The sequence below is a fragment of the Alkalimonas cellulosilytica genome, from assembly GCF_036325985.1.
Classification (GTDB): domain Bacteria; phylum Pseudomonadota; class Gammaproteobacteria; order Enterobacterales; family Alteromonadaceae; genus Alkalimonas; species Alkalimonas cellulosilytica.
On record NZ_JAUHLI010000017.1, the window covers coordinates 1 to 57,671 of the forward strand.

At 53.6% G+C, this 57,671-nt stretch carries 52 protein-coding genes and 1 pseudogene (1 of these 53 running past the window's edge); 28 read left to right on the forward strand and 25 right to left on the reverse strand.

Annotated features, from left to right (window positions below):
• The first annotated feature begins 144 nt into the window (after positions 1-144).
• Together QWY20_RS15250 and QWY20_RS15255 are read left to right on the forward strand one after the other, a co-directional pair.
• Entirely contained in the window at positions 145-687 is a 543-nt protein-coding gene (locus QWY20_RS15250; protein ID WP_330129862.1) for an AlwI family type II restriction endonuclease, read from the forward strand.
• A gap of 205 nt (positions 688-892) precedes the next feature.
• Positions 893-1,555: a hypothetical protein gene (locus tag QWY20_RS15255; protein ID WP_330129863.1), complete on the forward strand. Its 663-nt coding sequence runs from the start codon at positions 893-895 to the stop codon at positions 1,553-1,555.
• Between the two features lie 100 nt (positions 1,556-1,655).
• Here QWY20_RS15255 and QWY20_RS15260 read toward each other — a convergent pair whose 3' ends face one another.
• Positions 1,656-3,032, reverse strand: a complete 1,377-nt coding sequence (locus QWY20_RS15260) for a M24 family metallopeptidase (RefSeq protein WP_330129864.1) — start codon at positions 3,030-3,032, stop codon at positions 1,656-1,658.
• A gap of 293 nt (positions 3,033-3,325) precedes the next feature.
• Here QWY20_RS15260 and QWY20_RS15265 point away from each other — a divergent pair, with 293 nt between their 5' ends.
• Positions 3,326-5,587: a TonB-dependent receptor gene (locus tag QWY20_RS15265; RefSeq protein ID WP_330129865.1), complete on the forward strand. Its 2,262-nt coding sequence runs from the start codon at positions 3,326-3,328 to the stop codon at positions 5,585-5,587.
• Positions 5,588-5,641: 54 nt separating this feature from the next.
• Here the strand turns inward: QWY20_RS15265 and QWY20_RS15270 are convergent, their stop codons facing one another.
• Positions 5,642-6,502: a prohibitin family protein gene (locus QWY20_RS15270; RefSeq protein WP_330129866.1), complete on the reverse strand. Its 861-nt coding sequence runs from the start codon at positions 6,500-6,502 to the stop codon at positions 5,642-5,644.
• Between the two features lie 287 nt (positions 6,503-6,789).
• Complete coding sequence (locus tag QWY20_RS15275; RefSeq protein WP_330129867.1) at positions 6,790-7,227, reverse strand: OsmC family protein; 438 nt, start codon at positions 7,225-7,227, stop codon at positions 6,790-6,792.
• A gap of 234 nt (positions 7,228-7,461) precedes the next feature.
• Here QWY20_RS15275 and QWY20_RS15280 point away from each other — a divergent pair, with 234 nt between their 5' ends.
• The 8 genes from QWY20_RS15280 to QWY20_RS15315 all read left to right on the forward strand — a co-directional run bounded on the left by QWY20_RS15280 (position 7,462) and on the right by QWY20_RS15315 (position 16,322).
• The gene (locus QWY20_RS15280) at positions 7,462-7,878 is read left to right on the forward strand and encodes a hypothetical protein (RefSeq protein WP_330129868.1); all 417 of its coding nucleotides are present in this window, start codon (positions 7,462-7,464) and stop codon (positions 7,876-7,878) included.
• Between the two features lie 111 nt (positions 7,879-7,989).
• Entirely contained in the window at positions 7,990-8,544 is a 555-nt protein-coding gene (gloA, locus tag QWY20_RS15285) for a lactoylglutathione lyase (RefSeq protein ID WP_330129869.1), read from the forward strand.
• 55 nt (positions 8,545-8,599) lie between these two features.
• Positions 8,600-10,282, forward strand: a complete 1,683-nt coding sequence (locus QWY20_RS15290; RefSeq protein ID WP_330129870.1) for a methyltransferase domain-containing protein — start codon at positions 8,600-8,602, stop codon at positions 10,280-10,282.
• 99 nt (positions 10,283-10,381) lie between these two features.
• The gene (locus QWY20_RS15295) at positions 10,382-11,002 is read left to right on the forward strand and encodes a DUF642 domain-containing protein (RefSeq protein ID WP_330129871.1); all 621 of its coding nucleotides are present in this window, start codon (positions 10,382-10,384) and stop codon (positions 11,000-11,002) included.
• 252 nt (positions 11,003-11,254) lie between these two features.
• On the forward strand, positions 11,255-13,108 hold the full coding sequence (locus QWY20_RS15300; RefSeq protein WP_330129872.1) for a GGDEF domain-containing protein: 1,854 nt from the start codon (positions 11,255-11,257) through the stop codon (positions 13,106-13,108).
• A gap of 115 nt (positions 13,109-13,223) precedes the next feature.
• Positions 13,224-15,290, forward strand: a complete 2,067-nt coding sequence (locus QWY20_RS15305; RefSeq protein ID WP_330129873.1) for a S9 family peptidase — start codon at positions 13,224-13,226, stop codon at positions 15,288-15,290.
• 147 nt (positions 15,291-15,437) lie between these two features.
• Complete coding sequence (locus QWY20_RS15310; RefSeq protein ID WP_330129874.1) at positions 15,438-16,067, forward strand: hypothetical protein; 630 nt, start codon at positions 15,438-15,440, stop codon at positions 16,065-16,067.
• A gap of 12 nt (positions 16,068-16,079) precedes the next feature.
• Positions 16,080-16,322 (forward strand): hypothetical protein, encoded by a 243-nt coding sequence (locus QWY20_RS15315; RefSeq protein ID WP_330129875.1) that lies wholly within the window; start codon positions 16,080-16,082, stop codon positions 16,320-16,322.
• A gap of 71 nt (positions 16,323-16,393) precedes the next feature.
• On the opposite strand, the gene katG is transcribed toward QWY20_RS15315, so the two are convergent.
• Complete coding sequence (gene katG / locus QWY20_RS15320) at positions 16,394-18,580, reverse strand: catalase/peroxidase HPI (protein ID WP_330129876.1); 2,187 nt, start codon at positions 18,578-18,580, stop codon at positions 16,394-16,396.
• A gap of 338 nt (positions 18,581-18,918) precedes the next feature.
• Between katG and QWY20_RS15325 the strand changes: the two genes are divergently transcribed.
• Positions 18,919-19,848: a chemotaxis protein CheV gene (locus tag QWY20_RS15325; RefSeq protein ID WP_330129877.1), complete on the forward strand. Its 930-nt coding sequence runs from the start codon at positions 18,919-18,921 to the stop codon at positions 19,846-19,848.
• A 54-nt stretch (positions 19,849-19,902) separates the two neighbouring features.
• Here the strand turns inward: QWY20_RS15325 and QWY20_RS15330 are convergent, their stop codons facing one another.
• The 6 genes from QWY20_RS15330 to QWY20_RS15355 form a co-directional block, all read right to left on the reverse strand.
• Positions 19,903-21,156, reverse strand: a complete 1,254-nt coding sequence (locus QWY20_RS15330; protein ID WP_330129878.1) for an HD-GYP domain-containing protein — start codon at positions 21,154-21,156, stop codon at positions 19,903-19,905.
• 93 nt (positions 21,157-21,249) lie between these two features.
• Positions 21,250-22,464: an EAL and HDOD domain-containing protein gene (locus QWY20_RS15335; protein ID WP_330129879.1), complete on the reverse strand. Its 1,215-nt coding sequence runs from the start codon at positions 22,462-22,464 to the stop codon at positions 21,250-21,252.
• Between the two features lie 69 nt (positions 22,465-22,533).
• Positions 22,534-22,848 (reverse strand): oxidoreductase, encoded by a 315-nt coding sequence (locus tag QWY20_RS15340; RefSeq protein ID WP_330129880.1) that lies wholly within the window; start codon positions 22,846-22,848, stop codon positions 22,534-22,536.
• A 12-nt stretch (positions 22,849-22,860) separates the two neighbouring features.
• Positions 22,861-24,177: an NAD(P)/FAD-dependent oxidoreductase gene (locus QWY20_RS15345; protein WP_330129881.1), complete on the reverse strand. Its 1,317-nt coding sequence runs from the start codon at positions 24,175-24,177 to the stop codon at positions 22,861-22,863.
• Positions 24,174-24,512 carry a hypothetical protein gene (locus QWY20_RS15350; protein WP_330129882.1) on the reverse strand — a complete coding sequence of 113 codons (339 nt, stop codon included), beginning with the start codon at positions 24,510-24,512 and terminating at the stop codon, positions 24,174-24,176. The genes QWY20_RS15345 and QWY20_RS15350 overlap by 4 nt, the downstream gene beginning before the upstream one ends.
• Positions 24,509-24,700 carry a YgaP family membrane protein gene (locus tag QWY20_RS15355; protein WP_330129883.1) on the reverse strand — a complete coding sequence of 64 codons (192 nt, stop codon included), beginning with the start codon at positions 24,698-24,700 and terminating at the stop codon, positions 24,509-24,511. The genes QWY20_RS15350 and QWY20_RS15355 overlap by 4 nt, the downstream gene beginning before the upstream one ends.
• A gap of 231 nt (positions 24,701-24,931) precedes the next feature.
• Between QWY20_RS15355 and QWY20_RS15360 the strand changes: the two genes are divergently transcribed.
• From QWY20_RS15360 to QWY20_RS15405, 10 genes are all read left to right on the forward strand, one after another.
• Positions 24,932-26,329: a cytochrome ubiquinol oxidase subunit I gene (locus tag QWY20_RS15360; protein ID WP_330089277.1), complete on the forward strand. Its 1,398-nt coding sequence runs from the start codon at positions 24,932-24,934 to the stop codon at positions 26,327-26,329.
• Positions 26,329-27,330, forward strand: a complete 1,002-nt coding sequence (gene cydB, locus QWY20_RS15365; RefSeq protein WP_330129884.1) for a cytochrome d ubiquinol oxidase subunit II — start codon at positions 26,329-26,331, stop codon at positions 27,328-27,330. Before QWY20_RS15360 ends, cydB begins: the two co-directional genes overlap by 1 nt.
• A 10-nt stretch (positions 27,331-27,340) precedes the next feature.
• Positions 27,341-29,026, forward strand: a complete 1,686-nt coding sequence (gene cydD / locus QWY20_RS15370; protein ID WP_330129885.1) for a thiol reductant ABC exporter subunit CydD — start codon at positions 27,341-27,343, stop codon at positions 29,024-29,026.
• Entirely contained in the window at positions 29,023-30,714 is a 1,692-nt protein-coding gene (locus tag QWY20_RS15375; protein WP_330129886.1) for an amino acid ABC transporter ATP-binding/permease protein, read from the forward strand. The genes cydD and QWY20_RS15375 overlap by 4 nt, the downstream gene beginning before the upstream one ends.
• Complete coding sequence (locus QWY20_RS15380) at positions 30,711-31,322, forward strand: rhodanese-like domain-containing protein (protein WP_330129887.1); 612 nt, start codon at positions 30,711-30,713, stop codon at positions 31,320-31,322. The genes QWY20_RS15375 and QWY20_RS15380 overlap by 4 nt, the downstream gene beginning before the upstream one ends.
• Positions 31,323-31,434: 112 nt before the next feature.
• Positions 31,435-31,848 carry a hypothetical protein gene (locus tag QWY20_RS15385; protein WP_330129888.1) on the forward strand — a complete coding sequence of 138 codons (414 nt, stop codon included), beginning with the start codon at positions 31,435-31,437 and terminating at the stop codon, positions 31,846-31,848.
• A gap of 119 nt (positions 31,849-31,967) precedes the next feature.
• Complete coding sequence (locus QWY20_RS15390; protein ID WP_330129889.1) at positions 31,968-33,578, forward strand: methyl-accepting chemotaxis protein; 1,611 nt, start codon at positions 31,968-31,970, stop codon at positions 33,576-33,578.
• 231 nt (positions 33,579-33,809) lie between these two features.
• On the forward strand, positions 33,810-34,496 hold the full coding sequence (locus tag QWY20_RS15395; protein WP_330129890.1) for a PspA/IM30 family protein: 687 nt from the start codon (positions 33,810-33,812) through the stop codon (positions 34,494-34,496).
• The gene (locus tag QWY20_RS15400) at positions 34,489-34,806 is read left to right on the forward strand and encodes a hypothetical protein (RefSeq protein WP_330129891.1); all 318 of its coding nucleotides are present in this window, start codon (positions 34,489-34,491) and stop codon (positions 34,804-34,806) included. The genes QWY20_RS15395 and QWY20_RS15400 overlap by 8 nt, the downstream gene beginning before the upstream one ends.
• Positions 34,807-35,003: 197 nt before the next feature.
• Entirely contained in the window at positions 35,004-35,375 is a 372-nt protein-coding gene (locus QWY20_RS15405; protein ID WP_330129892.1) for a DUF6746 family protein, read from the forward strand.
• Positions 35,376-35,410: 35 nt separating this feature from the next.
• Here QWY20_RS15405 and QWY20_RS15410 read toward each other — a convergent pair whose 3' ends face one another.
• Positions 35,411-35,632, reverse strand: coding sequence for a YheU family protein (locus QWY20_RS15410; RefSeq protein ID WP_330129893.1), 222 nt, complete (start codon positions 35,630-35,632; stop codon positions 35,411-35,413).
• Complete coding sequence (locus QWY20_RS15415) at positions 35,629-36,612, reverse strand: hydrolase (RefSeq protein ID WP_330129894.1); 984 nt, start codon at positions 36,610-36,612, stop codon at positions 35,629-35,631. Before QWY20_RS15415 ends, QWY20_RS15410 begins: the two co-directional genes overlap by 4 nt.
• Positions 36,613-36,776: 164 nt before the next feature.
• Between QWY20_RS15415 and QWY20_RS15420 the strand changes: the two genes are divergently transcribed.
• Positions 36,777-37,349, forward strand: a complete 573-nt coding sequence (locus tag QWY20_RS15420; protein ID WP_330129895.1) for a porin family protein — start codon at positions 36,777-36,779, stop codon at positions 37,347-37,349.
• Positions 37,350-37,357: 8 nt separating this feature from the next.
• Here the strand turns inward: QWY20_RS15420 and QWY20_RS15425 are convergent, their stop codons facing one another.
• Positions 37,358-38,101, reverse strand: coding sequence for a substrate-binding periplasmic protein (locus QWY20_RS15425; protein ID WP_330129896.1), 744 nt, complete (start codon positions 38,099-38,101; stop codon positions 37,358-37,360).
• Between the two features lie 109 nt (positions 38,102-38,210).
• Here QWY20_RS15425 and QWY20_RS15430 point away from each other — a divergent pair, with 109 nt between their 5' ends.
• A complete protein-coding gene (locus QWY20_RS15430) occupies positions 38,211-38,753 on the forward strand; it encodes a DUF1569 domain-containing protein (protein WP_330129897.1) in 543 nt (180 codons plus the stop codon).
• 17 nt (positions 38,754-38,770) lie between these two features.
• Here QWY20_RS15430 and QWY20_RS15435 read toward each other — a convergent pair whose 3' ends face one another.
• The gene (locus QWY20_RS15435) at positions 38,771-39,217 is read right to left on the reverse strand and encodes a methyltransferase family protein (RefSeq protein ID WP_330129898.1); all 447 of its coding nucleotides are present in this window, start codon (positions 39,215-39,217) and stop codon (positions 38,771-38,773) included.
• Positions 39,218-39,425: 208 nt separating this feature from the next.
• On the opposite strand from QWY20_RS15435, the gene QWY20_RS15440 reads away from it, so the two are divergent.
• The 4 genes and pseudogenes from QWY20_RS15440 (at position 39,426) to QWY20_RS15455 (ending at position 42,438) form a co-directional block, all read left to right on the forward strand.
• A complete protein-coding gene (locus tag QWY20_RS15440) occupies positions 39,426-41,036 on the forward strand; it encodes a SulP family inorganic anion transporter (protein WP_330129899.1) in 1,611 nt (536 codons plus the stop codon).
• A pseudogene (locus tag QWY20_RS15445) lies at positions 41,036-41,488 on the forward strand (GNAT family N-acetyltransferase); the annotation flags it as partial. The gene QWY20_RS15440 and the pseudogene QWY20_RS15445, both read left to right, overlap by 1 nt.
• Positions 41,474-41,836, forward strand: coding sequence for a nuclear transport factor 2 family protein (locus tag QWY20_RS15450; RefSeq protein WP_330129932.1), 363 nt, complete (start codon positions 41,474-41,476; stop codon positions 41,834-41,836). The pseudogene QWY20_RS15445 and the gene QWY20_RS15450, both read left to right, overlap by 15 nt.
• Before the next feature lie 56 nt (positions 41,837-41,892).
• Positions 41,893-42,438, forward strand: a complete 546-nt coding sequence (locus QWY20_RS15455) for a histidine phosphatase family protein (RefSeq protein WP_330129900.1) — start codon at positions 41,893-41,895, stop codon at positions 42,436-42,438.
• A gap of 42 nt (positions 42,439-42,480) precedes the next feature.
• On the opposite strand, the gene QWY20_RS15460 is transcribed toward QWY20_RS15455, so the two are convergent.
• The 11 genes from QWY20_RS15460 to QWY20_RS15510 all read right to left on the reverse strand — a co-directional run.
• The gene (locus QWY20_RS15460) at positions 42,481-43,158 is read right to left on the reverse strand and encodes a hypothetical protein (protein WP_330129901.1); all 678 of its coding nucleotides are present in this window, start codon (positions 43,156-43,158) and stop codon (positions 42,481-42,483) included.
• A gap of 38 nt (positions 43,159-43,196) precedes the next feature.
• Complete coding sequence (locus QWY20_RS15465) at positions 43,197-44,438, reverse strand: hypothetical protein (RefSeq protein WP_330129902.1); 1,242 nt, start codon at positions 44,436-44,438, stop codon at positions 43,197-43,199.
• The gene (locus QWY20_RS15470) at positions 44,438-45,058 is read right to left on the reverse strand and encodes a condensin complex protein MksE (protein ID WP_330129903.1); all 621 of its coding nucleotides are present in this window, start codon (positions 45,056-45,058) and stop codon (positions 44,438-44,440) included. Before QWY20_RS15470 ends, QWY20_RS15465 begins: the two co-directional genes overlap by 1 nt.
• Positions 45,058-48,723, reverse strand: a complete 3,666-nt coding sequence (locus tag QWY20_RS15475; RefSeq protein WP_330129904.1) for an ATP-binding protein — start codon at positions 48,721-48,723, stop codon at positions 45,058-45,060. The genes QWY20_RS15470 and QWY20_RS15475 overlap by 1 nt, the downstream gene beginning before the upstream one ends.
• Before the next feature lie 102 nt (positions 48,724-48,825).
• Positions 48,826-49,458, reverse strand: coding sequence for a YigZ family protein (locus QWY20_RS15480; RefSeq protein WP_330129905.1), 633 nt, complete (start codon positions 49,456-49,458; stop codon positions 48,826-48,828).
• A gap of 68 nt (positions 49,459-49,526) precedes the next feature.
• Positions 49,527-50,591, reverse strand: coding sequence for a DUF3083 family protein (locus QWY20_RS15485; protein WP_330129906.1), 1,065 nt, complete (start codon positions 50,589-50,591; stop codon positions 49,527-49,529).
• Positions 50,592-50,692: 101 nt separating this feature from the next.
• Positions 50,693-52,969, reverse strand: coding sequence for a putative bifunctional diguanylate cyclase/phosphodiesterase (locus tag QWY20_RS15490; RefSeq protein ID WP_330129907.1), 2,277 nt, complete (start codon positions 52,967-52,969; stop codon positions 50,693-50,695).
• A gap of 96 nt (positions 52,970-53,065) precedes the next feature.
• Entirely contained in the window at positions 53,066-55,138 is a 2,073-nt protein-coding gene (locus tag QWY20_RS15495; RefSeq protein ID WP_330129908.1) for a S9 family peptidase, read from the reverse strand.
• Positions 55,139-55,159: 21 nt separating this feature from the next.
• Positions 55,160-56,047 carry a substrate-binding periplasmic protein gene (locus QWY20_RS15500; protein WP_330129909.1) on the reverse strand — a complete coding sequence of 296 codons (888 nt, stop codon included), beginning with the start codon at positions 56,045-56,047 and terminating at the stop codon, positions 55,160-55,162.
• 84 nt (positions 56,048-56,131) lie between these two features.
• Positions 56,132-57,292, reverse strand: coding sequence for a beta propeller repeat protein (locus QWY20_RS15505; RefSeq protein WP_330129910.1), 1,161 nt, complete (start codon positions 57,290-57,292; stop codon positions 56,132-56,134).
• A 68-nt stretch (positions 57,293-57,360) separates the two neighbouring features.
• Positions 57,361-57,671, reverse strand: the 3' portion of a protein-coding gene (locus QWY20_RS15510; RefSeq protein ID WP_330129911.1) for a c-type cytochrome. The gene runs 64 nt beyond the window's last position; the window shows 311 of its 375 coding nt (coding positions 65-375); its start codon lies off the right edge, out of view — the gene reads right to left on this strand; it ends in the stop codon at positions 57,361-57,363.

Genomic DNA, 57,671 nt, shown 5'->3' on the forward strand with positions numbered 1-57,671 from the left:
CTAAGCGATCAAGCTAAGTTACTTAGAGCCAACCTCGTCAGCAGCACCAAGGATGTTCAGGAGCAATATGACCTGATTACTACTCGAGGGTCTGATGTACTGGATAGGCCATTAATGTATGAATGGAATACATGACGTGCTCTGGTGCTAATAAATGATGCGATGGATATAGTTGGTAATTATATTGTCGACTTTGATGGTTATCCTGTATCGACAGCAGCAGGCAACAAGCCTGATATAGAGGCAGAATATAAGGACTTTCATTTAATAGTTGAAGTGACATTGAGCGCAGGGCAAAAGCAATACGAAATGGAAGGCGAGTCAATATCCAGACACTTAGGTATGAAGCAAAAAAGGCTGGTAGAAGAGGGTAACTTTAAGCCTGTTTTTGGCGTATTTGTTGCTGAGAAAATTAACGACAACGTCGTAAATTACCTTCTTACACAAGCGCGCTTTGCTAGTAAAGCCTACGGCGGTAAGGTGCGAATTGTGCCGCTGAAAAGATCTATGTTTGAAAAGTTAATGATTTCCAGTGTGACAAATACGCACTTTACAAGCCGTGTACTGTTTGATTTTTTTACTGCTGTTTTTTCAGATGAAATATTAAGAAACTTTGAATTTACCGATGAGGATTGGCTGGGACATATATCTGAGTGCCTGGATGAATTTGGTGCTGTTATCGCGTAGCATGCTGTTAAATTTACATTTCAGTATTTTTGAGTAACACTGAGTGTACACATTGTTCCATTGAGCACTTGGTATGCTGATCTGTAGAGACAAAATTTCGCTAAGCTCTGATGCCATTTTTGATTGTGGCACCTGCAGCCGATGCTTACCCCATTCGAAGTTTCATTATCCATTTAACCGTGATCTAGAGAACTCGCAGCATTTAGTGAATGAGCTAAAGCTAAAGATAGAACAACACTCAAATCTAACTTGTAAAGAACCAGAGCAGACAAAAAAACCCGATATAAGGGTTGTTGATGTGAGTTCAGGAGATTTGCTGATTTGTCGGGTTGAAGCTAAGTTTCTTCAGGGCAAGGCTTTCGTTAAGTCGTCTAAAATCGTACGTCTACGCCCGAAAGAAACGTTGGTGATCGATGAACCAAAGCTTTTACATTATTTTTCATGCAAAGACGCTGACCTGAAAAAATACCGAAGAAATGTGCCTTTGTTTGTTGTCTGGATGTTTAACCGGCCTTGCGATGACATCGGCGGCATCACGGTATTTCAAGAAATAGACAAATTAAGAAAAATACATGCTGAGCATCCCTATCGACGGCATGATCGAGGGACGGCAAGCAATGATTTTGTTGCAGGTGTCAAAAGAGGGATTACTGCCAAATACCACTTTTCTATCAAAGAGACGAGGCCAATCGAAGATCTTTTACCGGCAATCGCCCAAGCTGAACGCTCAGCCAAAACAGCAGCGCAAAGTCATGCCGTGACTGCGGAGCAAAGACACCATCCCCGCTGTGCTGATTGTTGTGAAACATTTACTCCCAAATTCCCCGGAGCAAAGCTTTGTCTGCAATGTTGGAGACAAAGACAGTAGATTGGTTACTTTTCTTGCACATCGGCTAAAAACGCCAGTTCTCCGTTTACGTGATTCAAAGGAAGCTGGCGAGCCGTTGCTCACCAGTGACCATGTACCATCACCGTACCAAATGCCACTCCGTCTGCCGCCCGGCCAGATAAATCACCCGCTGCCCATCAAAGTAAGCACTTTGCTCCAGCATAATCTGAATGGTTTGATTGCCCCATTCCGGCAAAGGCTGTTTGATATTGCCTTCAATCGCATAGGCCGTATTTGGATAGAGTGGCCAGTCACCATTCACTGCGGTAGGTCCCTGATTATCCCACATGCCAATGGTGGGCCCTGGCGCATGGCCAAAAAAGCCAATCGGGTGGGTGTAGGTGCTGCTGTTAAGTCCTGCAGCCTTGCTGGCTGTCTGGGTTGCCGCCAGGATTTCATTACCGCTACGACCGGTTTTAAATTCGGCGGTGAGGATATCCTGCCAGCGGTTGCCCTGGCGCAGTGCATCGCGCAGACCTTGCGGCGCCTCGGTTTCATCGAGCTTCAGCACATAGGCCATTTCCTGAGTATCGGTACACATTTTTAAGTAGCAAATGCCAACATCGGTATGTAGCACATCGCCCCGTTGAATCACCCCTTGGTTGATGCTGCAAAACGGTTGCTCATCGCTGCAGCTTTCCCCCTGACGCTGAAAAGTGACATACGGCATAAACCAAATGGGCAGGCCCAAATCCTCAAAGCGTTGCCGCAAGTACCAGGCGACATCGTCGGTGGTGGTCACGCCAGGGGTAATCACCCGTGAGCTAAAGCCCTCCGCAATAACGCCGCGCGCCAAGCCAACCGCATGCGCATACACACTAAGCTCGGCCTCGGTGCGGGTTTCCAGCCAGCGCAGCACCAGGTTCTCGGCCGGCTCCAGCCGTTGCTGATACTGTTCTGGCAGCACGGCCAGCAGTCGCTGATGCATGCCCTTGGTCAGGCCATCGGCTTCCGGCCAGTGTTTTGAGACATTGATGCCGATGCGTTTAGGATCTTTTGCCACAATAAGATCCGCCAGTGCCTGCCACTGCTCGTCCAAATCGCCGCCAGACCAGACCGACTCATAAGGCGCCCCAAACGGATAGGTATTCACCGATAGTTTCTCCACCTGACCATCTGCCAGCCGGTTAAAAATCAGCATGGTGGTCCGTCGTGCCGCAAAGGTAGGCTGGGGAACTAAGCTAAAAAACACCGGATCTTCCACGTATTCGCGGTTAATGACCAACCACATATCAAGCTCTGTCTCGGCCATCAGCGCAGGCAGCAGGCTGCTCAAGCGCTCGTTCACCATGGCATTTTCCGGTGCAATGCGATCGCGGTGAGCGAGCACACTGAATTGATCAGCCGATGCAATCACCCGCCCCTGTGCAGGCGTTTCGGTGACAGCCTGAGCAGATTGAACACAAAGGCCAAGCAGCAAGCTGGCAACCAGCATGGGTATTTTCGCTTTAAACATGAAGGGCATATCCTTGGTAGTGTTAGCACGATAACTTTTATTCTTAACACACTTTGGTGGCGGGGCAAACTGGCTTTGTGCCACTTGGGCGATAAGTTGTCTCAGCTGTCGGGGGCAAGCCTATTGCAGTTGAACCAAGGCCCTCAGCAGAGTTTGCGTACCATCCTGCTAGCACAAGAGTGCGACACTTTGTCGCATTACCTTTTGGCTTCAAAGTACCTACCATAGCCGCTATCTCTTGTTGCAGCGCAGCGAACCTGCTTTGCTGCCGCTATTTTTTCGGTGAGCCTACTATGTCGACTGTTATTTCCTCGCATCACTTTGCGCTGGCCCCGCTGACGGTGGCCATCTGCCTTGGTTGCCTTGCGGCCCATCCGGCTGCGGCTTCCGAGCAGGGCGTTGAACGAATTCGTATCGAAGGCCAGCAGCCGCTGCGCGGCACGCAGCAGCAACAACTGGATGAAGCCGCCATTCAAAAACAGCTTGCCGCGACCAGCGACACTGCCAGCTTACTGGCCATGCTGGCCGGGGTTAGTGTGCAGCAAGCGGGGGCGGTCTCCGGTTTGCCGGTGATCCGCGGCCTGGCTGATGACAGGCTCAGGGTAAAAGTGGATGGCATGGATCTGATTTCGGCTTGCCCGAATCACATGAACCCGCCGCTGTCCTACATGGCACCTACCGATGTGGGGCGCATCACCGTCTTTGCCGGCATCAGCCCGGTCAGTCTGGGCGGCGACAGCATTGGCGGCAGCATCATCAGTGAGTCCAAAGCCCCGGTATTTAGCTCTGAAGCCAGCTTTGCCGGGGAAATCGGATCTTTTTACCGCAGCAACAATCAGGCCCGTGGGGCCAACATTAAGCTGGATTACAGCAGCGCCGCGCTTTTTGCCAGTTATAGCGGCAACTGGAGTCGCGGCAAAAATAACCGTGCTGCAGCGGATTTTAAAACCCTCGAAGCCACCGGTCGGCCAAACCATAGCCTGCCGCTGGACGAAGTTGGCTCCAGCGCCTATGAAACGCAAAATCACAGTCTGCGGCTGGCGCTTACTACCCGGCAGGATGTCATCGATCTGCAACTGGGCTACCAGAACATGCCCAGCCAACTGTATCCCAACCAGCGGATGGATCTGCTGGATAACCAACAGCGGCGTATTAATCTGAGCTGGGATCGCAGCACGCCTTGGGGCCAGCTACACAGCCGTATCTATCATGAAAGTGTCGAGCACTTTATGGATTTCGGGCCAGACAAGCAGTTCTGGTACGGCAGCAATGCGATGGGCGGGCAGCCTTGCGACCCCATTCGTTTTCATGGTGATCCTAACGGGACCTGTGCCGCCGGCATGCCGATGCACTCTGATGCCGACACCTTGGGCTTTCGGCTCAGTGCCGAGTTGGAGCGCTCCGCGACCGATAGCATTCGCCTGGGAGTAGAGTACCAGCAGTTCCGACTGGACGACTACTGGACGGCCTCCGGTGGGGGTATGGGCCCGGGTACGTTCTTAAATATCAATGATGGCAAACGTGATCGCCGGGCCCTGTTTGCCGAGCATGAGCTGCAAGCCTCCGCTGCTTGGGTGCTGCTGTATGGTGTGCGGTTGGAGTCGGTATTGCGGGATGCCAGCCCGGTGCAAGGCTATTCCACGGCGATGAATGCGCCAGGCATGCAGCTGATGAATGCCGCGGCCTTTAATCAGGCCGAGCGCCGAATCACCGACAACAATCTGGATCTGACGGTGCTAAGCCGCTATGCGGTCAACCGGAACTGGCAACTGGAGCTGGGAGCCGCCCAAAAAGTGCGCAGCCCTAACTTGTATGAAACCTATCCCTGGTCGTTCTGGCCGATGGCCGCTTCGATGAACAATTTGGTGGGCGATGGCAATGGTTATGTGGGTAACCTGGCGCTCAAACCGGAGAAAGCCCAGACCGTCTCAGCCAGCCTGAGCTGGCTGAGCGACAATCAGCTGCATCAAGTCAGTCTGAATGCCTACCATACCCGGGTGAAAGATTTTATCGATGCGGCGGCTGCCAACGCCAACTGGCAAGCTGGCCAGTTCAATGTTCTGCAGTACCAAAACCAGGCAGCACGCCTGCAGGGGTTGGATTTCACCGCGGCCACTCAGTTGGCAGTCAATGCCAGTGGCCTGTGGCAACTGCATGGCAACATCAGCTATCTGGATGCCAAAAATACCGACACGCAAGATGGCCTTTACCAAACGCTGCCATGGCAAGCTCGCTTTAGTCTGCAGCAGCAACTGGCCGGCTGGGACAACAGCCTGGAGTGGCAGCTGGTCTCGGGCAAGCAGCGCTTATCCAGCATTCGCAATGAAGTGGATACCGCCGGTTATGGCCTGCTTAACCTTCGGCTTAGCCACAGCTGGCAGAGGTTGCGGCTGGATCTTGGGGTAGAAAACCTGCTGAACAAATTTTACACCTTACCGGCCGGTGGCAGCTATGTTGGTCAGGGCACTACCATGTCGCTGAACGGGGTCCCCTTTGGCATTGGCGTGCCTGGTATGGGGCGCTCTGTTTATGCTGGTATGCAGCTGAGTTTTTAGGATTCGCTCACAAGCGGCGGGCCCATATCGGGCACGCCGCCTGCGCTGCATCCATTACTTATTGGCTTCAATAAAAGGCACGGTCGCGTTTGGCAGCATGGTGGTAGGCAGTCTGCCATCCCAACGCTCTGCTTTTACCAGTTCCACCAACAGTGGGTTATTGGCAAGCGCCGCGGCCCGCTCGCGAATGGCTTCCGCCTCGGCGTTACCGCGTAGCCGGATGCTGTCGGCTTCGGCCTGGGCCTGAGCCCGCACCCGATCCGCTTCGGCTGCAGCCCGGGTTCGCACGATATCGGCTTCCACCCGCTCACGCTCCAGGTTTTGCCGCTCACGCTCAACGGCCACTTCTGCCAGCATGCGCTGTTCGACGCTTTCTTCATAGGCCGCACTGAAGGACACATCTTCCACCTGCACACCCAGAATAATCACAGGCCCGGTGACCGACCGTTGCACCGCTTGCGCCATTTCCAAATTCAACCGGCCACGCTCACGAATAGAGGTGGCGGCATTGAACTGTCCCAGTACGGTTTTGGCTTCTTCCAGCACAATCCGTGTCACCTGGCGGTCAATCAGCGCCTGGCGGGTACCAAAATTCCGGTACACTTCATCCACCCGGCTGCTGTCGATCTGGTAGCGTACCGACAGGTTCATTACCGCCGGTTGCTGGTCATTACTGTAGGCTTCCATATTGCGGTACAGCTCTACCTGCTCTTGCACTGAAATTTTACGCACGCTGTCGATCACCGGCAGTTTAAAATGCAAACCCGGCTCGGCCACGTGAATCAGGCTGCCGTAACGGATGACCACGCCACGCTCACCTTCATCCACCGTGTAGAAACTGCCGACTGCAAACAGCAGGATGAGAACACCCAATGCCGCCGCAGCAGCGGTAAAAATGTTTTTATTTTTTGCCATTATTGATCGTCCTTCTTCTTCTTTGACTTGCCGCTGATGATTTCATAGGCCTTAATCGAGCCCAGAATCACCAGAACTAACACAACAAAAAAGCCAATCAGTGATAATCCAAATCCCATAGCTCGCTCCTTCAAAAACAAGAACAGCTATGATAACGGGGTTTTCAGGCAAAATAACAGGTTTTAACGCATAAACTGCAACAGCTTGTTACAGCTTTTCGCTGTCACTTGTAACAAGGTAGACGGCTACACCAGCTGCAGCCGTGCAAAAAAGGAGAGGGGAAGGGGCTAAGGCGCCAGGCTATGCATCACTTCAGTACCATGCAGCAGGTTGTCGTGCAGCGGGCAGCGGGCGCAGACTTCATCCAGAAACTGCTGCTTTTCTGCATCCGTTAAATCGGCATCAATGCTGGCGCTAATACGGATTTGCGAAAAACCTACCCGGTCATCGCTCGGCTTGCCCATCAGGCCGGCCGGGTTGTAATCACCTTCCACCGTGATTTGCATGCTGCGCAGGGTAATTTTTTGCTGAAAAGCCGCAATGCGGCCAATGGTGCCAATGCAGCCACCGACCGCGAATAGCATCATTTGCAACGGCGTGGGCCCGGTGCCAGTGCCTTTGGCTGCAACCGGCTGGTCAATCATCACTTTGTGGCCATCAATGTCTGCGGCGATTGCAAAGCCATCGGCCATATTGGCCTGTACGGTTACGGTTTTATTGCTCATAAAGTTATCCTTAGCCTTGATTACAAAAGCCCTAGCATAACGGTTGCGGCGAAGGTGTATATGCGACAGATCAAATTCAGGCTCATTAAATTAATTTATTCTAATTTAAGTCGCGGATCAACGCTGCTGTAGCAAAACAGAGACAAGCTTTTGGCTAAAAGTTGTGTTCAGATCAAAGCAAGCCCGGTTCGTTTTGCTAATCTAATAGTCTGGGTTTCAAATAGGAAGAGTAGCATGCCTACCACCAAGTTTACCCTCTGGCGCGAGCAGCGCGTGCTATTGGCGCGTGTCAAAGGCAGTTGGAACCGTCTCACTGCCGAGGATTTCAGTACCCAGTTTAAAGCCGAGGCGGCTCCCTTGTGCAACCAGCCTTGGGCGCACATCGTCTACCTGGACGACTGGCAACTGGGTGTGCCGGAAATGGAGCCCGTGATTCAGGATCTGGTGGGCTGGTGCATCCAACACCAACTGCGTTACGTTGCACAGGTCTACTGCCCCAGCATGATCAAAAAATACCAGCTCGACAAAATGATTCGCGACAGCAGCCCCGGCTTTGAAAAGCGGGTTTACCCGTCCGAGCAAGAAGCCTTTGCCTGGTTGGTATCAGTGGGCTTTGGCACCGACTCTGCCAGCTTGCAGCAAGCCGGTTAGCGTGCAGCAAATCATCCAACCAAGATAGGAACAGCGCGGCGCACAAGGGGGACAAAATCTGCTAAGCTGGCAGCCTGATTGTTTATTCTTGCTACTTAGAAGGAGCCAGCTATGAGCCGCCACTTAGAAAGCGCCCCCGGCCTGTGCGAGCAGCGCGATCCGGCCACCAACGACTTTGTCTTTAACCAAACCATGCTGCGCATTAAAGATCCGGCCGTTAGCCTGGACTTCTACACCCGGGTGCTCGGCATGACATTGGTACGCAAGCTGGATTTCCCCGAAATGACCTTTTCGCTGTTCTTCCTGGCCGCACTGAGCGAGCAAGAAACACAGCAGTGGTCCAAAGATACCGACGAGCGCACCATCCAAACCTTCAGCCGCCCGGCCATGCTGGAGCTCACCTGGAACTGGGGCAGCGAAAACGACGACAACTGCCAGTACCACAACGGCAACGACGAACCCAAAGGCTTCGGCCACATCGGCTTCGCCGTGCCCGATCTAACCGCCGCCTGCCAGCGTTTTGAAGCGCTGGGCGTGTCTTTTGTGAAAAAACCAGCCGATGGCAAAATGAAAGACATCGCCTTTATCCGCGACCCGGATGGCTATTGGATTGAGATTTTTGAGCCTGCTCGGTTGCCTGAGGGGTTGGCTGAGTTTTTGGGGTGAGTTCTTTTGGGCATAGTATTTAGTTTTTTACCTCACATGGGTAAGCCGTGCTGTTATGAGTAAAAATGTTGATATCTATCACAGGCAGGCAAAGCTGTTTGCAGCTCAGTACGATGCGCTGAGTTTTGAGCAAGTACATGCGTGTTGGCAGTCGTTTTGGCCCAAAGAACAGCTGGTGCTGGATATTGGCGCTGGCAGTGGCCGAGACGCTCAATGGCTCTCTCGGCAGGGGTGTCAGGTGATAGCTGTCGAGCCAGCTAATGATTTGTTGCAGTTGGGCAAGCTAAAAACAGCTGAGCAAGTTAAGTGGCTGCAAGACAGCTTGCCTGAGCTTAAGGTGGTTTATCAGCTCAATCTCCAGTTCCAGACTATTTTACTCAGTGCTGTGTGGATGCATATTTTGCCGTCTGATCGTGAGCGAGCTTTTCGGAAAATTACTAATTTACTGGCACCTGGTGGCCGTTTTGTTTTAAGCCTGCGCTATGGCAGTTTCAGTGACAATCGGGTGGCTTACCCAGTGGGTATTGATGAAGTTTCTGACTTGGCGAAGAAGTTTGGTTTGGTTGTTCGTTATGTCAGTGCGCGCACAGCAGACAGTGGCGGGCGGAATGATGTTGAGTGGCAAACTTTAGTTCTTGAGTTGCCTGATGATGGCAGCGGTAGCCTAAGCAAGGTCCGGCATATTGTTGTGAATGACAACAAATCGTCTACTTACAAGTTGGCCTTGCTCCGCACTTTGGTGCGTATAGCTGATGCGCACCCTGGCGCCGTTGTTGATAAACAAGATGGAACTGTGGCTATCTCCCTTGGTTTGGTGGCGCTTTATTGGATCCGTTTATTTAAGCGTCTGGTTGACAACAATATCCAGCAAAACTCTGATCCTGCGAAAGGGTTAGGGTTTGTTAAAGCAAACGGCTGGGACTTACTAAGTCATCTGACGGCTGATGATTTCGCTATCGGTAACTTTTACACTGGCCAGGATGCTCTAGCTCTGCAGCAGTTAATGGTTGATACATTGGCTACTATCAAAGCCGGACCAGTGACTTATATCTGGCAAGGGCACAGAGATAACCGCTTGTTTGCCATCGAGCGCTCCAAGGTGAAGCGACAGAGCTCTGTATTGCTGGATAAAACCTTTCTTGATAGTTTTGGTCGCTTCATTTTAAAAGATGATATGTGGCATTGCTTTCGCCAGTACGGCTGTTGGATTGAGCCTTTATTGGTGCAGCAATGGATTGCTGAAATGCAAAAGTATGAGCGGAACCAACAACAGCAGATATCACTGGATACATACCATCATCAACTGCGTTGGTTAGAGCATCAACACGACACGGCTATGGTTCGAAAGAAGGTAGAACAGTTGCGCCAACAAGGCATAGATGTCTGTAGCGTTTGGAGTGGTGATCGGCTTTACAGTTATGACATTGATCATTGTGTTCCCTTCAGCTACTGGCCAAATAATGACCTGTGGAATTTACTTCCGGCCAGTACAAAAGAAAATAGGCAAAAACGTGATCGACTTCCGAGTCAGTTGAGGCTTAAATCCTCAAGCTGGTTTATTATCGAGTGGTGGCAACAAGCCTGGCAGAGCGAGACAGAACAGCGGCGTTTTTTTACAGAGGCGAGTTTGTCGCTGCCAAACCTCTCCGAGGAATGCCAAGATTTTGATGAAGTTTTTGATGCACTGCAGTACCAGGTGCTTGGTGTGAAACAGCGACTTCAGATGGGCGAATGGTAATAACCCCCTGATTAACAAAGCTGATTAATTTTTGTTCCGCTGGCATTTGTTAACTGGTACAATGAGCGTGTTTTTCAACCGCATATTTGAGGGATCAAAATGTCTTTAGCACTTGTTCGTACCGTAGTAGGTGCTGCTGTATTGGCAATGGCCAGTTTTAGCAGCCAGGCGTCGTTGATCGTAAACGGCGATTTTGAAGCCAACCCGATTAACCCCAACTCCTGGACCTGGATGCCATCCAGCCAAGTTCCAGGCTGGCAGGGCAGCAACATCGAAATCTGGAACTCGATGAATGGCGTGCAGGCGGTGACCGGCAACCACTTTATTGAGCTGAATGCGCATGGCAGCAATCAGGGCGCCTGGTCGATTTACCAGAGCTTTGAAACCCTGGTGGGTCAGAGCTATGAGCTGAGTTTTTATTACCGTGCCCGTAACGGTAGCAATGAACAGTTTGAAGTGACGGTGGCGAACTTGAGCCAAACGCTGAACGATCACACCAACCAAGGCTGGAGCTTCTTTAGCAGCAGCTTTATTGCCACCGATACCAGCACCACCTTGCGGTTCACTTCGCACAACACCGGCACCATCGGCAACTTTCTTGATGGTGTGAGTGTGGTGGCTCAACAGAGTACTGCTGCTGTTTCAGCCCCTGCAACCTGGGGGGTGCTGGCATTAGGTTTGTTGGCTTTAGGAGCAGTGCGGCGCACCGCTCAGCGTTAAACTCAATCAGCCAGTTGTACTTTCAAAAGCCACTTACTGTGGCTTTTGTTGTTCATGGTGTTCCAGCATGTGTCCGGCAGATGCAGTATAACCGGTTACTTTCAGGTGAATGACGTCTTTCTGCTCTTTTCAGCTTGCAATGCAGTCGCATAGCTGGCTAGATTATAGAAACGAACCTCATGGATAGGAGTTTGATTGATGCATTCGTAGGTGGCTGCTGCCATCGCCTGTTGGTTGAGAGAAGGATCTGCTATGTATCGTGTTTTTGTTGTTTTCTTTCTGACTGTGCTGTCCTGGCACAGCTTTGCTGAGCGTGTTCCCCGCATTGAGCAGCAACTGGATGCCGTGATTCAGTGGCCGCTGCGTTTTCCTGATACTGCGCAACTGGCTGTTTGGGAGCAGCAACTTCATGCCAAGTCGGAGTCCGATACCTGGTTCAGGGTGCAAGCCTTGTTGCTGTTGCAGCAGGCGTTGGTGCCACAACAAAAACAGGAAGGCTTTAGTGCCTTGCAGACACTGCTGCGCCAAGCAGAGGCCATGTCTACCGAAGCTCAGCTGGAAGTGCTGAATGCACTGCTGGAGCTGTATTTGCATCACCAGGAGTTTGACGCGGCAGTGGCGCTGCAGCCGCAAGTGCAGGCATTGCTGGAGCAGGATGTAGGCCCCAGGCTGCAATTTCAGCTGCGTCTGCAGTTGGGGCGGGCGCTAAAAGCGAGTGGCCAGCTGGAGCCTGCATTGCAACGCTTTTTGCAGGCACACAATGAAATTGTTTTGCTGGATCTGCAGGGGACTGATTACCGCCGTCAGTACTTGCAGTTGCAATTGGCCCGGATTCAGAGCCGGCTGCAGAATTACCAGTACGCCATTCAAATTGTATCGCAAGCACTGGACGCTGCACAGGCACAGGGGCTGGATGCGCTGCTGCCAGAATTGTACCTGGTACGGGGCGCCGCAGCACAGATGGCTTATGGCACTACAGATCAAGTGATGGCCGATTTTCGTGCCGCTACCACTGTGCGGGACCCGCAGGAACTTGGGCGGGTGCATATGTTGGGTTTTAACAACCTGGGGGCTGTGCATTTGCACCGCCGGGAGTTTGAGCCAGCGCTGACTTATTTGGAGCAGGGTATTGCCATTGCCGAACGGTTGGGCAATGACCGTGAAATCCATGTGATGCGTTTTAATATTGGTTACGTATTGGTACTGCAAGGCCAAACAGACCAGGGATTGCCCATGATGGAGCAGGCGTATGCCGCCTTTGCTGACAAGACCACGCCGGGGACGCAAGGTATTATGCTGGGTCACCTGGCAGATGCGTATCATGAAGCCGGACTTTTTTTACAGGAAAATCAAGTATTGCGACAGCAGCGGCAGATCCGTGATCAGGTGCTGGCGATAGAGCGTGACCGGGTGTTCAGTGAGCTGCAGGTACAGTTTGAAGCCCAGGAGCAGGGGTTGCGCATTCAGCTGCTGGAGCAGGCCAATGCGCTTCGGGATGAGCGCCTGACAAGGGCGCAGCGTGAACGTACTTTGTACATAGGCCTGGTGACCATCTTGTTATTGGGACTGACCGGTGCCTTACTGGCGATTCGGCAGGTACGACGCCTGAATGCTCAATTGGATGATTTGTCGAAACGGGATCCGCTGACACAACTGTTAAATCGCAGGGCTTTATCGGCCATGGGGCACGCCAAAGGCGATCTGCTGGTGTTGCTGGATGTGGATCACTTTAAGCAAATCAACGATCGATATGGGCATGAAAGGGGCGATGCTGTTTTGACCGAGTTGGCCGAGCGCCTGATAACGGCGGTGCGCAAAGACGACCAGGTTTTGCGCTGGGGAGGAGAGGAGTTTCTGCTGATTTTGCGTGGGGTGGGAGAGCATGCCGTTGAGGACAACCTGATCAAATTATGCAATGCCCTACGCTTTGAGCCTATCGCTGAGCTGGAAGTAACCGCCAGCGGTGGTGCGGTGTTGCTGCAGGAAGGACAAGCCATGCAGCAAGCACTGCAACAAGCCGATGCCTTGTTGTATCAGGCCAAGGCACAAGGCCGCAGCCAGATTCACTATCAAGCCAGTGATGGTCTGGTGTCGGTGCTGCGGTAGCGACGATATTGCGGGCGGTAAATGAACGCCTGTAGCCTGCCATTAACCGAGCCTTTTTCCGCTGTCGTTACGGCTGTGCTAAAGTAGCCGGCGGTATAACGACAGAGGATAACCCATGGTTCCTTTCTTCTCCGGCCGCCTGACGGCGGTTCTGACTTTATCGGCCAGCCTGCTGTGGGCTGGCCTGGCCCAGGCCGAGGCGCCAAGGCCACTTACTCCTGAAGACCTGTGGGCGGTACAGCGACCATCGGCCCCGGTGATGGCGCCGGATGGTAAAAGTGCGCTGTACGGTGTGAGCAGCTACAGCATGGAAACCGACCGCGGCACCACAGCCCTGCATTGGCTGAACCTGCAAACTGGCCAAAGCCAACAGCTGACCTTTCCGGCCACTGGCAGCGACAGCGGGGCGGTGTGGCGCCCTGATGGCAGCAAGATTGCCTTTGTGTCGCGCCGTCAGGCCGAGCGCAACCAGATTTTTGTGATGCGGATGGATGGTGGTGAGCCACGCCAGCTGACCGATTTGCCGGTAGCCGTCTCGGCCGTGCAGTGGATGCCGGATGGTCAGAGCCTGGTGTTTATGGCCCAGGTGCCGGCCGATTTTGACGGCGACTTTGCTGCATTGAAAGCGCAGCAAGCTGAAAAGGCCAAATCCAAAGTCTCGGCTTTTGTCACCGAAAACCGTTTGTACCGGCACTGGGATCGCTTCTTAGAGCAAGATGCGTATCCGCGGCTGTTCCGGGTGCAACTGGCGAGCGGCGAAGTGACTGAGCTGACGCCGGGTTGGCAGCGGTATTTCAATATTGGCGGCGGCATCAGCTACGACATCTCGCCCGATGGCCGGCAAATTGCGCTGACGGCCAATACCACAGAGCCCCCTTTTGATGACTTTAAAGCCGATGTGCTGTTGCTGCAAACCGATGGCAGTGGCAGCTACGTTAATCTGAGCGCGGACAATACCGGTCGCGACATCAATCCGGTGTTTAGCCCGGATGGTCGCTACCTGCTGTGGGGCCGTAGCTTGCGCAATGACTTTTACGCCGATCAGATCAATCTGCTGCAGTACGATTTACGCAACGGTCAGAGCCGCATTTTGACCCAGGATTTTGATCACACTCCGGTCAACTGGCAGTATTCGCGCAATGGCCGGCAGATCTTCTTCCAGGCCGATGACAGGGCCATGACCTCCCTGTTTGCCATGCCGGCACGGGGTGGTTCCATTCGTGAAGTGCTGCGAGGCGGTACCAATACTGGCCTGGCTGAAACCGCCGATGGCCGTTTGCTGTTTGTGCACCACGGCCTGACGCAGATGCCGGAGCTGTTCAGTGTGCGCGCTAATGGTCGCGACCGCCGTCAAATCACCCAATTGAATCAGGCGCTGCAAGACAGTATCGACTGGGGTAAGGTCGAGAATGTGACCTATGCTGGTGCCAATGATGCCCCGGTGCAGATGTTTGTGGTCTATCCGCCGAACTTTGATGCCAGCAAAAAGTGGCCGGTACTGAACCTGCTGCACGGTGGTCCGCATGGCTTCTTTGGCGATACCTTTCATTTTCGCTGGAATGCTCAGGTGTTTGCCGCTGCCGGTTACATCACCATTCTGCCCAACTTCCATGGCTCAACCAGCTTTGGCCAGGACTTTGCCATCTCCATTCATGGCGATCATCCCACCATGCCTTTTATCGACTCGGAGCGGGCCATCGACTTTATGCTGCAGCGCCCCTATGTCGATGAAAATCGGCTGGCAGCGGCCGGCGGCAGCTACGGTGGCTACCTGGTGAGCTGGATAGCCGGCCATACCGACCGTTATCAGGCACTGATTAACCATGCCGGGGTCTACAACCTGAAAGGCCAGTTTGCCTCCGATACCACAGCGCAGCGGGTGCATGCCTATGGTGGCGCCCCCTGGGATGGCATGGAGAACGTGCTGCGCTTTAGCCCCTCGATGCATGCGGCCAACTTTAAAACCCCAATGCTGATCATCCATGGTGAGCTGGATTACCGGGTGCCGGTGACCCAGGGTTTTGAAATCTATGGTGTCTACAAAGGCATGGGGCTGGATGCGCGGCTGGTGTACTTCCCGGATGAAAATCACTGGATCTTAAAGCCGAACAACTCGGTGTTCTGGTTCAATGAGTTTACCGGCTGGCTGGACCGCTACTTAGGCCCGGGCCCGAAAGAGTAAGCTTCGCGCAGTAAAAAGCATAAACAAAGCCCCGCCAGTCTCCCGGCGGGGCTTTGTTTGGAAGTATTCGTTGTCGCTGCTGACCTAGCCCGCCATGGATTCCAGCTATAGCAGTGGTTACACAACGCTTTGCAACCATGGTATTTAATGAAACGTAAATTTTGTTTTGGTTGTACGCTTCTCATTTGTTACAATGTGCGCAAATTACTGGTGGTATTTGTGAGGAAAAAAATGAATTCTGCGCACAGCTCGGCTGACAATAAATATCAGAGTTTTAGGGAGCATAGCTTGCATATTGCCGAGGCAACGCTGCCAGCTGGTTTAAAGGGCGTTGTTCAGCTGGATGTGATTAATGCTTTTGCATTGGCGCAAGCCCATCAGTGGGAAGAGAGCCCAAGACGTCATAGCGATGCCAGTTGGTCATGGCGGGAGGGTTTTAAGCAATATGCTTACCGTCACCCTAAGCGGTTTGAACTGGCTATCTGGTTTGCAAAGGCAAAGTTATGTGGCTTAAGTATCGGTAAGCCAACTTTTTCAGGTTCACGATTGCGGCTGGATATTATTGAGGGCGCTCCGGGACAGCATCCTTTGAAGGGGAAGGTCGTCGAACTCACTATCTCAGCGGCTGAGGCTTATGCTGATAGATTGGGTGCAGAGCAAATTCGCATTATGCGGCCAGTAAATGTTGATGTAATCCGCTATTATGAAAAGCATGGTTTTACTTATTTCAACGGCAAAGCCAGCAATGTGCCATCACACTTATGGCGGAATTTGTAGGAGTGCTAGTTCATGACAACTAAGAAACGACCTCCAGCTGATTCGCCTGAACTTGAGCAGTGGTTGCTTGAAAGGGCAAGAGAGCGAACAGAAAAGTTATTCAGTACAGAAATCCCTGAGGAGCTGGCCGATGTGGATAGTGGCCTGATGGCTGGGCCGCGCAGCTGGGATGAACTGATGCCTGAAAAGACCAATGCTGAAGATATAGCCATCGACAAAGCGCATCAGCGCAAGCATCTTAAATCGGTTAAGTGATGTTCTGAACTCCACTGTCCAGATTAGAAAGCCCCGCCAGTCACCTGGCGGGGCTTTTTGTTGGGGTACCGTTACTTCAGATCAAAGCGGTCGTTGTTCATCACCTTGACCCAGGCTTTCACAAAGTCCTGCACAAACTTGGCTTTGTTGTCGTCCTGAGCGTAGACCTCGGCGTAAGAACGCAGGATGGAGTTGGAACCAAACACCAGGTCGACCCGGGTCGCCGTCCACTTGGTGGCACCGGTTTTACGCTCGACGATGTTGTACTGGTTCTTGCCGGTTGGCTCCCATTTGTAGCTCATGTCGGTCAGATTGACGAAGAAGTCATTGCTCAGCACGCCGACTTTGTCGGTGAACACGCCATGCTTGCTGCCGCCATGATTGGTGCCCAGCACCCGCATACCACCCAGCAGCACCGTCATTTCCGGCGCAGTCAGGCCCATCAATTGAGCACGATCCAACATCATTTCTTCCGGCTTCACGCTGTAATCGGCTTTGAGCCAGTTGCGGAAGGCATCGTGCAAGGGCTCCAGCACATCGAACGACTCGGCATCGGTCATCTCCTGCGTGGCATCGCCACGGCCGGGTGCGAACGGTACTGTGATGTTGACACCTGCGTCTTTGGCCGCTTTTTCCACTGCCGCACTGCCACCCAGTACAATCAAGTCGGCCATGCTGACTTTCTTACTCAATGACGCCTGAATGGCTTGCAGTACCTTCAGCACTTTTTGCAGCCGCTCCGGCTCGTTGCCGGCCCAGTCTTTTTGCGGCGCTAGCCGGATGCGGGCACCATTGGCACCGCCTCGGTAGTCCGAACCCCGGAACGTCCGGGCGCTGTCCCAGGCGGTCGCGACCAGCTCGGATACCGATAAGCCACTGGCCAGCACTTTGGCTTTCAGCTCGCTGATTTCGGCTTCGGTCAGGGTGTAATCGGCTTTAGGTACCGGGTCCTGCCAAATCAAATCTTCTTTCGGGACATCCGGCCCTAAATAACGGCTTTTCGGTCCCAGATCGCGGTGGGTCAGTTTGAACCAGGCGCGGCGGAAGGTCTCGGCAAAGTACTCCGGATCTTGGTAGAAGCGCTCGGAGATTTTGCGGTAGTCCGGGTCCATCTTCATTGCCATATCGGCATCGGTCATGATGGGGTTGTGGCGCTTGGATGGATCTTCGGCATCCGGTACCTTGTGCTCTTCTTTAATGTTGACCGGCTCCCACTGCCAGGCACCGGCTGGGCTCTTTTTCAGCTCCCAGTCGTAGTTCAGCAGCAGCTCAAAATAGCCGTTGTCCCATTGTGTTGGGTTGCTGGTCCAGGCGCCTTCCAGGCCGCTGGTGACCGCATCGCGGCCAACTCCACGGGTTTTGTGGTTCATCCAGCCAAAGCCTTGCTCATGAAGTTCGGCGCCCTCAGGTGCCGGGCCTAAATTGGCGGCATCGCCATTGCCGTGAGCTTTACCGACGGTATGACCACCTGCGGTCAGCGCCACGGTTTCTTCATCGTTCATTGCCATGCGCTGGAAAGTCACCCGCACGTCGTGCGCGGTTTTCAAAGGATCGGGCTTGCCATCCACCCCTTCCGGGTTGACGTAAATCAGGCCCATCATCACAGCGGCCAGTGGGTTTTCCAGATCACGTTCACCCGAGTAACGGCTACCTTCGCTGCCGGATGGTGCCAGCCATTCTTTTTCCGAGCCCCAGTAGGTATCTTTTTCCGGGTGCCAAATGTCTTTGCGGCCACCGCCAAACCCAAAGGTTTTTAAACCCATCGACTCATAAGCCATGTTGCCGGCCAGAATCATCAGATCAGCCCAGGACAGCTTGTTGCCATACTTTCTTTTGATGGGCCACAGTAAGCGACGGGCTTTGTCCAGGTTGCCGTTATCCGGCCAGCTGTTTAACGGCGCAAAGCGCAGGTTGCCGGTGCCCGCACCACCCCGGCCATCGGCAATCCGGTAACTGCCGGCGCTGTGCCAAGCCATGCGGATAAACAAACCACCGTAGTGGCCCCAGTCGGCTGGCCACCAGTCCTGGCTGTCGGTCATCAGGGCTTTGAGGTCAGTTTTTACCGCTTCGAGATCGAGCGATTTGAAGGCTTCGGCGTAGTTAAAGTCGTTACCGAGAGGGTCGGTTTTGCTGTCGTGCTGGTGCAAAATATCGAGATTGAGGGCTTTGGGCCACCAGCTCATCACATTATCAGTGGCGGCCGTATTGGCGCCGTGCATCACCGGGCATTTACCGGTGTTTTGATTACTCTTGTCCATGCATCACTCCTTGTTCAGGTTGGTTTTACTGAGCGTACTGCAGGTACTCACGCTTAAGCTGTATCAACTATAGACAGCAAACTACTGTTCCGAAAGTAACTTTTCCTGAACGACTTAATCGATTTTATTGATTCAAAGTTTGATTTTTAGTCTGCTACCGCTATATGCTTGCTGAGCACACCAAATAAAGGTACCACTTCTGCCAACAGACCAAACCAAACCGGCAAAGGGCAGGTAAAAGCTACAGGAAAAGGCTACACTTAAGCATGATCTGAAACAGTGTTAGTTGCTGAAGTTCAGTTATACTCTAAATAACAGGCCCGTAAGATGGAGTTCTCATGAGTAAATTTATGGCATCGGTGGATCAGCGTACCAATTTGGTCGGGCAGAACCGGCTGGAGCTGCTGATTTTCCGGCTGAACGGTGAGCAGCCCTATGGCATCAATGTGTTTAAAGTTCGGGAAGTGCTGCAGTGTCCCCAACTCACCGAAATGCCGGGCGCTTCGCCACATGTGCGGGGTATCGCCCATTTGCGTGGAGAGGCGATCACGGTCATCGACTTAAGCCAGGCAACCGGCGGGCCGGCTATCCAGGATTTGAAAAAAGCCTTTATTTTGGTGACTGAATACAACAGAACCACTCAGGGCTTTCTGGTCGGTGGGGTGGATCGCATTGTCAATATCAACTGGGAGCAAATCAGCCCTCCGCCAAAAGGGGCTGGCCGAAATCATTACCTCACCGCTGTTACCAAGGTGGATGACCGCCTGGTGCAGGTGATTGATGTGGAAAAAGTCTTTGCTGAAATTTCACCGCCGGATGAAGAAGTCAGCGAAAGTTTGAAAAAAGAAGCGGCTCAGATGAATCTGGCCGATTTAGTCGTGCTGGTGGCCGATGACTCGGCGGTCGCCCGTGGCCAGGTGAAGCGCGCACTTACCTCCATTGGTGTGAATATTGAGCTGGTGAATGATGGCAAGCAGGCACTGCAGTGGCTGGAGAAAAAAGCCAAAGAGCTGGGAGGGGATATCTCGAAAAAAGTGCCGCTGCTGATTTCTGATATCGAAATGCCGGAAATGGATGGCTATACCCTGACGGCTCAGGTGAAAGCCAACCCGGATCTTCGCAATATGCATGTGGTGCTGCACTCGTCGCTGAGCGGGGTCTTTAACGAGGCCATGGTCAAGAAAGTCGGCGCCGACCAGTTTATTGCCAAATTCCACCCGGATGAGCTGGCTGCAGCCGTGGAACACTGGATGAAGGCGGATAGCTGACTTGCGGCGTGGAAGTTTGCTGGTGACGATGAAGTAGGGCGCAGACGATGCGCCCTAATTTTTTCCCTGAACATGATAACTGATTTGGGCGCAAGGATTGAGGTATTCCAACACCTGACTGGGAAGTTGTTGCGGTTTTAAAACTCTGCTGATGGCTATATCGCCATCAGCCAGCGATAGGATGGGAGCTTCCAGTCTTGGAATATCGGCCTCGTACACCATGATATCAGGTTGTAATAAGGCATCGCTGTTCACGGTGATGACCATGCCGATCCGTTCATCGCTCAGCATCACCAGGGTGCCAGGCGGGTAGACTCCCATTTGCTTGATCAAAAGCTTTAACTCGGCTTCCGGCAATTGTGCCCGCATTTTTTTGTACATGTAAGCCAAAGCCGTATGTGGTGAGCGGGTAGCCAAGCCGGGGCCCGGGTGACACAGATTATCAAAAGTGTTTACTACCATCACAATCCGGGCCAGCGGGTCAATGGCATCGCCTTTTAGGCCTTTGGGGAAACCACTGCCATCCATGTACTCATGGTGCTGAAACAGCACTGGTATGGCTTCGGGTGGAAAATCTTCCAGCTTTTCTGCCAGCTCGGCACCATATTGGGTATGCAGGTTTAGCAGATTCTGCTCAGGCTTGGTGAGTGGCTCTTTTTTGCGCATGATCTGGCTTGGTAAGCGCAGCTTGCCGATATCGTGAAACAAGGCTGCAAAACCTACCAAGCGAACCTGAGATTCGCTCAGTCCAAGGTTCTTAGCCAGCACCATGGAGATGGTGGAGACATTGAGCGCATGGTAGTAGAGATTCTCCTGATCTTTTTGCGCTGTGGCGATCATATGCATTGATAAGGCATCGGGCTTGACGATGTCTTCGGCCATTCTGGCAGCAAGCTCGGTTGCCTCTTCGATGGCGGTGACCGGCTGACTACTGAGTTTTTTCATCAAAGCATGCAGTTGATTAAACGACTGGGAGAACGCCTTTTCAGTTTTCTGAATGCTTCGCCTGCGAGCTTTGGATGCTTCAATTCGAGCTGACTTTTGCTGCTGCAATTGCGCTCTGTACTCAGCGGCTTCATCAATTTGTCGCAGTATCTCGTCATTCGTCGGCGAGCTGCTTGGAGCAGCAGCCAGGCTTTGCTCCGGATAATAGTAAACAAAGTCCAGCTTGAGTGATTGAATAATGCGGATTTGATGTACATTTTCAATGGTCAGCTTGCTGGACATAAAGGGGTGTCTCATCCAGTTCAGTGGCAACTTAATGGCGTAACCGATACGCAGTTTACTCGGGGCTATTTTTTCTGGCACCTTACTATCCTGTCTGATATGAATGACCTAAGGCTGCTTTTTCGCAACATGGGAAAGTGTAACTGGTTTTTGTACTACAGGCATTGAGGTTGATCATGCGTTTGGTTGCAAAATGCCTTGAGCCCAGCGCACAGCATCGAAATAGAGTTGTGCTAAATCTGCCGCCGGGCTCAGCTGATTTGCCAGCCGTTCTGCCTGGGGCCATTCGGCAATTTCATAATTTTCAATCAGGCTAAGAAACTGGCCAAGTGATCCTGAACGGCCAGTCAGAGCCTGACGGATGGCTTCGGGTAAGGGTAATTGCTTGAGCACTTGAACCATGGGAACTTCGACCAACTCATCTACTTTGGAGAATAATCCGGTCAAAAAAGCAGACGGTGGGTCGGCAGGGTAGTTGCAGAGCTTAGCCAGATGATCACAAAAGCGAGCCCGAACCAGCGACTGAATGATGCGGGCATCGTCCTCGCCGTTTGCCAGATTGGCCAAGGCTAACAGGGCGATGAACTTTTTTAACTCCGCTTCGCCCATATACACCATGGCCAGTTTCAGGGACTCAATCGGCTGTTCTTTCGCATAGGCCGAGTTGTTGATAAAACGCAGCAGTCGGTACGACAGTGCTACATCCCGCTCGACAATCTGGCTTAGCCGAGCGAAATCCAACTGCTCGGCACAAGCTTCGCCAATCAGCTCCAGCAGGTTGAGCTTATTGCTGCTCAACTGACGATGCTTCATCATTTCCGGACGAGCAAATAAATAGCCTTGAAACAAGGTAAATCCCATCAGCTTCAGCTTTTCAAACTGCTCGGCAGTCTCCACTCTTTCTGCTAGTAAGGTGACCGGATGATGCTTGATACGCTGAATGAACTTACTGATTTGCACCAGATTAAATTGCTGCACATCCACCTTAAGGTAGCGGGTGTAGGGCAAAAAAACATCCCATTTGGCATCAAAATCGTGGTCATCCAACGCCAGTGCATAACCCATTTCATGAAGGGCTTTGCAGGCTTGCAGCAACTCCATGCTGATAGGTACCGACTCCAGTACTTCAATGACAGTGGTTTTGGGGTCGATGGATGTTGGAAAGTGGTGGATCAGGGTTTCGGCCGAAAAATTAATAAAAGCCAGTTTGCCCGCGGCAATATGTTCAACGCCTACCAATAAGTGATGCTCGGTGAGTAGTCGTGAAGTGGCTTCATCACCATCAATGTTGGGGAAGCTGTTTTGTTCGCCATCGCGAAACAAAAGTTCGTAGCCATACAGTGCTTTGGTATTATCGTAAATGGGTTGGCGGGCAATATAAGCGTACAAAGGCAGACTCCAATAACTGCTAAAGCTCACTTTAGAGTGTAGCCTGACATTCCTTAAGCACAAGCTAAATCAGAATGCCCTACGCAGCCAGTTTTTTAGTAATAACCAGCTGTAGAAGGCAGTAGCTATGCCAATGCCAGCCAGCACCAGGCGATCGGGCCAGGTGACTACATAAGTCAGTTGTGAGTGGGTCAGGGTTGGAGCCAATAGCATAGCAACAACACCGATAGCGATGGCCACCGGCCAGAGCAGGGCATGTGGCTTTCCTTGCCGGTGGCGTCCGAGCCACAGGCTGGCGGCCAGGCCCAGGATTAGCAGTGCCATCAGCCAAAGCCAGGGCTTGGCGGCGTACCACAGAATCATCAGAATACCATCCAGGCTCATGCAGTTTACTCCTCAGACTTTGCCATGCAGCATGGCATTGTAAGCCGGTTGCAACATTTGTTCTTTCATCATCCACACCAGCCAGGACTCTTCGGTGGGACTGATAAAACCAAAGGATGGCATCAGTTTTCCTTCGTAGCCAAATTCCGACAAGATAGCGCGGCCAATGCTGGTGATCAGTGGGCAGGAGGTATAACCATTGTAACGGGCGGTTAGTGGCTGGCCACTCAAAAAAGCCAGGATGTTGCGCTCGGCCACCGGTGCCTGCATTTTGACACTGGCGGCAGTTTTGCCAAAAGGCGTGCCAATCACATCGCCGACCCCAAAGACATTTGGGTAGCGACGATGTTGCAGACTGTATTGATCCACTTCCAGCCAGTTGCCGGCAAAAGGTCCATCGTGCCAGACCAGATCGGAAGCTTTTATCACATCCGATGCACTCATCGGAGGCACCACATGAATAAAGTCGTACGATTCCCGGCTGTGTGTGCCATCGGTATGGGCGAAATAGGCGGTGCGGCTCGGCGCGTCCAAACCAGTCAGGACGCGCTGGTCAAAGAATCCGACCTTTTGCTCCTGCCAGCGTCTAAGCACAAAATCGTTGTAGGTAGGCACCGCAAACACCCGGTTTGAGTACGGGGTAAAAAAATCAACCTGGAAACGTTCACGCTGGCCGGTTTTCTCAAGCCGAGACAGAGTAGTAAAGGTCATTTTCAACGGCGCGCCGGCGCACTTGAGCGGGGTATTGCTTAAGGTAAACAAAGCCCGGCCTTCGCCTTTGCTGACTAAGGCATCGATTTGTGCACTGGTTGCCAGGGCAGCTGCAGGGCTGGCATAGACGCTGCCAATGCCATGCTGACCAATCATGCTGACATCAAAGCCTTCAATTTCGTGATAATTGAGCTGACAGCCTGTGGCCACCACCAAGAGATCATAAGTCAGTTGCTGCTGGTTACTGAGCTCGACCCGCTGCTGACGGGCATCGATAGCGGTCACATCCTGCGTCAACCAATCGATGCCGTTGCCAAGCCATTGGCTGGTGCTGGAGAGCACCCGCTCTGGCTGCCATAAACCAGAGGCTATCATGGTGTAGCCTGGTTGATAATGGTGCTCTGGCCTGGCTCCGACCAGCGTAATACGGGCACCGGTGATGCTGCGGCGCAAACGGTTCGCCATAGCGATGCCGGCTGCGCCCGCACCAAGGATGACAATATGGGCCTGGCTTTGCAGGGGTTTAGCCAGCAAGGCGACTGGCGAAGCCGCTGTGGCTCCGGCGGCCAGTCCAAGCAGCAACTTGCGCCGCAGTGGCTGGGTTGGTGATGTACTCATAAAGCCTCCTGGGATCCAAGTTCAAACCCCTGCAATTGCTGGTGCAAACGTTGCCACTGCACCCGTACACCGCAGACTTTATCAGCGCCACTTTGGTGCCAAAAACGCTCGGCCAGTTCGTTGAACCGATACTGCTGATCACTGACGGTGATTAAGCTGGCGCTTTGCAACCGTTGCAGGGCAGTGCTGATCTCGGCTGGCTCTGCGCCGGGGGGTTGCAGATACGCCATTGCTTGTTGTACCTGAGCCAAGCTGGCGCTCCCTGTGTCCGCCATGGCGTAGCGCACAGCCAGTAACACCAAAGAATCAAATAGCTGCAGTGTCTGACTGGTCATGCTTTGGGCTTGCAGGTTGATATGCCGAGCAAGCTGTATGCCGGGCAGGTGTTGAATAAACCCGTCAATAATGGCACAACACCAATCCAACCCCAGACACCGATGACACCTGTGGCCGCCAAAGCGATCAGTACAATACCCACGATCAGTCGCAGTGTTTTATCAAGTCCACCTACATTGGTTTTCATTGCAGTACCACCTGGTAGTTAAGAAGTCTCTTAAATTAAAAATACCTTGGAATTGATGATTTCACCAGTGTGAAATCGCACTTTTTTTGATCTGCGACACTATGTCGCACGCTTCAATAAGAAAAAATTAATATAGTTGGTGTATGCTATAACTTTAGTCCAGAGTTGTATTTTTGCTAGGCAAATTTGAGCGAGCTCCGGCAGGAGTGAGCCCAGATCAGGAGAACGGTTATGGAGTTAGATCCTCTGCTGCTATCGCGTATCCAGTTCGCGTTTGTGGTGTGCTTTCATGCGATTTTTCCCGTCTTTACCATAGGTCTGGCCAGCTTTATTGCTGTGCTGGAGGCGTTGTCGTTCAAAACCGGCCAGCCAGTGTGGCAGCGCTTGTCGAAGTTTTGGATCCAGGTGTTTGCGGTGGTGTTTGGCATGGGGGTGGTATCCGGCATTGTGATGTCGTTCCAGTTTGGCACCAACTGGAGTAACTTCTCGTATGCCACTGCCAACTTCCTCGGGCCGGTACTGAGCTACGAAGTGGTCACCGCCTTTTTCCTGGAAGCCGCTTTTTTAGGGGTTTTGTTGTTCGGGCGGGATAAAGTGCCGCAAGGCGTGCATCTGTTCGCAGCCATTATGGTGGCGCTTGGCACCTTTATTTCTTCCTTCTGGATTTTATCGGCCAACTCCCTGATGCAAACACCCGGAGGTCTGGAGCTGCGTGATGGCATGTACCATGTGGTGTCCTGGTCTCAGGCGCTGTTTACCCCATCTTTCGGGTACCGTTTCCTGCATATGGCGCTGGCTTCCTTTTTAACCGCCGCTCTGGTGGTAGCTGGCGTGAGCGCCTGGTTTATCCTGCAAAAGCGTGAGTTTGAAAGCAACCGCAAAGCTTTATCCATTGCGCTGTGGATGCTGTTAATTCTGGCACCGATGCAGGTGGTGGTTGGCGATTTCCATGGTTTGAACACCCTGGAGCACCAACCGATGAAGGTGGCTGCGATGGAGGGCAACTGGCAAACCGACACCGGTGTGCCTTTGCTGCTCTTTGCCATCCCGGATCAGGCCGCGCAAACCAATCACTTTGCTATTGGTATTCCGAATATGGCGAGCTTTATTCTGACGCACGATTGGCAGGGGGAGGTACCCGGCCTGAATGAAGTCGCGCCAGAGATGCAGCCGCCGGTGTTTTTGGTGTTCTGGTCGTTCCGGATTATGGTGGCGATGGGCTTACTGATGGTGTTTTTTGGCCTGGCCGGTTGGGTGCTGCGTTACCGGCAGCGCTACCATCAAAGCCGCTGGTTTTTGCAAAGCCTGCGCTGGATGAGCCTCTCCCCCTTTATTGCGGTGCTGGCCGGTTGGGTTGTGACAGAAGCCGGTCGGGCGCCCTGGTTGATTTACGAGCAAATGACCCACGCCGAAGGTCTGACCCCTTCACTTACCGGCGGTATGGCACTCTTTACCCTGATTGGCTATGTGGTGGTGTACAGCCTGGTGTTCAGTGCCGGGGTGTATTACTTGCTGAAAGTATTCCGTGGTGGCCTGGAGAAGGCCAATCAGCCGCATGAACAAGAAGAGGTGGAGCGCGCCAAGCGGCCATTCTCAGCTGCTCACGCCAGTCTGGAAGGAGAAAACTAATGGACCAGCCTTTTGATTTGACTTTAATTTGGGCGGTGATCATTGCTTTTGGGGTGATGATGTATGTGCTGATGGATGGATTCGATCTGGGGCAGGGCATCTTGTTTCCTTTTGCGCCGGATGAGCATTACCGCGATGTGATGATGAACTCGGTAGCTCCGGTGTGGGATGGCAATGAAACCTGGCTGGTGCTTGGGGGCGCAGGCCTGCTGGCGGCATTCCCTTTGGTGTACTCGGTGTTTTTGCCGGCGCTTTATATCGGGGTGTTCCTGCTGCTGGCTGGCTTGATTTTCCGTGGCGTGGCCTTTGAGTTTCGTTTTAAAGCTAAAACCTCCAAGTACCTGTGGAACTGGGCCTTTGCCGGCGGCTCTACCGTGGCAGCATTTGCACAGGGTGCAGTCGTTGGGGCTTATATCCAGGGGTTTGCCACGGAAAACTTCCGCTATGTAGGCGGGGCTTTTGACTGGTTAACTCCTTTTACCGTCATTACCGGCCTTGGGCTGGTGGCAGGCTACGCCTTACTGGGCGCGACCTGGCTGATTATGAAATCTGAAGGCGAAGTACAGCAATGGGCCTACAAACTAACACCGCGATTATTGCTAGCGGTGCTGGTGGTCTTTGCCGTCATCAGTGTCTATACCCCCTTTGTCGATCCCAAGGTGATGGAGCGCTGGTTTGATGGTTTTAGCGCTATCTGGTTGCTGCCTCTGCTAGCGCTGTACTGTGCCTGGGCTATCTATCGTTCGGTCCAAAAGCAGCAGGAAGGCTTGCCCTTTGTTGCCACCATGGGCTTGTTCCTCTTTACTTACCTGGGCTTGCTGGCCAGTAAATGGCCTTACATGGTGCCACCGGACTACACCTTGTGGGATGCCGCTTCTGCCTATGAGTCGCAACTCTTCTTGTTGCTGGGTTTCTTGTTTGTTATCCCGATTGTACTGGCCTATACCGCCTGGACCTATTGGGTATTTCGGGGCAAAGTGAAAGCAACGGGTTACCACTAAGGTGCAAGGCTTGCGGGGCGATGCGACAGATGTGCAGGCCGGGAAGGCTTTGTTGCACACTGTGGTTAAGCAGCAACGGCCACTGCTGACCGGCGCTGTGCTGTTGGGACTGTTATCGACCCTGGGCTTGATCGGTCAGTGGCTGGCTCTGGCCTGGTTGCTGGGGGAGGTTATTTTGCCTGCAGAGCGCTGGCAGTGGAGTATGGCCTATCCCAGTGTATTGCTGTTTTTGCTGGCGCTGGTATTGCGTGCTGGCGCAGCCTGGGGGCAGGAGTATTGCGCCAGCCGGGCCAGCATTGCGGTGCGCCAATCGCTGCGACTGCAATTGCTGCAGCTGTGGCGTGAGGGGCCAGCCTGGCGCCTGGGTGAGCTGTCAGCTGCCGATTGGGCCAGTCAGTGGGGCGATAACATTGAGACGATGGATGGCTATGTTGCCCGCTACTGGCCACAGCAGTATCTGGCGCTGTTATCGCCGTTGCTGATGCTGGCTCTGATTGCCTGGCTGAACTGGCTGATGGCGCTGATTTTGTTGCTGGCAGCTCCCTTGATCCCACTGTTTATGGTGTTGGTTGGACTTGGCGCGGAACAAATTAACCGACGCCACCAGTTGGAGCGTCAGCGACTGGCCGGACACTTTTTAAATCGGGTGAAGCAGTTGCGGTTATTGCGCCAGCTGGGCGCTATCGCACAGAGCAGTCAGCAGATTGCCCGCCAAAGCGGCCGCTACCGCGATCTGCTGATGGCGACCTTAAAGGTTGCCTTCTTATCCTCTGCTGTGCTGGAATTCTTCGCCAGTGTCGCGGTTGCCTCGGTGGCTATCTACATTGGCTTTGTGCTGTTCGGGGCCATTGACTGGGGACCTGCTGCCAGCATCAGTTTATTCAGTGGGTTAACCATCCTGTTGCTGGCACCAGAGTACTTTCAGCCCATTCGTCAGTTTGCGCAGACCTATCATGACAAAGCAGCAGCCCTTGCCGCTGCGATGCAGCTGGCGCCCTGGCTGGCCAAAGCGACAGAGCCGGATAGGTCTGAACCGCAGCCATCCGACAGCCATGCTCTGCAACTGACTGAGCTGGTCAGCGCCTATCCGACACAAGCGCTCAGGCCGCCGCCGGTGACACTGACGGTGCCTGAGCATCATTGCCTGCTGTTGAGTGGCCCTTCCGGTAGCGGTAAAACCACCGCACTAAAAACACTCGCTGGCTTAATCCCTGCCAAAGCAGGGGCTTTTCATTGGCCGAATAAACACGGCCGCATGGTGTATCTGCCGCAGCAACCCTGGATAAAGCCTGGCAGCTGGGCCGACAATCTGCGGCTCTATGCGCCGGATGCCAGTGAATCCGACATGATGAGTGTGTTGGAGCAGCTGGGGCTAGCCCCGCTGTTGGCCGAGCAAACGAATGGGCTGGCGACACCACTGAACCCAGCCGACACGGCGCTTTCAGGTGGTCAGCTGCAGCGGTTGATGCTAGCTCGTGCTTTGCTGGCTCCCGCTTCAGTGCTGCTGTTGGATGAGCCCACTGCCAGGTTGGATCAGCAAAGTAAAGCGCTGGTGATGGCAGTGTTGGCGCAGCGCAAAAGCTGTCAATGGTTGCTGATTGCCAGCCATGATCCGGCCATGCAACAACTGGCTGATCACTACTGGTTTTTTGCTGCCACAGATGCAGGCACTGGGCTCAGCGAGGCGCCGGTATGAGCAATGATCGTACCATGCTGCAGTATTGGCTGCAATTGCTGGTGTGGCAACACCGGGGACGCTTGCTGCTGGCTGCTGCTTTGACCTTGCTGACTGCACTGTTTGGCCTGGCTTTATTGGGTTTATCTGGCTGGTTTATTACCGCCACGGCCGTGGTCGGGGCCATCCTGCTAGCCGGCGGCAGTGCTTTTCTGGAGCTGTACATGCCAGGCAGTGGCATTCGTTTTTTTGCTCTGGGTCGCACGATCAGCCGCTATGCCGAACGGGTATTCAGTCATCAGCTGGTGCTGGAGCAACTGGCGAGAGTGCGGGTTCAGTTATTTCAGGGGCTGGCACATTTGCCCGATAGCGCGCTGCAGCAGGCGCAAGATGCCGACTGGCTGAATCGCCTGACCACGGATCTGGAACAACTGGATACCGTTTTGCTGCGCTTGTTACTGCCACCGGCCAGTTTGCTGCTGGTTTGGCTGCTGCTGGGTGGTTTTTTTGCCGTTTGGTCAGTGCCGCTGGCGCTAGGGTTCTTGCTGGTTGGCTTGCCGTTGCTGTTGCTGATCCTGGCTCTGTTTATCCGGCAAAGCGTGGCTTTGAATTATCAACTCAGCGCTCTGCTTAATGAGAGCCGGCAGCAGGTGATTACACAGCTGGAAGGACTGGACGAGCTGCGGGTAGCCGGGCAATTGCAGGCAGAGCAGCAGGCTGTTGTGCAGTTGCTCGCGCTGATTGATGGAAAACAACATCGTGTTAGCCAGCAGCAGGCGCTTAGCCAGTTGCTGCTGCAATTGCTGCATGGTGGTCTGGTGCTCTTTGTGGCGCTGCTGGCGGTTGCTGGTTACCAGCATGGCTGGTTCTCCGGGCCGGTTGCGGTGATGCTGGTGTTGCCTGTGCTGGCGCTTAGTGAGCTGCTGCAACCTTTACCCGGGCAACTGGCCAGTGCCGGTCGTAGCTGGTTTGCGGCCAAGCGGCTGTATCCGCTGGCTACCCAACCGGAGCCTGCGGCAGCAGCGGGCGACGAAGCGCTGAACACCGTACAACTGCAGCTGCATCGGTATGGTCGTATTGCGGCAAGCTTGCAGCGGCCATTCGCCCTTCACCTGTCGGCAGAGCGGCCGGTGTTGTTGGTCAGTGGTGCATCCGGCACCGGCAAAAGCAGCCTGGCAGAGCTATTGGTACGTGACACCTTGCCCGGCGCTGCAGAGCTTCGCTGGAATGGCAGGGTGCGCTCGGCATGGCAACAAGCGGGGCTTCACCAGCAGGTGGCGCTGTTAAGCCAGCAAAGTGGCATGCTGGCCGATACACTTCGTACCAATCTGATGGTGGGCCTGTCCGATGTGACCGAGCAGCGGTTGTGGCAAGTTTTGATCCAGGTCGAGTTGGATCAGTGGGCGCAATCGCTGCCGAAGCAACTGGATACCTGGTTGGGCGATAGTGGCCAGCAAGTATCGGGCGGCCAGGCCCGGCGCATTAACCTGGCGCGCTGGCTGCTACGCTCACCTCGCCTGGTGATTCTGGATGAACCTTTCTATGGCCTGGATCAGGCGCAGGCAGCAAGGATCTGGCAAGCCATCCAGCCCTGGATGCAAGGCCGCCTGGTGTTATTGCTGCTTCATCACCGGCCAGATTTTTTGGCTGATGGCTGGCCAGAGCTTTCTTTAAATTTGGATACAACCACGGAGGAGACGATATCATGAAGTTCTTTCAAAGCCTTGCCATGCTGGCTTGCTTAGTGAGTGGTGCGGTTTTCGCAGCCACAGGCAACCCTGTTGCCAGCAGTAAGGATCCCAGTCAAAGCAGTCTTGGGCTGTATGTGACGGCCAAAGAAGCCTATGCGATGCTGGAGCAAGACCCGAAGGCGGTGCTGGTGGATGTACGCGATCCGGTGGAAATAAAGTTTACCGGTTTTGCCACCCCAACCAAAATTCATGTGCCCTGGTTGCTGACCGATACCAGTCGGCTGAATGCGGATCAGCAAACCTGGCCGATGCAGCCGAACCCGCAGTTTGATCAGCAGTTACTGAGCCGCTTGCAACAGCTTGGCGTGCAAAAAGACGATGCCATTATCCTCATTTGCCGAAGCGGTGCGACCCGTAGTGCGCCGGCGGTGGACCGGTTGGCGGGTTATGGCTACCACAATGTCTGGTCGGTGACCGATGGCTTTGAAGGCAATACCTTGCCAGAAGGACCATCCAAAGGCGTACGGGCGCTGGATGGCTGGCGCAATTCCGGTTTGCCCTGGAGCTACCGGGTGCCAGCGGATGTCGCCTGGACAGCCCCAACAGCCGAAACGGCACAGCATTAAATGACAACGATACAGCGCATCAGGTTGCAAACCACGGCTTGCAAACCACTACGAAAACCGCTGTGAAAACTACGATACAAATTACGATGAAAACCACGAAGGAGAACGATCGATGAAACTATGGCAAACCCTGGCTTGTGCCGCTGTTGTCAGCACAGCCGCTCACGCTGATAACGATGTCTTTGTTTACCTGACCAGCTCGTCCTTGCAAACTCAGGGCATGGCGATGGTGCTGGCCAGCCAGATGCAACAGCAAGGTGCCAATGTCTCGGTACTGCTGTGTGATGGGGCCGGCGACTTGGCACTCAAAGGCCATGAAAGCCCGACGTTGAAACCAAGAGACGTCACTCCAGCTCAGTTGCTGCAGCAATTAATGTCTGGTGGCGCCAGTGTCGAGGTGTGCGCGCTCTACTTGCCAAACAAGCCGGCCACTGCCGATGCGCTGCTCGATGGTGTAACGGCAGCGCAGCCGCCGCGGATTGCTGAAAAGATGCTGAATCCGGCGGTAAAAGTTTTTAGCTTTTAATGGCCTGGCCGAGCTCAGGAAAACGGTCTTCGGGCCGTTTTTTTGCGCAAGCACAAAGCAAAGCCCTGTTCTATAGGGTAAGATATCATTTTAAGTGAAGATGAATATACGAGGTGGGCATGGCAACAAAGGCGTTCTCGGTTGGAAAAAAATTAACCCTGAGTTTTGGCTTGCTGGCGGTTCTGATGGTAGTGGTCGCAGTGGTCGTGCAGCTGGCACAAAACACCATGAATGCTGCCCGCAGTGCCGCAGCTGAAAAGCGAGAACTGTCCATCTTGCAAATGCAGCGGGAAATTGATCACCTGAACTGGGCCAATGAGCTGGCCAGCAGCATGCTGCTGCAACAACCTTTTCGCGGGCAGCTCGAGCCCACCCAGTGCAATTTTGGCCGCTGGTACGATGCCTTTCGCGCATCCGAAGCATACACCACGGCAAGTCCTGAACTAAAACGAGCCCTGGATGCGATGGATCGGCCGCACCGTGAGCTGCATGCCTCTGCCAAAGCCATCGTAGCAGCAAGCCCGCAAGAGCAAATTCGCATTTATCAGCAGCAAACCTTGCAGCACTTGGGTGAGATGCGCGGTTATTTGACACAAGTTGCTGAATTGTTCCAAGCCGAGCGTGATGCCATTATTGCCAAAGCGGAGCGTTCCGACCGTCGCTCCATGGGCTTGGTCTGGACGGCTATGGCACTTACGATTGTGATTGCCATTGCTTTGATTTTCTTATTGCGCCGTTTGATTTCAGAGCCGATGAAAACGCTGAAGAACCGTGCTCAGCAAATTGCCGGAGGTGATTTAACCGGTGCGCCTTTGCAAGTTGCCAGTACCGATGAAGTGGGGATGGCGGCGCTGGCGTTTAATGAGATGCAGCAGCAACTGCATGATTTGATGGCAGGTTTAATCGGCAATGCCAACAAAGTGGCCGAGCATGCCGCGCATGTGGCGGTGATTACCAGCGAAACCGATCAGGATTTGCAACGTCAGGCCGCTGAAATCGATCAGTTGGCAACTGCCATGAATGAAATGGCGGCGACCATTGCCGAGGTCGCCAAGCACGCACAAAACACCTCGACAGCGACGCACGATTCAGAACAACACGCAGAGCAAGGGCAAACCATTGTCCGGCGTGTGATTACTGCCATCAGCGACATCGCTGCCGAGGTGGAGCAGGCGTCAGGGACCATTACAACGGTGCAGCAGGAAAGCACCAACATCGGCGGGATCCTGGATACGATTCAGGCGATTGCCGAGCAAACCAACTTGCTGGCGTTGAATGCGGCCATCGAGGCCGCCCGCGCCGGCGAGCAAGGTCGGGGCTTTGCGGTGGTGGCCGATGAAGTACGAACCTTAGCGGCCAGAACGCAGCAATCGACGACTGAAATTAAAACCTTGATTGACCGCCTGCAGCAAAGCTCCGGTGCCGCGGTGGCCACCATGCAAACGGGCGTTGAGAAAGCCAAAGGCGGTGTCGCTCTGGCCGATCAAGCTGGCAGTGCACTGACCGATATCATGAGCTCTGTCAGTTCCATCACCGATATGACATTGCAAATCGCCAGTGCGACCGAGCAGCAGAGTACTGTGGTGCAGGAGATGGATCAAAATCTGCTGAAGGTAAATAGCCTGACAGTAGAAACCAAAGCCCGTTCGCAGCAAGCGGATGCCACTTCCACCGAGCTGGAGCGGATGGCACAAGACCTGCTGGCTTATGGCAAGCGTTTTAAAATTTAACTCTGCTTGCAGGTGCCAACGCGGATTGGCACCTGCATAAAATCCGCACTAATTGGTGAAATTCACCAACCTCCTATTTTTCTCTTCGTGGCAAGGCTGGTCCAGAAATGAGTTTTCTGGATTTGATGTTATTGATTTAAAATGAAAAATTAATTTTAGGCAGATTTGGCACGGCTCTTGAAGTGCTATTGGGACATCACTTACTCCAGGTAGAAAAAAAAGGAAAATCCCATGAATGCACTGAACCGTTTTACCGATATCATCAATGCCAATCTGCACGCCCTGCTGGATAAAGCCGAGCAGCCGGAGAAAATGCTGCGTTTGCTGGTACAGCAAATGGAAGACTCTTTGGCCGAATTGCGTACCCTGGCTGCTGAACACATTGCGGCTCGCAAACAGTTGCAACGCCAGCTGCAGCATCTGGATGCATCGGTGATGGACTGGCAGCAAAAAGCCGAGCGGGCATTAGCGCACGGTAAAGAAGATTTAGCCCGGGCTGCGCTGGCTGAGCGGTTGGCTGCTGAAACAAAGCGCAGCAGCGTGCAGCAGGAAGAAACGCAAAGTCAGTCGCGGCTGGCCGATATTGAAGGCGATATCAGCCGTTTGCAAAGCAAGCTCAATGAAGCGCGGCAGCGTTATCAGCAAACACAACGCCGGGCAGATTGCACTGAGGTGCGGTTGCAGGTGCAAAGCAAGCAGCATCAACACAAAGTCACCGAGGCCCTGCATAAGTTCGAGCGTTACGAGCAAAAAATCGATGGTCTGGAAGCCCAGCTGGAAGCGATGGATCTGGGGCGTTCAGCCAGCAGCACGTCGTTGAAACAACAATTTCAGAGCCTGGAGCAGCAAGAGGCCATTGAGCAGGCGCTGGCGGCACTGAAACAAAAACAGCCGCATAAGGAGACAAGCCATGCGTAATGTATTGATTGCTTTTGCGCTGCTGGTGGCGATTGTCTGGCTTGGGCCAGCACTGCTGGCCTTTGTAGGCGCTCTTCTGGTAGGCGGTGTGGTGATGATTTTTGATGTGTTGATCGCTGCTGTAGTGGTGCTCTGTCTGGCCGGCCTCGCTTACTTACTGGGTACTGTGCTGCTGAACAGCCTGCTGCTTGGCGTAGTGTTGGCAGGAATCGTGCTGCTGGTAGTAGGCTTTAGTGTCCTTTGGCCTTTGTTACTGCTGCTGGCATTGGTGTGGTTGGTAAGCAGCCGCTCTCCACGCCGTTTGGCTTGATCCCCCCTGCAGACCAGCCATCGTGCTGGTCTGACTCTTTTTAGTCGTATCCGCTGATCTAGAGGCGACTTAGGTATATACTGGTTGCCAACAGCACCGACAGAGTGACTGTATTTTGATGAGTGGCACATTACACTCACCTGCAAGACAATGTCAGCGACCTCAAGCAACCGAATCGATAGCAATGAGGATTGAGAATGCGACTCAAAACATTTGTGTGCACCGTACTACTAAGCTTATCTACAGCGGCGATGGCCCACTCCGATCGCCCCGATCATTTTGAAGGTTTACCAGCCAATACGCTGACTGAAGCCGTGCAAAATTTTTCTGCCTACAATGCCAAGCTGGCAGCGCTGGTGGCGCAGGACACCCTGACCCCGCATCAGCTGCACGAAGTGCATCAACTGACCTACACCCTGGAAAATGCGCTGGAGAAAATGCGCGCCGAGTTGGCAGAGCTTGCCGAGGTGCTGGAGGAAGTGCATGTCGCGTCCGAGTACAGCGATGCCGCTAAGGTGAAAGCCCGGGGGCAGGTTTACTTAGACACAGCACGTAAGCTGGTGCCTTAATCACAGTCATCACAGTAAGAGCAGCTCAGCTGCCCTTACTGCTCGTTAAACTGCTGTTTCGACATCAGATTGACGGTTTCATGCAGTTCAGAAAACACCAGTACGACTTCACCGGACTGCAGTTGTGCTCGGACCTGAGCTACTTTTTGCGCTAGCGATATTTCCTGCTCGCCATAGTCTGTGCCCTCACGCAATACATAGTATTCGATCAAATTGTTCAGCGTCTCTGCCTCAAGCTGTTGCCAGGGAATAATCACTGCTTCAGTACCTCTTGGAAAAATAGCGGGATCCGCTGGTTCAGCCAGAACACCGGCTTCAATGGGTTGCGGCCACTGACAAAGCCAACATGGCCGCCTGAAGGCCAGGCTTCATGAAGCACCAGCTCCGGTAGCTCTGCCTGGTTTGGCACCACGTCAGGAGCAAGAAAAGGATCGTCTGCGGCATGGATAATCAGGCTGGGCACCCGGATTGCGGGTAAAAACTGCCGGCCACTGGCGCGCTGATAGTAATCGGCGGCATTTAAAAAACCATGCAAGGGTGCGGTAAAGCCATCGTCGAAGGCTTCAATGCTGCGCATACGCTGTACGGTCTGGTGCGAAAGTGGAATAGGGAAGTCGGCAAAGCGTTGCAGCTTTTGCAGCGCGCTTTGTTTCAGCTGGCGCAGCAGGTAGCGCTGATACAGCTTGCTAAAACCCTGATTGATGCGTTTGGCGCTACTGGCGAGTGCCAGTGGGGCACAGACTGCCACAGCAGCACGCAACGGATTTTGCTGGTGCTGCTCACCGCAGTATTTCATCAGTACATTGCCACCCAGCGAAAAGCCTACGGCCAGCAGCTGAGTGCCAGGGTAGCGTTGCTGCAAAAGTTGCAGCACGAAACGCAGATCTTCGGTCTCGCCGGAGTGGTAAGCACGGGGTAATTGATTGGGCCGGCTGCCACAACCACGGAAGTGCATCAGCACCACAGGCCAATCCAGCTGCTGAAAAGCAGCAAACATGCCCTGTACATAATGGCTGTGCCGGTTACCGGCCAGGCCATGCAGCAGCACCACCAAGGGCCCCTGGTAATCGGCGTTCAGGCTTTGACTCCAGCACAGCTCCAACTCATCGCCATCCGCCAGCGGCAGCCACTCAGTGGTTAAACTGCCTTGATAGCGTGGATGCAGGTATTTGGCTGCCAGTGTTTGTAAATGGCCGCCTGGTAGCCACCAGGCAGGCCGGAAGGTAGGGCGTCGCAAGTCAGGGAGCCTTGTTTTGTCATTGATGATGTTCTGCAACAAAGTGTACCTGTTTTTACCGGGAAACTCTCGGCAGATTGCTATCACTCTTAATTTACATTTGTTGTTCAATTGGCCTGTTTTTTGTTGTATGGTTGCGGTGTCAAATCAAAGGAGTGTTGAGTATGCGACGACGTGTGATGTTAACAATGGCATTTCTCGGGGCTGGATTATTTTCTACAGCGGCAATGGCCAGCGAGCCAGACAACAGCCATCGAATTGGGGCGAATTTCTTTTGGGGCTCTACCAAGGTCGTCGATCCTGAATCGGAACGGGAGCAAAACTTTTCAGATTTTAATGGTTACAACCTGTTTTATCGTTACCAATGGGATCCTCAATATGGTGTTGAACTGGCCTACCGTCAGGGCTCAATGGGCATTGGAAGTGTGGCCTCTAACATTTTTATTGGTGAGCTGGAAGACATCGATTACCGCGCCATCAGCATCAGTGGATATGCCGGCTACCCGGTAACGCAACAGCAGCAGCTCTACGCAAAGCTAGGTCTTAGCCAAAATCGGGTGGCGATGCAGTATCGCACTCGTCGCTTTAGTGAAACTGAGGTTGGCGTCATTGGTGCAGTTGGCTGGCAGTATCAGTTTACCAATGGGCTGGGCGTTCAAACTGAAGCCAGCTATAGCTCTGGTAAAACCTTTAAATCCTTTGGTTCTTTGCTGTTTGGTCTGAATTACCGCTTTTAAGCCTGACATTACTGGTGAGTATACTGCTCGATCAGGGCTTGAATCACGCCCTGAACGCGCAGCAGTTCCAGCTCTTGTTGCAGCCTTGCGGTCAACTCAGCTGGAAAGTCGGGGTGCAGTGCCAGATAGTTGTCGCCTACATTGCGCAACTTAAATAAGGCCTCTGCACTGTCCTCCGGTGCACCGTACTGTTGCAGCCAGCTGCGGACTGAGCGGGGCGAGCCAACCAATAAATCGACCCGCTTGGCCAGAAACAAGGGGACCGGCTCCGGCTTGGTGGTAAAGTCCAGCATATTGACGCCATACTCAAAGCCATGGCGTTTGAAATAGCTTTCGTACACATCGCCACGCGCTACCGCCAGCCGGTAGGCTTTGGCCTCTTCCAGGTTGGTCGGGTTGACGTCGCTGCGCCCTTTCAGGCGAAATAAATAACCCCAATCCGAGGCAATAGGCCCTACCCACTGAAACAGCGACTCACGCTCTTCCGTGCGGGAGGTAGAGAATACACCGCTGTAGGGTTGCTGCTGAGCATTATCAAAGGCCCGGCGCCATGGCAACAGTTCAATCCGGCAACTTAGCTCAGCGCGCTGGCACAATAAACGCATCAATTCGACATTGATCCCATCCACGGTATCGCCATGCAGATAGCTGTAGGGTGGCAGATGCTCGGTATAGAGTCTGATTTCTTTGGCTGCAGGCTCTGCTGCCCCAAGGGCACTGCTAAAACAAGCTACAAACAACCACCAACGCATCGCTTTTCTCCTTGGTACCTTGTTAACCAGCATACAGCACTGCGCTGTTCTTCAGCAAGGGACAAGCAGGATTCGCTCTGGCATGAAAATGGCGTTAAGATGAAAGAAAATGAGCAAAAGAGCAGATTACCTGATGAAACGCAGAGCCTTTTTAAGCCTTGCCGTTGCAACACCTGTAGTGCTTTGGACTGGTGTGCATGTTGGGTCTATGCTGCGGCGACCGTCTTTGTTGGCTTTAACCAATCAGTTGGAGCGCTTACCGTTAGCGCAATTACATACACTGGGGGACTGGGGAGTGAGTGAAATTTTCCAGCACTGTGCCCAAAGTGTCCGGTATTCGCGGATTGGCTATCCGGAGCAGCGTTCCCGGCTGTTTCAACTGACCATTGGAGCAACAGCTCTGGCAGCCTTTAGTACCGCCGGTAAGATGCAGCACCCGTTGAATGAGCCCTTACCCGGTGCTCCCGCCCTGCGCGCCAGTGTACCTGTGGATGTCGCCCAGGCCGAGCTGATTTCAGAGCTGGAGCAGTTTATGCGCTGGCAGGGGCGGCTGGCCCCGCACTTTGCCTATGGCCGTTTAAGTAAGGCGCAGTATTACAATGCGCATTGGCTGCACCTGCAGGATCACCTGCAGGAAATCGTATTGGTCTAGAAACTGGCTCTGCCTGGCTACAACCAGCGCCGGGTTTGCTGGCAGTAGTGCAGCCAGTCGTCACCAAAGGTTTTGGCCAGCGCCCGCTCTTCCGGCACAATTTGCCAATAATGCAGCCAGAGTACAAACAGCGGTAGCCACAGAAATCCACTTAAGCTATGCAGCCAGAAGCAAAGTGCTAGCAGCAGCAACAAAAAGCCCAGATACATCGGGTTGCGGCTAAACTCGAATAAACCTCCCGTCACCAGCTTTGCGGTGCGCTCCGGGTAGCGCGGGTCGACCGTAGTGTTTGCCCGGCGGAACTGCCAAAACGCCCAGCCACAGAAAATAGTTCCATCCAGCATCAGCAAGACTGCCAGTAACTGACTGAACCACAGCGGCCAGGGCGCAGGCCAACTGGCTGTGAGCCATATCAGTCCGGCAAAGATCACAAACAGCAGCAGTGGAGGAACTTTCTTTTCCATAGCAGGGGCACCTGATTTTTTGCTAAACATAGCAAGTCTGGTCTTACTCCCGTCAAATAATAGCGTGCAGAGCAGTCTTTGCAGGCACAGACCAAACTGATCCGCCTTGTTATCGGAGCCTGAAACCGGTAACTTAGCCACACTTTACCGTGGCTTTGCTGCAATTATCTGCAAAGTCTGTTGAAAATGACAACAACAAGACGATTTCATGGCAGCATCCAACTCTTACTCTGCCGCCACCTTGCGTGGCGATCTCTTTGGTGGCCTTACTGCTGGTATTGTGGCTCTGCCATTAGCGCTGGCTTTTGGCGTGGCGTCCGGTGCCGGAGCAGCGGCTGGTTTGTATGGGGCCATTGCGCTGGGCTTAGTGGCTGCGCTGTTTGGTGGCACCCGGGTACAGATTTCCGGCCCAACCGGCCCGATGACGGTGGTGTTTGCCTCGGCTATTGCGGCTTTAGGTGGCAGCTTTCAAATGGCGCTGGCGGTGGTGCTGGTGGGTGGGGTGCTGCAAATTGCGCTGGGTTTGCTCAAAGTAGGCGGCCTGGTGCGCTACATACCTTATCCGGTTATTTCCGGCTTTATGAGCGGCATTGGGGTGATCATTATTTTGCTGCAACTGGCGCCCTTAATGGGGGCAGCGCCGTCACCCTCGCCGCTGCAAGCCTTGGCAAAATTACCGGATACGCTGGCAGAGCTGAACCTGCAGGCTTTAGCACTTGGGCTAATGACCTTCGCCATTGTCTGGTTTACCCCGATGCGCATCAGCCGTTACCTGCCATCGCCTTTACTGGCGCTTTGTTTGTGTACCCTGGCCGCGGTGCTGCTGGAGTGGCAGGTGCCGGTAATTGGTGATATCCCAACCGGCCTGCCGGAGTTTCATCTGCCGCAGTTTAGTCTGGCGCAGTGGAGCCTGATTTTCACCTTGGGGCTTACCTTGGCGCTGCTTGGCACCATTGATAGCCTGCTCACTTCGCTGGTGGCGGATTCCATCACCCGTACCCGGCATAAACCGAACAAAGAGCTGATAGGGCAGGGGCTTGGCAATATTCTGTGCTCCTTTATCGGTGGCTTGCCGGGGGCTGGCGCGACCATGCGTACTGTGGTCAATGTCAATGCCGGTGGCCGCACCCGGGTCAGTGGCATGGTCCATGCGCTGTTTTTGCTGGCTTTATTGCTAGGGCTGGGCCCTTTGGCGGCGCAAATTCCACTGGCGGTGCTGGCTGGTATTTTGGTCAAAGTGGGGCTCGATATCCTCGATTACCGCTTGCTGAAACGCATTTCCGGTACCCCTAAGCCGGAAGTCATCATTATGCTCAGTGTCTTTGCCCTGACGGTGTTGGTGGATCTGGTGATCGCCGTCGGTGTTGGTGTGGTGCTGGCGATGGGCCTGGTGACCTGGCGCATGGCCAAAACGGCGCACATTCATCTGGAAGACGACGAACTGCTGGATGTACCGGATGATCCTAAGCACCCTGGGGTACGGCTGGTGCGTTTAAGCGGCCCGTTGTTTTTTGGCTCGATGGCCGAGATGCTGGATCGGATGGACAAGGTCGACCAGGTACTGGATACCAAAGACATCGTGCTGGATTGCCGCGGGGTCGATTACATGGACTTAACGGCGGTATTTGCCATTGAAGACATGCTGCAAAAACTTCAGCACAAAAAGTTGCGGCCCAGGTTACTGCTGGACGACGAAGCGTTACGCCAGCGTTTGCTGGGGTTGCAAAGTGCTGTCTTTACCGAGCAAACACTCTGTATGTCGGTGGAGCAGGTGCTGGACGGGTGCTGTACGTCCGATAAAAGGATAAAGCCTTCATGATCACCATTCAGCTGGATCCGCTCGAATCCACCGCCGTTATCGAGCTGCTGCAGGGCCATCTGGCCGATATGTACGCCACCTCGCCGCCCGAGAGTGTGCATGCATTGGACTTAAGCAAATTAAAAGCACCGGCTATCCGCTTTTGGACCGCCTGGGAAAACGATGTATTGCTGGGTTGTGTCGCACTAAAGCAGCACAGTGCCAGCATGGGCGAGATTAAATCGATGCGGACCGATCCTGCCGTCAGGGGCAAAGGCATTGGCCGGGCTTTGCTGCAGCATGTGCTGGCCGAAGCTGCGGCCAGCGGCATTACCGATCTCTATCTGGAAACCGGCTCGATGGATTTTTTCAAGCCAGCCCGAAGCTTGTACCAAAGCGCCGGCTTTATGTTTTGCGGCCCTTTTGCCGATTACCAGGACGATGAGAACAGCTGCTTTATGCACAAAAACCTGCAGGTGGCCGCAGATATAGCCGAGCCGGTGCAGTGCCAGCTCGATGCCTACAATGCCAAAGATTTAGCGGCATTTTGCCGCTGCTATCACCCGGATATCGCCATTTACCGCATGCCGGCAAGCTCCCCTGCACTGCAGGGCCTAGACGCACTGCGGCAGTTCTATGCCACCGAGCGTTTTACCTTACCAGCGCTACGCGCCGAAGTGCTCAGTCGGATGGTGGTCGGCAATAAGGTGATTGATCACGAGCGGGTCTATGGCCTAAGCGAGACACCATCCGAAGTGGCGGTGGTGTACGAAGTTGACGCTGGCCGGATAAAAAACGCCTGGTTTTATTCCTCACGCTAAATCCTGTTGGCCCCCGGCGACGTATTGCCTCTGTAGGATGACGGTGAGGGCTTGGCGTGAAACTCTGGATTCTCATACTTTTGTTGCCATTTAGCCTGTCGGCGGATGAGCGGGCATGGCAAGCCTGGCGTGATGGCAACGCCGTTTTAATCATGCGCCATGCGTTAGCACCAGGTACCGGCGACCCGCCAGGTTTTGTACTGCAAGACTGCAGCACTCAGCGTAATTTAAATGCGCGGGGGCGGCAGCAGGCCCAGGCCTGGGGACGTTTTCTGCAGCAAAAAACAGCTGCCGATGTACAGATTTTTAGCAGTGAGTGGTGCCGCTGCCTTGAAACCGGTCAGCTGATGGCGCTGTCTACGGTTGAGCCCTTGCCACTGCTGAATTCATTCTTTGCCGGCCGTGGTGACAGGCTGGCGCAAACCAGTGCACTGCAAGCCTTTCTGGCGCAGGCACCCTTGAGCACTCCCACAGTGCTGATTACGCATCAGGTCAATATCACCGCTCTGACCGGCATTTTCCCTGCTTCCGGCGAAGGCCTGCTGCTGGCCTTACCGTTAACCGAACCTATTACTGTGCTGGCACGGGTGCAGCCTGAGTGATTGGGTATAATAGAAAGTTATCGTCAGTTCTTAATAAGATACTTAAGGGGTGAATACCCAAAGCATCAATGGCATAGCAGTTGCGAAGAAAAGCGATGTCCCAAAGCAGACTTTACTAATGTCATCAAATCCAGCACAAAATTCTCGCAGAGAAAAACTGACTCCATTATTACTAATAGCCATATGTGGTTTCATGTTATTTAACCATTCGTAAACAGGCTCAAAATTACCGACATGATTCAACTTGAGCCCCGTAACTCCCCTCTCAGTCTTAAGATAAACAAGCATGGGTATCGGAACAATACGGGGTAAGTACCGTTGAAGTAACCCTAAAGGGTCAACCAATCGAATGTTAATATGATTGACTTCGTTTAGAGATAGTTTAAGTGAATGTTGATGTTTTCGAGTGGCAAGACTGTGTAAAGCCCATGGCGGAATAAGAATATAATCGTCTGCAAAGATTAATGGCTTGCTTATTTTTTTAATAAACAGAATAGAACAAACCATTTCAAGCGCAACAAAAGCCAGCAATGAGACTATCCCTGCGAATATCATCATATGCTCCTGCTGAAATGCAGCCGAGAGGTATGTGCTGGCCAATTGAAAAAAGAGCATGATATTTAAGCCGTGCAGGACAATAAACACTATAGCCATTTTTGGCCCACAAGCATATGTAAAAGTGGGGTAAACTTTAATGGATTTACTACCTTGCGAAGTCATTGAACTAATCCCTTAGTCTATTCTCGTTTATGCACGCTTTAGGCTGCTTTGAGTGCGATCTGAATATCGCGGATCAGCAGCAACTGGTTGACAGTACTGGCAGGTGCTTCATCGCGGCGGATGGCAAACATCTGCTTTTCTTCCACCGGCAGTGCCTGGTACTCAGCGATGATCTGATACAGCCAGATCTCGCTGTCCCAGTCGAGCTTCTGCTGTGTCAGGTACTCCAGTGCGCTGAGTTTGCCGCCCTGATCAATCACCCGCAGATAGAAGTTTTCCACATCGGTTTTCAGTGCCTGCTGGCGGGCGGCGATTTCTTCATCGGCCAGTAGCTCAGCAAAGCTGGCGCTGTGTTGCTCCGGCAGTTCAATGCTGCTGGGCCTTGGCAGGGCGCGTACCAACTCGGCCAGCACCGACCGCTCGCTGGCTTTATCCAGCGCAATGGCGGCCTGTGGCCGAATCGCTGCAGCCTGATTGAACAACGCCGGTAACTCGGAGCGATTGGGGTAATCGGCTGGCTGGTATTTCGGATGCTGGCGCAAAAAGGCCGCCATATTGGCAATTAACAGCGAACGGGCCTGCTGCTGACGGAACTTGGCCAGCAACTGCACCAGCCGTTTTTGCACTTCCAGCAAGCTGCTGTGGTGCGAGCTCAGCTGGTTTTGCAGCTGGCTGACCAGCAGTTTACGCAGGTGGTTGTTGCCTTCCGATAGCTCAATCAGCTCGTTGAAGTCGAGCAAATCCAGGCCGTCGAGCAAACGGCGCAGCTGCTTTTGCGCCCGTTCGTTTTCGCGAATTTTATCGTCCAGGCTACTGACAAAGCCAAAGTCGCTGTTTAGCCGGTGCCACAGGCTGTCGATGGCTTCTTCAAACTGGCCACTTAAATCGTGCACATGCTCGGTCAGGCGCTGCAGTTGCAGCTCGGCCACGCTGTAATCGCCTTTGAACTGCGCATCGCGGTAGGCCTGTACCCGGTTGCGGATTTGCTCCAACTTCTCGGCCACATCGGCATTGATCTGGCGGCGGTTTTCATCGGCCACCATACTGGCGATCAGTTCGCTGACCAAGGGCCGCAGTGCCAGAGGTTGCTGCTCATCCGGCCGCCATAAAATACGGGCAGCAATCAGCTTTTTCAGCGCACTTTCGCTAAAAACCGTTTCATCGATATGGCCATCCAGATAACCCTGCATCAGCGCCTTGTGGTGTTTGCCCAGCAAAGCCAGGCGCTCGGCACCGATGCTGAATAAATTCGAGGCCAGCTGTGAGTCGAGCGGGGCCATCAGAGCAGCGCCTCCTGACTGGGGGTATCGTCCACCGGCAGCTGCTCTTCATCGCGGATAAAGCGGATTACATCCAGCAGATAATCAATTTTGCCGGTGACGATGTAGTACTGGCGCTCGCTGTGCGGTTGCAGCAGATAGCCGTGCTCTTTTATGCGGCGGAAAATCAGTTTCACCTGGCTGTCCAGTTGCTCGCTCTGGCTGTTGAAAAAGCGGTCGCTGGCCAGCGCATTCAGCCGCTGGCGCAGGCTCTGGTTGTCTTCGGTGCGCAGCACAAACTCCTGCAGCTTGATGGTATCACCAGCCGTCAGGGCGCTGTCGCGGCCGAGGGTTTCCTGCACCAGTTGCAGCCACTCCAGCAAAGGCAGCAAGGATTGCACGGTCAGTGCAAACTGGCTGCTTAAATGCTCACGGGCTTCCTTGGTTAGTTCATGGTAACCGAGGTAAAACACCGAGCCATCATCGTTGCTGACCAGCCGGCGGTTCAGTGGCCGCAGGTAGTGGTTGATGTCCTGCTGGGTTTGCTCCTGGCTGAGATGACGGAAGGCATCTTCGTCGCTGATTTGACAGATAAAGTCACCGGCCAGCAGCCGTTCCAGTAAAGGGCCGTGTTGCAGCATCAGCTGGCCTCCTGCTGTTTCTGCGCCAGTCGCTCAGCAAGGCGGCTGACTTTGGGTTGAATGCGTTTGAGCTGACGTTTGCTCGGATCCTGCTGACTGGGCTCAATCAGGTAGCGGTGCTGGAACAGCATCAATACATCGGACTCCGGATTAGGGAAGGCACCCACAATCACGATGTCGTTGCTGCTGCAGGCCTGGAACAGCTTTTCCACGTTGTGGTAGGCCAGGGTACCGATTTCATCAATTGGCCAGTGAATGCTGACCTTGGCATCGCCCCGCAGCAAACGGGTAAAGGCCAGCAGGTATTTGCACAGGATCAGGTAGGCCATACCATGGCTGGAGGACTCAAGCAGCTGGCGGTCGTTCTTAATCACCAGCTCAGAGCCGCCTTCGCTTAAATGCAGCTCCAGTCGCAACAAGGACTCAATGCTGTACTGTTCATCGGCGCGCAGCAGCTCGACCACATCGGCCAGAGCGTTCAGGTATTGCTCCGACGGCAGGGCTTTGCCGGAGGCACCCCAGTCATCGTACAGTTTGGCGAAGTGTTTTAGCGGCTGCCAGAAACCCAGCTCATCGATGGTGGATAAAATCCGTACTTCCGAGCGGCTGATGCCTTCCAGCACCAGATCGTCGGCCACGGCTTCGCTTAAGCGGCGGCTTTGCAACGCAATACGGCGGTTGATATCGCTAAAGACGGTGAAGAATTTTTTCAGATCGCCGCCAATGTTCTCGCCCATCTCCAGCAACTGCTGCTGGGCATCTTTTAGAATGCGCAGCAAATCGGACAGGATTGGCAATTGCTCGCGCTTACCGGCGTAGTCGGGCAGTTTGCGTTTTTCATGCTCCAGCCGATCGAGGAACTCGGGGCCGGCATCTTTGCTCAGCATGCTTTCAAACTGCTCCATCGCCTGCTTGAGTGCGCTATCGAGTTTACTGCGCTGTTCCAGTGCTTCGTTGCTGCGGGACAATCGCTCAATCACATCGGCACAGGCCGCCAGACTGACTGGTTTGACGGTACTCAGATGCAGCTCGGCCAGCTTGCTTAAGCACGGCTTTAATTGCGTTAGTCGTTGCTCGGCGTGTTGCATCTGCTCCTGATGCTGTTGCTTTTGGGCATCCAGCTGCTTTTGCTGCTGGCTGTAATCGGCTTTTAATTGCTCCAGCGCCTGACGGTTGCTGCGCTGTTGCTGCTTCAGTGAGGTTTCCTGCTCCAGTAGCTGCGGCCGCAGTTGTTGCCAGTCCAGTTGCATAAAGCTTTGCCAGGCACTCAGCTCGTTCTGCCGCTCGGTCACGTGCTGGATCTCGGTTTTTAGTTGCTCCTGCTTTTGCCGCAGCTCGGCCAAACGGCGCGGATCAATGCCCTTGGCGGACAGCTCTTCGGCAAAAGCCTGTTGCAGTTCGCGCAGCTGGCTTTTGTTGTCTTCGCGCTTACGCTCCAGTTGGCGTTCCAGTTCGTCCATCTGTTCGTCAAACACCTGCAGCTCGGCCTGCCAGTCGGCTTTCAGTTCCATTTTCTGGCTGTTGTGATCGTCCTTTAACGCGGCCAGATCCTGTTGCTGCTGCTGTTGCAGTTTGTCCAACTGCTGCTGACGGGCGCTTAGCTCCGAGCGCACATTGGCCTGGCGCTGTTTCACCAGCTCGCGTTGCTGGGCTTCCAGGCGATTGCGGGCATCGCGGGCGTAGTCGATGTTTTGTTCGAACTGAGTGAGCTGCCACTCGGCCTGCTCCAGTTGAGCACGGGCCAGCTCGGCTTGTTCGTACTTGTCTTTTAACGCTTTCTCGGCCGCTGCTTTGCTGGCGTTGGCCTGCTCCAGCTGTTGTTCGGCACTGTGCAGCCGGTGGCGAATAGCCGCTTCATCCTGGGCGTAATCCGGTGTGTCGATGGCGGCTAAATCCAGTTGCAAGCCATAGAGGCTGTCGGTCAGATCCAGCAAATGCGGCTGCAAGTCGTGCCGCTCCAGCAGACGCTCGTCCAGTACCTTGCCCAGTTTCTGCTCCCAGCCGTTGTAATGCAGCCGCAGGAAATGGCGCAAACTGCCTTGCTCGGGGCTTAACTGGCGCTGCAGGTGGTGCAGTTGCTGCTCGGCGCTGTGCTGGGCTTTGCGGCTGGCTTCCAGTTGCTGATCGGCCTGCTCGCGCTGCTGCTGCGCTTGCTGGTGCAGCTTCTGCAACTGCTGCAGTTGTCGCGCTTGCTGCTGAGCTTGCTGCTGGGCTTGCTCCAACCGCAGTTCGGCGGCGCGCAGCTCGTCGTGCTCGGCTTCGGTCAGCGGCGAGGTGCTGAGCTGGCTTTGCAGCACAGCAATGGCACTTTGGCAGTCGCTGAGCTGAGTGGCGAAGGTTTGTTGTTGCTGCTGCAAGCGGCTTTGAAATGCCTGCTCCAGCGCGGCCAGTTTGCTGTCCTGCTGCTCGCGGGTCTGATCTTTTTGCTGCTGCAGTTGCTTGGCTTTGGCTCTGTGCTGCTCGCTTAAGCGGTTAAAGGACTCGGCCAGCTTGGCTTTACGCTGCTCCAGCTGCCGCTCCATATCGCCATGCTGCTCCACCATCAGTTGGTACTGTTCAGCCAGCTCCTGCAGGGTTTCGCGCCACAGTGGCAGCGCATCGGTATCGCGCTGCAGCTTCGGCATGTCTTTGCTGTCAAAGTCATCAAATTGTTGCTGCAACCGATCGAGCCGGGCCGAGGTTTCATGCAGGCTGGCTTCGACTTTGGCCAGCTGGCTGCTCTGCTCCAGTTGTGTCTGCTGGTACTGCTCTTTGGCGCTTTGCAGCTGCTGGCGCAGGCTTTGCACGTGCTGCTCGGCATCGGCGCGTTGTTGCTTTAACTGCTGCTCATCCTGCTCCAACAGGGGCAGCAAAGCCGCCAACTGGGCTTCAGCCCCATCCAGTTGCAGTGCCAGTTGCTGCAGCCGCTCGAAATCCTGCTGCAAGCGGTCCAGTCGCATCGATTGGCGCATTTGCTGGATCCAGTCCCGCGCCTTGGTGTTTTTTACCTTGGTGGTCGGCAGGGTGACGCCATCTTCTTCAAAAATAGCTGCCAGCATCGCTTTTAGGGTGTCCATCTTGCCTTCTTTGGCATGGACGGCGCTGACCAGTTTTTCGATATGACGCAGCTTATGACCACTGGCGACCAGGCTAAAACTGGCGGCCAACCGGCGCAGTTTGATACTGTCGGCATTGTTACCACGCAGCGCAGCGGCATCGTTCTGGATAATGCTGCGGTACTCGCTGGTGGCGCTTATTTTGGCGGACACCTGCACATCGGGCCGGGCGCGCATGGCGCTGGCCCAGTCGTTGTAGCTCAGAGCTTTGACACCGTCATCGCTTTGCTGCAGGTAGAAGTCACTCTGATAGGGCGCGCCGACAAAGCGGTACTCGACGCCGCCATCGCTTTTTTTGGTCAGCACCACCTGGCAGATCTCGCCATTGTCGCGCTGGTATTCGTACACCAGGTAGCTGTTGGAATACGGCAGGTAGAATTCATCAAACTTTTTGCGGGTTTTGGGCACCACCCGGTTTGGCTGCTCGCCATAAAATACCGGTACCAGCCGCTGCAGGGTGGTTTTACCCGAGGCATTGGTACCGCAAATATTGGTGTGCTGATCAAGCTGCAATTCCACCACTCCAGGCAGGTGGGTGTGGATCAGCACAATACGAAGTAATTGAGACATAGCGCATCCTGTCGGCAGCTTCGGCTCGCTGCCATGGGGTCATTTTTTGTCGTGTTATAACAGCTATTATCCATGGAATAGCAGGAAATGCCAAAGAGGAAATCAGCTGTTGTTGTCAATGACGGCGCTGCCTGCAGTCAGATTGCTCAGTTGCTGGCAAAAGACGGCTTCAGCGCTTTGTGGCAGGCGGATGGTCAGGGTGACCTGGTGGCTGTAATCGCTGCTTAATAGCTCGCCCTGATGCTGGCTCAGCAGCTGCCGCACTTTGCTTTCATCGGCAAAACCAAGTTGAATACTAAGCTCGGTTTGCGGGCTTATGGTGCCAAGCTCTGCCAGATTGGCCGCTTGCGACACCGCAGCCGAATAAGCCCGCACCAGACCACCGGCACCCAGTTTAACGCCACCAAAATAACGCACCACAACTGCCAGGCAATTGCCGAGCTCACGCTCGGTCAGCACATGCAGCATCGGCCGACCAGCGGTACCGCTCGGCTCACCATCATCACTGCAGGCTTGCGCCTCGGGCTGGCGGGTATTGCCAATACTGTACGCCCAGCAGACATGGCTGGCATCGGGGTAGCGCTCGCGGTAGTGCTGTACCCAGTGCATGGCTTCATCGCGGTTTTCTACCGGCTGCAAGAAGGTCAGAAAGTCGCTGTTTTTTTCCGACAGCTGGTGTTCAAGCTGGGTGGCCAGGACAGTGTAAGTCTGCGCTTTGTTGGTAGCTGTATTCATGGCGGCGCTAGTATAACGAAAAAGAGGGCCATCGTCTGTGCCCTCTTGACTAAAGCAGGATGCCAGCCTTACAGCACGTAACTGATGTGCTGGAAGAATCGCACCGTCAGGTTTTGGTGGTTGCCATCAAAGCCTATGCTTTTGGCGAAGCTGCGCAGTGCGTCTTCCACCTGATTCATAAAGCGGCCATAGCCCATTTCAGTGTGGTCTTCCTTGCTTGCCACCAGCACAAAGTGCGCGCTTTCTACCAGATTATCGGCTTGCCAGAAGGTCAGGTACTGCGGCTCGGTGCAATCCGGGTTAAAGCTGATTTTTTGCAGTTCGCGGTTCTTATCGTGTTGATCCCATTTGCTGTTGCGCACCAGCGGGGTAAGGCCGTTGGCGACCATCGCCAGTCTATCGAGTTTTTTGCCGGCACAGGCTTGCTGGAATTTATCCTGCAAACTTTGGTACAGCGGGCTGAAATCCTCACTGCGTTCATGCAGCAGCTGTTGTTTCAACGCCCGGCTGAGCGGAAGCGTGACGGTGACATAGGTGATTTCACTGTGCTCGGCTGGCAGCTCGCACTGCCTGGCCTGATAGCGCGGGTACAGACCACGTAATTTGTAGCCGTAGCTTTCTTTGTGGCCTTTGGTTTTGGCAAAGAGATCGTACGACAGATGCTGGTGATCACGCAGTTTAATGGCGCGCGGTTCGGCCAGCTGCTGTTTTAATTGCGTGAGCAACTGCACCACCTTGCCATGGAAGTTGGCGGCCTGGCTGCGCAGCTCTTCGCCGGTGGCGAGAAACAGCAAGCGGATCTTCCGTGCCTGGTAGCCAGGGGTGACAAAGAGGTTTTGGCCTTCATGGTATTTGGGATTGTAGAAAAACAGAATTTGCTTCTCGGTTTGAAAAGTGTAGGACTCGGTATGAAAACGCACCACCGGCAGCTTATCATTTGCGATTAGATGCACATTGCGCAGCTCCAGTGCATCGGCCAGATTAAACAGCTGCTGCGCCAGCCCCTGATAGCAGTCATCCGCGCTGGCATAATGGCTGTAAAAGCCATCGTCCAGTTTGATTTCGGCCAACAGATACTGGTTGGAATGGGCATTGGTTGGAATGTAAACGCGATGCGGGTTGTGCGATGCCATAGTGGACTCCTTTGGTGCCTGAATGCAATGGCACTGAGTCTAGACCATACTGGCAGATACTTTATTGTCCTGGATTAAAGTTTGCTCCTGCTGCTGGCTGGTCAGTGCTGTTGAAGATAGCCAAGCAGCTGTTCTGCTGACATCGGTTTGGCAAAGAAGTAGCCTTGGTAGAGTTCACAGCCCATCTGCAAAAGCAGATCATGCTCATGGCCATGTTCGACCCCTTCGGCTATGGTCAGTAATTTCATGCGTTGGCCGATGGCAATAATGCTGGCAGTCATATTGCGGCAGGTTTCGTCATCAAGCATGCAATCGACAAAGCTTTTATCGATCTTCAGCTCATCCACCGGCAGTGTTCGCAGCATGCTTAATGAGGAGTAACCGGTGCCAAAGTCGTCCATGGAAATTTTGCAGCCGAGTTGCTTGATGCTGCTAAGCAGCTGACACACATGGTCATGGTCTTCAATCAGGATGCTCTCTGTCAGCTCAAGCGTGATCTGCTCAGCTACCAGTTGGTGTTGTTGGATCTGGGCAACTAATTGTGGCAAGAAGTCACTGTGCAACAGTTGGCGAATGGATATATTCAGTGAAAGCTGAAAACGGCGTTCAAGCTGTTGCTGAACTTTGCTAATGTCGGCAAAAGCTTGCTGCAGAATAAACTGACCGAGCAGCGGCATCTGACCACTGCTTTCAGCGACTGGCACAAACTGATCCGGTGGAATAAACCCATCGACCGGATCCTGCCAGCGAACCAGAGCTTCCACGCCGTAGAGTTGACCTTCGCGATCAATTTGCGGCTGGTACACCATAAATAAGTGCTGTTGTTCAATGGCCGTCCTCAGGCGTTGCTCGATGGCAAAGCGACGCTGATAACGCGCATCCAGTGGTTTGCTGTACAGGTAGATATTGTTTTTGGTTTTTTTTGCTTCGTACATGGCGACGTCGGCGGCCCGCACCAAATCATCCAATTGATTGGCATGGTCAGGGTAATGGGCAATGCCTATGCTGGCACCCAGCACAAAGCGTAATTTTTCTACCTGGTAAGGGCTGGACAATTGCTGGATCAGTTCGCTTGCCAGCTGCATGGCCGCCTGCTCGGAAGTGGCAGGCAGGAAAATCAGGAACTCATCACCACCGTGGCGGACAATGGCAGCGGAGTTACCGGCCTGCGCCTTAATTCTGCGACTCACTTCTTTTAGCACCGTATCCCCCAGTTCATGGCCAAAAGAGTCATTGATGGTTTTAAAGTTGTCTAAATCCAAAAACAGCAAATAACAACCGTTAGTTACAGTACCTAGCAACTTTGCCTTGTATTGGCGAAGATAGTTACGGTTTGGTAAGCCGGTAAGCTGGTCGTGGGTGGCTTCAAACAGCAATTCGGCCCGGCGGGAACGATCGGCCTGCGAAATGGTGCGAATCAGAAAGAACAGCAGCAACTGGCTTAGCAGAAACACCAGCAGATAGCGCCATGAGCTGTGCCAAAAGGCTTCCTGCATCACCTGATTGTGTAATTTCGAAACAGCCCATAACTGATAGTCTGGCAAATAGCGGATCACCGCCTGTATCCGGCCTTCGGGTAATAGCAGCTGAACCGTGAAGGTTTCTTCCGACACTCTGAGTTGTTGCAGATTAAAGCCGCTACTTTCGCTTAATCTGGTTTGCAATTGTTGCAACACACTGAGATCGATCGGTGTCTCATAACGTTCTGCAGCATTCGATGCTTCGCCAGCAAAGAACTGGTAATAGCCATCTTGTTGGCGGATTAAGGCGACATTATTCTTTTTCGGCAAGAGCAATGGTGCAACAAAGGCATTCAGTTCGCGCTTTAAAGAAACACCGAGTGCCATGATGGCGACAACTTGACCATCGGCCGAGCGAAGCGACTTTCGGACAGGAAAAGTCCAGGCATCAAAAGATTCTATGAAGTAGATTCGACCAAGCTCAAGTTTATTTGAAGCCAGAGCTCGTTCAAATTCACCATGATCTAAGGCGTAATAGCGAAGGTTACCCAGCTGGTCGATATTGCGATTGGAGCTCACCATCAGCAAATTCCCATCAGGGCGAGCTAAAGCATAAGCGGTGGCATAACGATTATTTTGCATCAGATGGTCAAGCAGCCGGGTGCCTTGTTCGACATCCAATTGGCCGTCCTGCACCAATTGCACCAATTGATCGTGGTATAAGTCGGCCAACACTTGTTGCACTGAAAGCAGCGATTGCACTGAAGATGCCAACTGCTGAACTTGCGTATGTTGTTGTTGACGATGCTCCTGCACCACCAACAGCCAGCGCTGATGCAGGAAAAAAATCAGCAGAACACAGCTGCCGAAAAAAAGCAGTGCAAAGAGAAACCAGATGTTTTGCCGCAGTTTGGCCAAATCTCTTTTCCTGTCAACCAGATGAAGAGTCAGTGTAGCCTATAAAGTCGGCAGAATCGAATGCTTACCGGCACTGTTTTTGTGCTGCTCGCCCCATTACTCCTTTCGATAACGGGCAAACCAGGCCAGGGTGTGCTCGATTTTGGCAATCATCCGGCTGGGGCGGTTGGATACACCATGATAAGCACCAGGTACCCGCACCATGGCGGTATCGACTTGCCGCAAGCGTAAGGCCTGATAAAACTGCTCAGTTTCGGCCATCGGGGTACGACGATCCAGCTCTCCGGTAAACAGCAGGGTGGGGGTCGTCACATTGCCCACCAGCGACAGCGGCGAGCGCTGCCAGTAATGCTCATGCTGCTCCCAGGGCATACCCGGAAACTGATTCTGAATCTGTGCCATGTAGCTATCGGCTGTCAACACCTTGCTGACCCAGTTGATCACCGGGTTGGTGGCGGCAGCTGCATTAAAGCGATCGGTTAAACCAATGGCATAAGCGGTGGCAATACCACCGGCTGAGCCGCCGGCAATAAACAGATTATTTTCATCGATAAAGCCTTTGGCAATCATCGCATCCACCCCAGACATATGATCGGTGAAATCATCGGTGGAGGCGTATTTGTTTTGCAGCAAGAGCGCAAAGCGCTCGCCATAGGAAATACTGCCCCGGTAGTTGTTGTACAGCACCACATAGCCCTCGGCGGCGTAGCGCTGCAGCTCGGCAGAAAAGTGTGGGCCATAGGGCAGGTGCGGACCACCATGAATCTCCAAAATCAGCGGGTATTTTTTGCTGGGGTCAAACCCCGGTGGTGTGATGTACCAGGCATGAATTTCTTCATCATCCAGTTTTGATCGGTAAGTAAACTCGTGCACCTTGCCCAGCTCACGCTGGCCTAAAAGGTCTTCGTTCAGTTGGGTCAGGTTACGTACCTGACCATGTTGCCAGAGCGCGACATCGGCCAGCCGCTGTGAGGAGCCTCGGGTATAAGCCAACTGGCCTTTGTCCGACAAGCTGAACATGCCACTCAAATAAGGCCGTCCGGAGTTGGCGCCGGATACATCGCTAACCAAATCGGCCATCCGGTTACGCAGTGTGACCCGGGCAACCTTGGTGAGTCCTCGATCTTCATACTGGAACACCAGCTGTTGGTTGTCTTGCCAAACCGGGTTTTCTACCGAGCGGTCCAGCTCTTTTAACAGGGGTTGTACCGCTTTGGTGCGCAGATCCAGCAACTGTAACTTGCTGTTGCGATAGGCAACGGCTTTATCCGGGGCAAACAAAAAAGCCAGTTGCAAACCGTCTGGTGAGAATACCGGGTGATAGTGCTGGCCCGGCCCGGTTAGCAAAGGCTGGATACGGCTGTCTTTTAACTGCAATTGATACAAATCAGCCTGGCGTGGCTGGTATTCCCAGTCACTGCTGCGGTTGGCTGAAAACACCAGGCTTTGACTATCGGGTGACCAGGCCAAAGGGCCCTGGTGCAGGTAGGGGCCCTCAGTCAGTTGACGGGCACTGCCACCGGAGGCTGGTAGCACAAAGACCTGGCGGTAGGCAGACTCCAGCAAACCCCGGCCATCTTGCTGGTAATATGTGCGTTCAACAATCAGTGGGGGCGCGGCCCATTCAGCACCTTTGGGTGCTTTGGGTCGGTATACACTGCGGGCAAAGTAGGTTGGCTCTGCAGGGACCTCCATCAGAAAGGCCAGTTGCTGCCCATCCGGTGACCAAGCCAGCTGCTCGGGGCGGTGGGTCAGATTGCTGATTCGGGCGGTACGGCGTTGTGCCAGCCAATGCACGTGAATTTGTGCATTGCCGCTACGGTTCGAGATGAAAGCGATGCGGTTACTGTCCGGTGCCCAGCGTGGCTGGCTGTACTGAAACTCATCATCTAGCAGCGGCCAGTGATGACCGGTGCTGGTGTCGAGGATCCACAGACGTTGCAGGGTATTGTCTTGCTGAATATTGTTGCTGTTGCGCACATACACAATGTGCTGACCATCCGGTGATATTTGCACATCGCTGGCAAATTCCAGCTCGAAAATATCCTCGGCACTAAAGTGTGCCAACTGAGCCTCAGAGCGTGCCAGGTCGGCTTGTGCCAATGGCAGCAAGCAGCACAATAAAATAAAACCTAACCAATGGCGGGCAGAGGTTTTCATCAACAACATTCGCAACGACTCCTGTATCATTTATTCGTGACCAAGCAATAGCTCAGCCAATTCCTGCCCCAGGTGCTGCTGCATAATCTGGCGGTAGCTGGCAGTGTGACGGTACCCCCCTTCCGCGGCAAAGAAAGCCTGCATGAACTGCGACCAGTCGCTATTGAGTGGCATTATAAAACCAAAGGTTTCATCGGTTTCAGCAGCTAGCGGGTGATCGCGCAGTGGCATACCTGCCTGACGGGCGCGCCAGTAATTGTAGGCATCAACGTAGCTGTAAAAGGCGCCGGATGCGACCAGCTCCAACAAATCCGGGTTGGATGTGACGCGCTGAATGGCAAGGCCTGGTTGATAGCTGTCACGCAGGCGGCGAATACGCACTTCATGCAAGGTACCGGAAAATGCCAGCGGTTCCAGCTCTGCAAATTGGCTGGGAAAATCTGCCCAATCCTGCAATTCAGCGACATCCTGATGGGTGATCAGGGCGGCGACATTATTCATGTAAGGTGGTGAGAATTGCAGCTCTTGTTTACGCGCCTCGGTGATGGTGACATTGCCAAGGCCAAATACACCGCCCTCTGCCTGCATCACCCGCTGATAAAAGTGCTGCCAGTTGGTCTCTTCGACAAAGTTGAGCTGCAAGCGGATACGGTGGTGGCGCTCGGCCCAACGGGCAAAGTCCCGCATAATTTCAACACTGACGCCGGTAAGCTCACCGGCAGCATTGGTGTAAGCAAAACCTTCGGCCGGTACATACAGCACTGTCAGGCTCGCCTGACCTTGTTGTTGTGCTTGCTGGAAGCTATCGCCACGGTCTTGCCCAAGCGGGCTTAATGAGACTACCGGCTCCGGAGAGCAGGCAGCCAAAAACAGGCTGAGCATGATCAGCAGGCAAGGCAGGGTGAGTTTTTGCAACATAACGGATTCCAATGAGCGGTCGTGGCTGAAAGTGCCGTTATCTTGGCAAACTAGGCTGGCTCTGTCAAAACCAGTGCTTTGGTTTCACGGCTGTGTGGGTTTAACTTGGATAACACCACCTTTATAAAGCCCAAAAAACAGAGTGAGCTCTCCTTGCTGCTGATGCATTACCATACTGCGCACCCCGCCAAAGAGACTGTTTGATGGATATTGATAGCGTTGCCAGCTTTGCCCGGCATCATCCGACCATTCAATGATCAAGGGTTGCGGCAAATCGAATTCTTTACTCCAGCCAGCTGTATAGAGACGTGATGTGGTGGGGTCTTGCAGCAGGTCGTAATAAAATCGATAATTTACATCGCCAATCATGCTGTGCCAACTGCCGCCTTGATCGTCACTGAAAGCTATGCCTCCTTCACCCATGACAAAAGTTCGTTCTGGCTGATCAGCAAAAAATCGGATTGCATAAACAACGGCTGGTCCAGGTATCCCCTCATGACTCAACACTTCCCGCATCGCTGCATGATGCTCAATCAATTCACTGGTATGGAGATTGAATTGGTACAGCAAAGGATTCTCTTGTAAGCCCTGCCCACCAGACCACACCTCAGTTTTATCTGGATTGATAGCAAGGGCGGTATTAGGTTGGCTGAACATCCCCCAGCCACCATGGAGGACTTGCCAGCTCAGACCATAATCCGTGGAGTGGGCTAGCACATCGTAACCAGAACCGTAGAGGGTTGCGTTGTCGGGTTCATAGATCAGCGCGAAAGGTGGTTCGGTGCGAAATATCTGCTCTTTTCCCTGCTCGTTTTCTGTCTCGTAATGCCCAAAGTTATGTTTGATTTCCAGCCAGCTGTGGCCAGCATCGGTGGTTTCATACAGGCTAAAAGTATGATAACCCTCATCATCCTGCTGCTGAACACCAGCCAGCATATGATGATCGGCAATGCGGGCCAGGGATAAAACGTGTGCATCATCAAAGCCCAGGGATTGCCATTCCAAGGTGTGTAGATCAGCCCGGAATAGTCCGGCATTGGTGAGCGCAAACAGATACTGCTCGCTAAGTTGTAATTCACCTACGATCAGACCATGTAATCCGCTTAACTGGACACTAAAAGGGGCTGGCTCAGGCTCAGGAATAGGTGTAGAAACCGGTGGTGGCAGCGATTGAGTGGACTCGCTGCCACCGCAGGAAATTAACATAAACAGGCTGCAGCAGATAAATATCGAAACGTAGCGCATAGTTGTTCACATGGATTAACCTTGGGTAAGCAACTAACTTAATGCATCTTACATAAGCCCGCAAGAACTCAATCGGCTTTTTGCTGAGTGAAGTAAAAAGCCAGCGCTGCAATGTCGTCATCCGATAATCCCCTGGCTTGTGGGGACATTAATGGGTTGACGATGTCACCACTACGGTAAGCCAGTAACGCCGCTGTCATCTCTTCGGCGCTCATACCGGCAATGCTTGGGTACATGCGGTTGCGGGAAATGCCCTGGGGGCCATGGCAGGCTGCGCAGCTGCGGGCTCTGGCTTCGCCATGGCGCAGCAGTTCGCGTTCTTGTTCGGAAAGAGCCGCCCAGGGATCGGGTTTGGCTGTCTCGGTGACTTTGGCAGGTT

Coding starts and splice junctions, on each gene's coding strand:
- QWY20_RS15260 (WP_330129864.1), bottom strand. CDS start 3,032: ATGTTTAAAGCGAAAATACCCATGCTGGTTGCCAGCTTGCTGCTTGGC.
- QWY20_RS15265 (WP_330129865.1), top strand. CDS start 3,326: ATGTCGACTGTTATTTCCTCGCATCACTTTGCGCTGGCCCCGCTGACG.
- QWY20_RS15270 (WP_330129866.1), bottom strand. CDS start 6,502: ATGGCAAAAAATAAAAACATTTTTACCGCTGCTGCGGCGGCATTGGGT.
- QWY20_RS15275 (WP_330129867.1), bottom strand. CDS start 7,227: ATGAGCAATAAAACCGTAACCGTACAGGCCAATATGGCCGATGGCTTT.
- QWY20_RS15280 (WP_330129868.1), top strand. CDS start 7,462: ATGCCTACCACCAAGTTTACCCTCTGGCGCGAGCAGCGCGTGCTATTG.
- gloA (WP_330129869.1), top strand. CDS start 7,990: ATGAGCCGCCACTTAGAAAGCGCCCCCGGCCTGTGCGAGCAGCGCGAT.
- QWY20_RS15290 (WP_330129870.1), top strand. CDS start 8,600: ATGAGTAAAAATGTTGATATCTATCACAGGCAGGCAAAGCTGTTTGCA.
- QWY20_RS15295 (WP_330129871.1), top strand. CDS start 10,382: ATGTCTTTAGCACTTGTTCGTACCGTAGTAGGTGCTGCTGTATTGGCA.
- QWY20_RS15300 (WP_330129872.1), top strand. CDS start 11,255: ATGTATCGTGTTTTTGTTGTTTTCTTTCTGACTGTGCTGTCCTGGCAC.
- QWY20_RS15305 (WP_330129873.1), top strand. CDS start 13,224: ATGGTTCCTTTCTTCTCCGGCCGCCTGACGGCGGTTCTGACTTTATCG.
- QWY20_RS15310 (WP_330129874.1), top strand. CDS start 15,438: ATGAAACGTAAATTTTGTTTTGGTTGTACGCTTCTCATTTGTTACAAT.
- QWY20_RS15315 (WP_330129875.1), top strand. CDS start 16,080: ATGACAACTAAGAAACGACCTCCAGCTGATTCGCCTGAACTTGAGCAG.
- katG (WP_330129876.1), bottom strand. CDS start 18,580: ATGGACAAGAGTAATCAAAACACCGGTAAATGCCCGGTGATGCACGGC.
- QWY20_RS15325 (WP_330129877.1), top strand. CDS start 18,919: ATGAGTAAATTTATGGCATCGGTGGATCAGCGTACCAATTTGGTCGGG.
- QWY20_RS15340 (WP_330129880.1), bottom strand. CDS start 22,848: ATGAGCCTGGATGGTATTCTGATGATTCTGTGGTACGCCGCCAAGCCC.
- QWY20_RS15345 (WP_330129881.1), bottom strand. CDS start 24,177: ATGAGTACATCACCAACCCAGCCACTGCGGCGCAAGTTGCTGCTTGGA.
- QWY20_RS15350 (WP_330129882.1), bottom strand. CDS start 24,512: ATGACCAGTCAGACACTGCAGCTATTTGATTCTTTGGTGTTACTGGCT.
- QWY20_RS15355 (WP_330129883.1), bottom strand. CDS start 24,700: ATGAAAACCAATGTAGGTGGACTTGATAAAACACTGCGACTGATCGTG.
- QWY20_RS15360 (WP_330089277.1), top strand. CDS start 24,932: ATGGAGTTAGATCCTCTGCTGCTATCGCGTATCCAGTTCGCGTTTGTG.
- cydB (WP_330129884.1), top strand. CDS start 26,329: ATGGACCAGCCTTTTGATTTGACTTTAATTTGGGCGGTGATCATTGCT.
- QWY20_RS15375 (WP_330129886.1), top strand. CDS start 29,023: ATGAGCAATGATCGTACCATGCTGCAGTATTGGCTGCAATTGCTGGTG.
- QWY20_RS15380 (WP_330129887.1), top strand. CDS start 30,711: ATGAAGTTCTTTCAAAGCCTTGCCATGCTGGCTTGCTTAGTGAGTGGT.
- QWY20_RS15385 (WP_330129888.1), top strand. CDS start 31,435: ATGAAACTATGGCAAACCCTGGCTTGTGCCGCTGTTGTCAGCACAGCC.
- QWY20_RS15390 (WP_330129889.1), top strand. CDS start 31,968: ATGGCAACAAAGGCGTTCTCGGTTGGAAAAAAATTAACCCTGAGTTTT.
- QWY20_RS15395 (WP_330129890.1), top strand. CDS start 33,810: ATGAATGCACTGAACCGTTTTACCGATATCATCAATGCCAATCTGCAC.
- QWY20_RS15400 (WP_330129891.1), top strand. CDS start 34,489: ATGCGTAATGTATTGATTGCTTTTGCGCTGCTGGTGGCGATTGTCTGG.
- QWY20_RS15405 (WP_330129892.1), top strand. CDS start 35,004: ATGCGACTCAAAACATTTGTGTGCACCGTACTACTAAGCTTATCTACA.
- QWY20_RS15420 (WP_330129895.1), top strand. CDS start 36,777: ATGCGACGACGTGTGATGTTAACAATGGCATTTCTCGGGGCTGGATTA.
- QWY20_RS15425 (WP_330129896.1), bottom strand. CDS start 38,101: ATGCGTTGGTGGTTGTTTGTAGCTTGTTTTAGCAGTGCCCTTGGGGCA.
- QWY20_RS15430 (WP_330129897.1), top strand. CDS start 38,211: ATGAGCAAAAGAGCAGATTACCTGATGAAACGCAGAGCCTTTTTAAGC.
- QWY20_RS15435 (WP_330129898.1), bottom strand. CDS start 39,217: ATGGAAAAGAAAGTTCCTCCACTGCTGCTGTTTGTGATCTTTGCCGGA.
- QWY20_RS15440 (WP_330129899.1), top strand. CDS start 39,426: ATGGCAGCATCCAACTCTTACTCTGCCGCCACCTTGCGTGGCGATCTC.
- QWY20_RS15450 (WP_330129932.1), top strand. CDS start 41,474: ATGCACAAAAACCTGCAGGTGGCCGCAGATATAGCCGAGCCGGTGCAG.
- QWY20_RS15460 (WP_330129901.1), bottom strand. CDS start 43,158: ATGACTTCGCAAGGTAGTAAATCCATTAAAGTTTACCCCACTTTTACA.
- QWY20_RS15465 (WP_330129902.1), bottom strand. CDS start 44,438: ATGGCCCCGCTCGACTCACAGCTGGCCTCGAATTTATTCAGCATCGGT.
- QWY20_RS15470 (WP_330129903.1), bottom strand. CDS start 45,058: ATGCTGCAACACGGCCCTTTACTGGAACGGCTGCTGGCCGGTGACTTT.
- QWY20_RS15475 (WP_330129904.1), bottom strand. CDS start 48,723: ATGTCTCAATTACTTCGTATTGTGCTGATCCACACCCACCTGCCTGGA.
- QWY20_RS15480 (WP_330129905.1), bottom strand. CDS start 49,458: ATGAATACAGCTACCAACAAAGCGCAGACTTACACTGTCCTGGCCACC.
- QWY20_RS15485 (WP_330129906.1), bottom strand. CDS start 50,591: ATGGCATCGCACAACCCGCATCGCGTTTACATTCCAACCAATGCCCAT.
- QWY20_RS15495 (WP_330129908.1), bottom strand. CDS start 55,138: ATGTTGTTGATGAAAACCTCTGCCCGCCATTGGTTAGGTTTTATTTTA.
- QWY20_RS15500 (WP_330129909.1), bottom strand. CDS start 56,047: ATGTTGCAAAAACTCACCCTGCCTTGCCTGCTGATCATGCTCAGCCTG.
- QWY20_RS15505 (WP_330129910.1), bottom strand. CDS start 57,292: ATGCGCTACGTTTCGATATTTATCTGCTGCAGCCTGTTTATGTTAATT.